We start from the raw sequence: 57,671 nt of genomic DNA, 5'->3' as shown, positions 1-57,671 counted from the left end.
CCAACTTTGGGCTGCACTGGATATTTTAAAGTCGGGCCACATAACGCTTGATAAATTTAAAGGCTCTTGGGCAGGCGCAATGGGGCAAACGCAATTTATGCCTACCTCTTTTAATGCTTACGCGGTTGATTACAATAACGATGGTCGTAAAGATATTTGGACTACAAAAGAAGATGCTTTTGCCTCAATTGCTAATTACCTAAAGCAAGAAGGCTGGAATGACTCTCTTACGTGGGGTCGCCAAGTTCAGTTACCTGAAAACTTTGATAGTAAATACGTTTTAGTGCGTGGTACAAAAACTCGCAAGCAGTGGTTAGAATATTGGAACGACTCAGAGCGCTCATTAGCTGATTGGCAAGCACTGGGTGTTCGTAAAGCTGATGGTTCTGATTTACCTAATGTAGACGTACGTGCTGCGCTGGTTATGCCTGATGATATAAATGGACGTATGTACTTAGCGTACGATAACTACAAAGTGTTTATGCATTGGAATCGCTCGTATTACTTTGCTACTAGTGTAGGTTACTTGTCGGATAGAATTGGTTATCCAAAAATCTAATTTTTAAAATATACCTATAAATAAAGCCGCAATTGCGGCTTTATTCTTTTTTGAATATCTTTTCTTTTAGGTCAATAACTTTACCAATTCCAGAACCTAGCTTCATTAGCTTATTAAGTTGCTCTGGCGTTAAACGCTGTAGTTCTGATGACCATTTAGTGACGGTTTCAAGTAGGTTGTGAATCTCACCCATTTGTTTTTGTGCGTAAAGTTCATCGTCGTTACTGGCTTCGTCTAATAAGTTATCGCGTAGTAGTGTTAAGGTGGGCTCAATTTCACGTTTTTTACGTTCTTCAAATACGCGATTTGCCATATCCCAAATATCGCCAGCAGGGGCGTAGTACTCTTTACGATCGCCAGGAATATGCTGTACTTTAATTAACTGCCACGATTGCAGCTCTTTAATGCCCATACTTACATTACCGCGAGAAATACTAAGCGCATCTGCAATCTCATTAGCTGTCATTGGGTTTTTAGTAATAATCAGCAAACCACACATTTGTCCGATCGTACGATTGAATCCCCATCGGCTGCCCATCTCACCACAATGCATTACAAAGGCAAAATTCTTTTCGGATAAACTCATAGCTTAGTAACTTTCAGTAATTTCAGAAAGTAAATGCTAGCACGCTCATTATGGATAGCAAGTTCTTAGCAGGCTTATAAGTTAATTTAAATGACTAAAATATGATTTAGATTAATATTTATACATCTATATTAGGATATGTTGTACACAACAATACGTAAATAAATCCTTATTTTAATTTTTTTTCACATACGATGGAATGACTATGAAAGCTGCAATTAATACTCAATACAAAGGTAAATTAGAAATAACAGACTTACCAATTCCTGAGGTGGGAATAAATGATGTTTTAGTAAAAATAGCGGCCTGTGGCGTTTGCCATACCGATTTACATGCCTGTCATGGGGATTGGCCAGTAAAACCAAAAATGCCATTAGTACCAGGGCACGAAGGTGTCGGTGTTATCGAAAAAGTCGGAAGCAACATTAAGCACTTAGAAGTTGGCGATAGAGTCGGTATTCCTTGGCTCTATAGTGCATGTGGGCACTGTGAGTTTTGCCTAGATGGTAAAGAAACACTGTGTTTATCGCAGCACAATACTGGCTATTCTATTGACGGTAGTTATGCAGAATATTGTTTAGCGCATGGCGACTACGTTGTAAAAATACCAGAAGAACTCGGTTTTTCTGAGGCTGCTCCATTATTTTGTGCAGGTGTTACAACCTATAAAGCATTAAAAGTATCCGGTGCTAAACCAGGGCAGTGGGTTGCTATTGTTGGTGTGGGCGGGCTTGGTCATTTAGCAGTACAGTACGCTAAAGCAATGGGTTTTAATGTAATAGCTGTTGATACAGGTAAAGAAAAACTCGCGCTTGCTAAAGAGCTAGGCGCAGATATCACCCTCGATTTTAAAGAGGTGGTTCCAAGCGAAGCTATTTTTGAACAAGTCGGTGGCGCGCATGGTGTTGTGTGTACTGCGGTGTCTAAAGCGGGGTTTGAACAAGCCTATAAAAGTGTACGCCGTGGCGGTAAATGCGTATTAGTGGGATTACCTCCAGAGGATATGCCACTTCCTATTTTTGATACTGTGCTTAATGGCATTTCAGTAGTTGGCTCTATTGTTGGTACACGTAAAGATTTGCAAGAATGCTTGGAATTTGCCGCTCAAGGTAAAGTAAAAGCGATTATTGAAGAAAAACGCTTAGAGGACATTAACGAAATTTTTGATGATATGCTCAAAGGTGAAATTAACGGTCGCATAGTGGTTACTATTTAATTTAGATTAAGCGTTTATAAAACACAAAAAAGCACGGCTTCTAAATTAGAAAACCGTGCTTTTTAAGTATTTAACTAACCTGAGCGCTGAAAATAGCTGCTTGAGATAGATTTATTTATCCAGAGTTCAGGTTAACCAATTAAAGTGTGTAACTAAAACTTAGTTTTGCATTACGCTCTTCCCCTGGCATACCACCTAAAAACATAGCTTTTGAGTAATACTTTTTGTTGAACAAGTTATTTAAGTTTAACTGCATATGCCATTTATCAGTTGTATACGATACAGCTGTATCGTAAGTCGTATAACTTGGTACATAACCATCAGGAATCGAGAATGAACTTGAATTAGTACTTCTGTTATCTACAAACGTAATACCACCACTTATATTTACAGCTTCAGGTAAATTAAACATATCTGCGTAGTAGGTTACCCACGTACTTGCTGTTACGTAAGGCACACCTTTTTGGCGTGTGTCGTAACTGCTGCTATTAGGATTACTTTTGTCACGTGCATCTTGATAAATACCGTTTACGTTTACTTTCCATTTATCGTTCAAGTAAGCATTTAAATCAAGCTCAACACCTTTTGTTTGCTCTTTACCATCATAATAGCTTTCAGGTACATCTGAGCCTGATGTTAATGCGTCATAAAGCGGGTTTGCGTATTCTAAATTAGTACGAGAGCTTTCAAATATAACAACAGATGCGAGTAGTTGGTCATCAAATGCTTTAAATCTAAAGCCTAGGTCGTTACTTATAGACTCTGAATCTTCACGGTCAGCTTCGTTACCTGCCACAGAGCCTAATACACTATACGCTGTACGCCCTTTTGAATGATTTACAAATACAGATAAATCTTCAGATGGCTGATACGTTGCACCAAGGTTATACGTTAAGCCAGAATCTGATGTACTCGCTTCAGGTGTTGGCTCTGCACGGCTAGAACTGTAGCGCTCATCAACACCAAAGTGCTCATAAGTTTGCTCAATTCGGTTATACGCCACACCAATACGCGTCGTAAGTTCTTCAGTTATGTAACCAACATGTTGAATGCCTAAGCCCCATGCTTGTACTTTTTTATTGTAGTCACTTGTTTTAAGCGGATCGTAATCTTCAAAGTTACCGGTTGGCCAATTTGGTTCTCTTATATCGTAAATATACGGCAACGAACCTTGGTACGTTACATCACCATCATTGTTTGTGAGTACGTAATCTTGATCCCATATTGAGAATTGTTTAAAACGAATATCTCTATCTTCGTAGTTGGCGTTAACTAGTAATTCGTTATCTACGTCGCCTAACATAAAGTCATAACGTAAATCTAAGAAGTACTGCCATGATTTTTCATCTGCTTCTACTTGGCGGTATTCTTGGCGGCGTGCTGCATACGGGTAAAGTACACCGTCTTCAACTAATGGAGCACGAGGGTCGTTATTAATTATTCCATCGCGTGTTGAATATACGTAGTTATATGCACCTGTTTGGCGCGCAAAACTTGATGTGTAGTTACGGTACTGTAGCTGCTGGTTTAAAAATAAATCGTCAGTAATGTAATAGTTATGCGTTAATTTAAAACGCAGCTCTTCACCTTCGTTAGCATCAGCCATTGGTGAAATAATACCATTTGTGCCAAAGCTATAAGGTGTTAAGCCATCAAATGCTGATAATGAATTAGCAAGTTGGTCGCGCTGTGCATCACTTAACTGTACGCCGCTTCCTGTCGGATCGTTTACTAAATCGGCACCAGTTACTTCACCCGCGCTTAAGCCGTTTGCAGTTTCTGCACTGTAAATACGAATAGGATGACCAATAGAATCAACCGCTATTTCATCTTTTATATAGGCTGCAGAAAGCATGATGTTTTGTCTGTCATTAAGCACGTATTTAAGTGAGGTATAAATTTCGTCGCGATCTTCTTTTAAATCGCGAAATCCGTCACTTGACGCTGTTTTAGCCATAACACGATAAGCTAAATCATCTGTTATAGCGTTAGTGCTATCAAACGATAATGAATAGCTATCCCACTGGCCAAGCTCAGCCGATACTTTGTGTTTTTCTTCAAACTCTGGCTTTTTTTCAATTAGGTTAATTACGCCACCTGCGCTACCAATGCCATATAAACCTGTTGCAGGGCCTTTTAAAACCTCAACAGATTCAACATTTGTAAGTGAACGAGTTGGGTTAAATGTATTCCCCAGGCCTGCACCACCATACATACCATCGTAGGTGTAGTTTGCATCTAAACCACGAATTACTAAGTTATCACCAATACCGTAATTATTACCTGCTTGTGTTAAGCCACTTACGTTTCTAACTAAATCTTGTAAGCTATCTACACCTTGGGATTCAATCAGTTCTCGGTCAATAATTACAACCGGTGCAGGAGTTTCCATTAAAGACATGTCTGATTTAGTAGCAAGACCAGAGCTCATCACCACGCGGTTTTGCTTTTCGTATACGCTGATGCGTTCAATATCAGCATCAACTTGTGTATTTTGGGCAAATGCCATATTTGCATTTAAACAAGCAAGAGTAATAAGAGAGTACTTAAACGTTTTCATAGAGTGATAACTATTCGCGTTATTGAATTTTCGCGAATGATAATGGTTATTGTTTTTAAAGTGAATAGAAAGTTCATTTTATTTGATTAAATAAAACTGTTCGGATAATTAATAGACAAAAGCTAGTCTAATAGGGGGGCGGTGACCCTTTTATGGCATATTCAATATAGGTGAGAGTTTTATTAAGGCTGAGTAAACTCAGCCTTAATAGCGTGTATTTACAACTGGTTTTTATAAACAACACCTGCTTTCATTACAAAAGGTACTGCCTCTAAGGTTTTAATACTTTTAAGAGGATTTGCTTTTACCGCAATTATATCAGCTGCAAATCCGGTTTTAATTTGTCCTAACTGAGTATCCATTTTTAATAACTTAGCGCTATTAATAGTTGATGCTTGAATGGCTTGTAGTTCTGTCATGCCAAATTCAACCATGCGGCTAAACTGTTTTGCATTATCTCCGTGCGGGTAAATTGCTGCATCGGTACCAAAGACCATTTTAACACCCGCTTTTACAGCACGGCTAAAGCTATCACGTTGCCTTTTAGAAACTTGGCGCTCTTTATTTAGGTTTTCTTCGTCTACGCCGTTTTGCTCGCCATAAGTGAGTGTGTATTCGGTGTTATAAATATCCATAGAAAGCCAAGTTCCATGCTCTTTGGCAAGCGCTATCGCTTCGTCATCTAAAAAGCTGGCATGCTCTACGCTATCAACACCTGCTTTAATGGCTGTTTTTATACCGCTTGTACCGTGTGCGTGAGCAGCTACTGGTAAATCTCGCATATGGGCTTCATCAACAATGGCTTTCATTTCTTCAAAAGAATACTGCTGTGCACCTACTTTAGTCCCTTTTGAAAATACTCCACCTGTGGCGCAAAACTTAATAGCATTTGCCCCGTATTTAATATTTTCGCGTACTTTTATACGCGCAGCCCATGGACCGTCTGCGACGCCACTTGAAGTATATTTAAGCTCAGGAGGCAGGCGGTTGTTATCACAGTGCCCGCCAGTAATGCCGAGTGATGGGCCTGCAGCCCAAATACGAGGGCCAACTATGTCACCCGCATTTATGCCGTCACGCACGGCTATGACGCTGTAACCTTCTGCGCCAACATTACGTACTGTTGTAAATCCAGCTTCTAAGGTTTTTTTAGCAAAATGAGCCGCTTTAATCGCCATTCTAGGAACTGACTGGCCTAAACGTTCACTGCGCGGCACCGTAGGGTCACTCGTTAAATGCACATGCATATCCATTAAACCAGGCATAAGGGTCAAATCAGGGAGTTGAATATGTTTATCATCTTTAGTTAGCGTTGGTTTTTTATTTTGTTCAATGTTTGTAATTACGCCATCATCAATAGTAATTAAGGGTGATTTAATGAGCTTGCCATCTTTAACATCAACCATGGCTTTAGCCGATAGGTATGTAACTGCATGGCTATTAAAAGCGGTTAAGCAGAGTAAGGCAATAGAGGTGCTGAGTAGTTGTTTTTTCATTTTATTTTTCTTTTAAATCATATTTGAATTAATAGAAATGTAACAAGTTCAGATAAAAGTGCAAATTTAATACGATGAATGCAATCTATCGTAATTTCTTTATTAAGCACGGTTTAATGCGCATAATTAAAAAACGATATTAAAAAGGATTATCATGAAATCAATTAAATTAGCATTAGTTGCCAGTGGCGTTATGTTTGCTTTAAGTGGCTGTATGAATACTGAGCTTAGTACACAGACTAATACCAGTACGCAGTTAAACACAGTTAACGCATCAGCAGGTATTGTTTCAGAGCTTTCAGCAGAGCAACAACTCGATGTACTTGTTGCACAGTATTACGATGAATCGCTCACATATAGCCCCATCAGCGCAACGTACAATGGTCGTAATGAGTTTAACGATCAATTCACGCCTGTGATTTCAAAAGAAAATAGAGCTAAAAAAGCCGCTTTTTATAAAAAATATCAACAGCGATTAAACTTTATAGATAAAGCACAGTTAACAGGGCAATCGCTTTTAAGTTTTGAAATATTAGAGCGTGACCTTGCACTTAAATTAGAAGGCATGCAGTTCCCTGATTATTTACTACCAATAAATCAAATGGCGGGTGCGCATAACACCTTTGCAGGTTTTGGTTCAGGTCAAAGTGCTCAGCCGTTTAATACCGTTGAAGATTACACGGCTTTTATCTCGCGTAGCGAAGGTTTTGTAAAGTGGCTTGCAAGTGTAGAGCGTTCAATGGCGCAAGGCATCAAACTAGGTATTACGTTACCAAAACCACTTGCTGAAAAATTACAGCCACAATTTGCAGCTCATGTAGTTAAAAATGCCGAAGATTCATTATTTTGGGGACCAATTAAAAAATTACCAGAATCGTTTAGCGCACAACAAAAGCAAAAAATTACAGCGCAGTATCGTCAATTGATTATGCAGCACTTAGTACCGGCTTATAAAAGTATGAGTGACTTTTTAGCTAATCAATATATTCCTAATAGTCGAGAAAGCGTAGGTTACAGTGACTTACCAAACGGTAAAGCATGGTACGAATACCAAATTAAGAAAAACACAACGCTTAGCTTATCTGCAGACGAAATTCATGACATTGGTTTAAGTGAAGTGTCGCGCATTTTAAGCGAAATGAAAAAAGTAAAAGAAACCGTAGGCTTTAAAGGTGAGCTATCTGAATTTTTTGATCATTTACGCGATTCAGATGAATTTTACTACGACACGCCCGAGGAGTTAATTGCGGCATATGAAAACGTTAAGAAAAAAATAGATGCGCGTTTACCTCTACTTTTTAACATAGCACCCAAAGCACCTTACGTTGTAAAAGCAGTTGAAGCCTACAGAGCGCAGTCGGCAGCAGGTGCATCCTATGCATCTCCGGCGCCTGATGGCTCTCGCCCTGGTATTTTTTATATCAATGCTTATAACTTAAAAGCGCAGCCTAAATTTTTACTCGAAACTTTATCGATTCACGAAGCAGCCCCAGGTCATCACTTTCAAATAGCACTTCAGCAAGAAATAGAGGGCTTACCTGATTTTCGTAAATTTGGTGGCTATACCGTGTTCGCAGAAGGTTGGGCGCTTTACGCAGAAAGCTTAGGCAAAGAGCTAGGCTTATTTACCGACCCTTATATGTGGTATGGACGTTTATCGGATGAGCAATTACGCGCAATGCGTTTAGTGCTTGATACTGGTTTTCATGCAAAAGGGTGGACGCGTCAACAAGGTATAGATTACATGCTTGCAAATTCATCTATGGCTAAAAGTGATGTAATTGCTGAAGTAGAGCGATATATTGCATGGCCAGGACAAGCGCTTTCTTACAAGTTAGGGCAATTTAAAATTCAAGAATTACGTGATTTTTCTAAAAAAGAACTCGGTGATAAATTTGATATTAAAGCGTTTCACACGCAAATATTAATTGATGGCGCATTACCAATGCCAATCCTTGAGGAAAAAATTAAGCGTTGGGTTAAATCTCAAAGCTAATTTGTAGCGCAAAGCCAGTACTTTGAAAGGGTATTGGCTTTGCGCCATTTACAGCAATACGGTAGAATGCGCGCTCTTTAGGGGGCACGAGTAAACTATGTTTGATCAACAATTAGCAAATACACAATTTTGGCTTAAAAAAAGCTTAAGCGACATGAGTCAAAACGAATGGGAAGCCATTTGTGATGGATGCGGAAAATGTTGTTTAAATACGTTTATTGATAGCGAAGATGAAGACGAATTTACCGCCACCGATCAGTTACGCGAAGGTGAGCAATTAATATTTACTAATATTGTATGTCAGTATCTTGATAACAACACCTGTGGTTGTAGCGAATATGAAAACCGCCAAACGCTTGTTCCTTCTTGTGTAAAACTCACAAAAGAAAACCTTAAAGACATCTTTTTTATGCCACAAAGCTGCAGTTACCGTCGTTTACATGAAGGTCGTGGTTTGGCTTCTTGGCATCCGTTATTAAATAATGGTGATAAAACAAAGATGCATGAGCTAGGTATTTCTGTAAAAGACAAAACAGTAAAAGATTGCGATGTAAAGCTCGACGACTTTGATTTGTACATTGCAGAATGGCCAACAAAGGACGTAGATTAATGAGTAAACAACAAGCCGTAATTGGTTTAATCAATCCTAAAAGCCCGACTAATGTTGGCGGTGTATTGCGAGCAGCTGGCTGTTATGACGCTAAACAAGTTTTTTTTACAGGCAATCGCTACTTAAACGCCAAAAAGTTCCATACAGATACAAAAAATGTAGTGGAGCGTATTCCTTTAACCGAAACAGATAATTTAGAAGCAATAAAGCCACAAGGCGCAACGGTTGTGGTTATTGAGCTTATTGAAGGTGCAACACCTTTACCTGGGTTTAAACATCCTGAAAATGCATTTTATGTATTTGGCCCCGAAGATGGCTCTGTATCAAAAGACGTCTTAAAGTGGTGCGATGAGGTTGTTTATATTCCAACTATTGGCAGCATGAACTTAGCGGCAACCTGTAATGTAGTTTTGTATGATCGCTTAGCTAAATTAGGCGGCGTTGAGAGTAGTGACGATACTATTATTAGCTCTCGTGATACAAACAATAAAATGAGGTGGCAAAAAAGCTGATTAGTTAAGGTTTATTTGTGCAAAAGTGTTAGTAGTAGCTAAACTTAAAAACACTATTAATCACAAATAGATACTAAAATGCGCTGGTTTTATTTTATATTATTGCTAACAACTAGTAATAGTTTTGCTGAAACATCGGTTGAGTATTTTCAAAATGGTACTCAACACACTTTAACTGGGCATTCCCATAAATCAGGGGTGCTCTATGAAGCTAAAAACTCCAAACAAACACTTCATCTAGCCACACTCGATTGGCCTCCCTATATTGGTAATAATGTATGTAATAAAGGCTGGGTTTATCAATTTTCAATTGCCTTGTTAAATAGTAAGGGCTACAGCGTATATATTGAATTTTTGCCTTGGGCAAGAGCGGTACGAAATGTAGAACTAGGCAGGGCTGACATACTAATGCCTGAATACTTTATAGAAGATACAGCCCCCTCCGATTATGTTGATGGTGAAACACGTCGAGAATTACTCGGCTTATCTAATTCGTTTAAAGGTGGCGAAATTGCTTTTTTAAAAAGGAAAGGCGATACAGACCATTTCACAGGAAACTTGAACTCGCTCAAAGGGCTTAAGATTGGTGTTGTTCGAGGGTATCAAAATACGCCAGAGTTTGATGCCATGATGGACAATGGTGAGTTTGAAGTTATCGCCTCTGTTGATGACTTACAGCTTGTTAAGCTACTGACTGCTAAACGTGTTGATTTGGTCATAGGCGATCCTCAAGCTTTGAAATCATCTGTGGCTTACTCCTCTTTAACTAAACCTGAAAAACAGTCTTTGCTTTCTTCCATTGAGCAAGAAAGCATTCCTTTGCAATATAACTCGTTATATTTTGCCATTAGTAAGCGTGCACATAATTGGCTTTTAGTATTAGAGGATATAAACGAAGGGCTTTATCAGTTTAATAACAGTGGCGAAATAGACCGAATTGTTAGAGCGACCAACACGCAATGTGAATAACGCCACTGGAACGTTCCATAAGTGGGCTGACTAATTTATATTTAAACATGTAAAATCGTTTTCAACTTGTTAATGGAGTGAAAACGACGTGAGTGAAATAAATACAAACCAATCATTCGCGGTCAACGAACAGCCAAATAAAAATTATCTGTTTCCACTGACTGCAATGACGACCCTATTTTTTTTATGGGGTTTTATTACTGTTTTAAACGATGTACTAATACCACGCTTAAAAGGCGTATTTGATTTGAGCTTTTTTGAAGCGATGCTAGTACAGTTTTGCTTTTTTGGGGCTTACTTTATTGTTTCTATTCCTGCGGGGCTTTTAGTTAAGCAATTTGGTTACAAAAAAGGAATTTTAACTGGTTTAATTGTGGCTTCAATGGGGTGTATGTTGTTTTACCCTGCTGTTGTAGTACATGAATATTGGCTATTTTTAGGCGCTTTATTTGTACTTGCTGCTGGTGTAACTGTACTTCAGGTTTCTGCTAACCCTTATGTTGCAGCTCTTGGCAGTGAAAAAACAGCTTCTTCTCGTCTAAATTTAGCACAAGCACTTAATGCGCTTGGTACTACCGTTGGGCCTTATGTTGGTGGTTTATTATTTTTCGGTACGGCAGGTAGTTTAGCCGCATCGGCAGCAACTGCTGAATCTGTAAAAGTGCCTTATTTAATGCTTGCTGGCGCTTTATTGCTTATCGCTATTGTATTTGCCTTTATAAAGCTTCCAGAAATTGAAGCCCACAAAGAGGAAAATAATACAGCAATTGAATCTCGTTCGTTAATGCAAGCACCGCACCTAACTATGGGTGTACTTGCTATATTTTGCTACGTAGGCGGGGAAGTTGCCATTGGCAGCTTTTTAGTTAACTACTTTGGTGAGGCGCACATAGCAGGGCTTGAAGAGCATACTGCGGCCGCACTTATTAGTTATTACTGGGGCGGGGCAATGGTAGGGCGTTTTATAGGCTCTGTATTATTACAAAAGATAGCACCTTCTAAAGCTATAGCGTTTAATGCATTTAGTATTATTGCGCTATTATTGATCACTATTTTTACTCAAGGTGACGTCGCTTTATACTCAGTATTGGCAATTGGTTTATTTAACTCAATTATGTTCCCGACTATATTTTCAGTTGCAATCGAGCGACTAGGATCATTGACGAGCAAAGGTTCTGGCTGGTTATGTTTAGCAATTGTTGGTGGTGCACTTGTACCATTACTGCAAGGGTTTATAGCTGATACAGTAAATATACAGCAAAGCTTTTTTGTTCCAATGTTATGTTATGTATTTATTGCATGGTACGGTTTAAATGTTGTTCGCTTAGCAAATAAGTGGAAATAACAGACTATACAAGAGTGACTGAATACGTATTCAGTCACTTATAAAACTATATTTAATGGGAACGTTCCATAAAAATAAATCTAGTCATTAATTATTTAATATTAGCCAGTTACCCACGAAAGCCTTTTGTTTTACAATCCTTTATTCTTATTTTTCATCAATAACCTAACTGTAAGTCTCTTTTACTAGGACATTTAGCTAAATTTTTGCTAAAACAGTAAGGCTAATAACGATAAATAATAAAAAGGGTGTATATGCTTAACTCGTTGAAATTTACTTCCAAAGTGACTATTGCAGCCTCCTTAATTTTGGTTTTGGTGCTAGGGTTATTTACTTTTAATAACTACATTGCAATGCGCAAGCAAACCGAGCAGCAGTTAAGCTTGGTATTGCAACAAAATTCCGAATCTGTTTCACAAAATATAGCGAGTTGGTTAAATGCAAAGTTGGCGATTGTTATATCAATTGCTAAAACCCATAAAGCGAATGATTCTAAAGCACTCACCCTTTCACAATTAAATACAGCAGAGCTTGCTGGAAGCTTTAAAAATACGTATATAGGTAAATCCAGCGGCACGTTTATATTAAACGATCAATCAGTCGTTTTACCTGCAGATTTTGATGCGACTTCTCGCCCTTGGTATAAATTAGTCGAAAACAAATCAAATACCGCTTTTACAACTCCTTATATTGATGTGACTACTAACGAGCTTACAATTTCAGCGGTAGTACCCATACTCCAAAATGGCCAGTTTAGCGGCGTTGCAGGTGCCGATATTGATATGCAGACCGTGACAAAAATTATCAACGATATTGACTTTTTAGGACTCGGTTATGGTTTTTTACTCGATAATAAAGGCCAAGTGTTAAGCCATCCAAATGCTCAGTTAAACTTAAAAAATACATCAGACATCTTTGGAACCAATACACCTTTACAAAGTGAGTTTACCCAGTACGAGATAAACGGAGAGTCTAAGCTTATTTCGTTTACAAAAATTAGTGATATTGAAAACGTAGATTGGTACCTAGGTGTTGTTATAGACAAAGATAAAGCGTATGCCAGTGTCTCTAATTTTGGCCAAACCGCAGCTGTTTTTATGGTGATAGGAATTATCACTATTATAATTATGATGCAGCTTTTATTACGCTATTTAATGCAGCCAATGAATCGTTTAAACGATGCTATTAAAGATATAGCACAAGGTGAGGGCGATTTAACAAGGCGTTTAACCGTTGAAAATGATGACGAGTTTGGCGACTTAAGTCATTCATTTAATATTTTCATCGAAAAAATTCAGCATTCAATAGAGCAAGTAAAAGAGTCTACAAAGCAATTAGATACAGCTATTGAGAGCTTGGTATCACAAACACATTCTTCGCTGTCTATGTATGATGATCAAAGTAAACGAACGGATATTGTTGCAGCGGCTATCAACCAGTTTTCTGCCACATCAATGGATATCTCAAGTAATGCAGAGAGTGCATCGCAGCTTGCTAAAAATGCAGATGAACATTCAACACAAAACCAAGAAGCATTAAGCCACAGTGTTGCAACTATCCACCAGCTCTCGGGTAATATGGAAAAAGCTCAGCAAACTATAAACAGTTTAAATACGCATACAGCCAGTATTGGCCAAGTGCTTGAAGTTATTAAAGGTGTAAGTGAACAAACGAATTTATTGGCACTTAATGCCGCAATTGAGGCCGCTAGAGCAGGAGAGGCGGGACGCGGTTTTGCCGTTGTAGCAGATGAAGTTCGCCAATTAGCGCACCGCACTCAACAGTCAACGCAAGAGATTGAAGACACGGTTAGTCAGTTGCAAAAAGGCTCAAACCTTGCGGTAGAGCTTATGAAAACAAGCCTTGAAGGCAGTGAACAAAGCGTGCAACAAGCCGATGCTGTTGGCAATTTAATGAGCCATGTTATACAAGCGATTCAACAAATTAACGATGCAAATCACTCTGTGGCCACTGCAACAGATGAGCAAAACCAAGTTGTTAAGTTATTAGATACAGATATTCAAACAATTAATTCGCTTTGTATACAAGGCAAGGCCAACTTAAATGACACGCTTGACGAATGTACCAAACTAAAACAACAGTTTAGTGCTTTAGAAAATATGGTTCAAAAGTTTAAAGTATAAAATTAATGACTAAAAAAAATGTTAATAAACCAAATTGGCTCAGTCTGATAAATATCGACAGTGTTTATAGCTCAGACATGCAACGCAAAGCGTTTTCCTTATTTACCATGATTGGGATTTCAATTGTGTTGATCGCAGTATTAGTGTTTTTTAATTATAAGCTTTATTCGCCACTACTGACCGCTTCATTAATTATCGTTAACATTACAAATATAAGCTGTTCTATCTATTTTATAAAAACGGGTAATCTGCAAGTTGTGGCATTAATAAGTATGAGCATTGTGTGCATGATGTTTATTGCACTTGTTTATACCGGCGGTAAAGATAATACCGCGCTATATTGGCTAATGTTTTATCCTGTCGTAACGTTTGCATCTTTAGGGGTTAGATTAGGTGCTTGGTTAGGCTGTACCTTACTGTTTTCTTGTATTGTTATTTTATACGGCCCTGACTTTGGTCAAGTTAGCTATGGCAACGTAGAAAAAACACGTTTTATAGCGTCCTTTTCTATGGTGTTTTTATTCTCATTTATTGGTGAGTATTTTAGGCATAAAAGCCACATGGCTATTGCCGATATTACGCTAGAGCAAAAACAAGATGCTTATACTGACCCCCTTACTGGCATAGCAAATAGGCGTTTTATTACCTCTCATTTTTTAAAGCTTGCTCAAACACGCCCAGAGCAGTACTTACCTTTTTCAATTTTGTTAATTGATTTAGATAATTTTAAATCTTTAAACGATACGCATGGCCACGATTTTGGTGATACGGTATTGATAGAATTTACCAAACTTCTTGAGTCTCAATTTTTGGCAACTGCGTTAAAGGCCCGTTATGGCGGTGAGGAATTTGTTGTTATTTTACCGCAGCTCACAGCCTCTGCAGCCTCTGTAATTGCGAACAAATTTCGAGAAGCCGTGGCAGGGCATGTTATATTTACTGATGACAAGCAGCGTATTTCAATCACCTGTAGCATTGGTATTTCCCAAGTAAATAAAGTAACTGATTATGATGATTCATTAAAGCAAGCTGATGAAGCTCTATATAGTGCAAAGGCTTCAGGTCGCAATAGAGTCGTCTCGAACTAGTTGAAGGATTAATATGTCTCAAAGTAAGTTAATATATGTTCATGACCCAATGTGTAGTTGGTGTTGGGGTTACTCACCAACCTGGCTTAAGCTAAAATCAGAGCTTGCTGGTAAAGTGGCAATAGAATATAAAGTAGGTGGTCTTGCTCCCGATAGCCAAGACCCAATGCCACAAAATATGAAAGAGATGCTTGAGGGGACTTGGCATAAAATTTCAGCGCAGTTAGGTACGCAATTTAATTATAACTTTTGGCGCAACTGCCAGCCAAGGCGTTCAACGTATCCCGCATGCAGAGCTGCACTTATAGCGCGTAAAGCGGGTAAAGAAGCTCAAATGGTGGCTGCTATTCAACACGCTTATTACCTAAACGCACAAAACCCGTCTGATGAAAGTACATTAATTAGTTTGGCTGAAAAAATTGGCTTAAATAAAGATGAGTTTTCGGAGCAGCTAACATCAAGCGAGCTTAATGATGAATTTAAAGCTGAGTTATCGTTTGTTCGCACTTTACCAATTCAAGGTTTTCCCTCACTGGTGCTTATTAAAGATAATAAAGCTCACCCTATAGAAATTAATTATACCGATTGGCACTATTCTCTTAATCAAATTAATTCAATTTTGGATTAACCACCTTCTTGCATCTTCTTAATAAGGGGTATTTGGCCAGCAAGTACCCTTATTCGCGTTAAAACTTCCTCGTAAGTCTTAATTGTTACCATTGTCATAAAAGCGACTTTTTTGCGCAACATCCTTGTCATGTTTCATCTATAAACTCCTGCTCATTGAATTATTAAGTCATAAATTATTTATATAACAAAGTTTATGACCTAAAAAAACAAACTAGCAAATCCGCTAACTAACGAGTAAAGGTGTATGCGATGAAAGGCGTTAAACCATTAATCTTAGCTGGTATTGTGGCCGCAAGTGCAGCAGTACACGCAAACGATTTAGATAAGGTTATTGATAAAAGCAGTGAAATTAATAAATCAGCTGCGCAATCACAAACAAAAATAGACAAGATTGCAGATTCAATGCAAGGACGTTTACAGCAATTTAAAACCCTCAATAAAGAGATTGATGGTTTAGCTGTATACAACGCCCAGCTAACTAAACAATTAAATAATCAAATAGAAGAGATGGAATCTTTAAACCTGTCAATGGATCAGGTTTCTATTATTGAACGTCAAATTACTCCGCTAATGCTTAGAATGATTGAAGGTCTTGAGCAGTTTGTATCTTTAGATGTTCCATTTTTAGCTGATGAGCGCACTAAGCGCGTTACGTCTTTAAAAGAAATGATGAATCGTGCTGATATTAACTCAAGTGAAAAATTTCGCCGTGTACTTGAAGCGTATCAAGTAGAAGTTGACTACGGGCGCACTATTGAAGCTTATACCGCACTTTTAAATGTGGATGACAAAGAGCGTGAAGTTGATTTTTTACGCATTGGCCGTTTAGAGCTTATTTACCTAACACGCGATGGCAAAAAAGCAGGTAGTTGGAATGCAGATACAAAATCATTTGAAGCATTACCAGACTCTACAATAAGCCAAATTAATAAAGGTTTACGCATTGCGCGTAAACAACTTGCCCCAGATATGTTAACTCTGCCAGTACATGCAGCAGAATAAGAGGTTGAAAATGAAATTGTTTACTCAAATGACAAAAATAGCTCTTTTTGCTGCAAGCCTAAGCATTACTGGTGCAAGTATAGCGGCAGAGCCAATGAACTTAGATTCATTACTTAAAACGCTCGAAAATGGTAAATCAGCTCAAAGCGAGCAAAATAAACAACGTGAACAAGAGTTTGCTGCTCGCCAAAACGAGCAAGTACAAACACTTAAAAATACCCAAGCAAAGCGCAATCAAATGCTGGTGGAATCTGAACGTCTAGAAACGCAATTTGAAGAAAACGAAGTAAAACTTGCTAACTTAACAGACACGCTTTCTAAACGCATGGGTTCGCTTAAAGAGTTGTTTGGCGTTCTTCAACAAGTTGCAGGGGATTCTAGTAATAAGTTTGCGACATCAATAGTATCTGCTCAGATTGATGGACGCAGTACGTTTATGGATGACCTTGCTCAAAAGATGGGCTCAACTTCAAAACTTGCGTCAATAGAAGATATTGAAAAAGTATGGTTTGAATTACAACGCGAAATGACCGAGCAAGGTAAAGTAAGTCGTTTTAACGCAAGTGTTATTGTTGAAGGCGGTACTAAAGCACAGCAAGAAGTTGTGCGAGTGGGCGCATTTAACCTCGTATCAAACGGTAAGTATTTAGAGTTTAACTCCTCGACTAATTCTTTGAGTGAATTAACTCGCCAACCTGTATCGCGCTTTACTGCAACAGCAGAAGAGCTACAAAGCACTAAAAGTGGCGTGGTGCAATTTGCACTTGACCCAACAGGCGGCTCTATTCTTGGTTTATTAGTACAAGCACCTGATACACAAGAACGTGTTCATCAAGGTGGCACAGTGGGTTATGTGATTTTAGGCGTAGGTGTTATTGCACTTCTTATATCACTTGAGCGTTTTTTCTCACTATTGATTATGGGCGGTAAAATTCGTCGCCAGCTTAAAGATACAGTTGCACGTGATGACAATCCGCTTGGACGCGTAATGAAAGTAAAAGATCAATTTCCAAGTGTTTCACACGACACACTGGAGCTTAAACTAAGTGAAGCTATTTTACGTGAAATGCCAAAAGTGACGCGTAATTTAACACTTATCAAAATCATCTCTGTTGTTGCGCCGCTACTAGGTTTATTAGGTACGGTAACCGGCATGATCAATACATTCCAAGCAATCACCTTATTTGGTACTGGGGATCCTAAGCTTATGGCGGGTGGTATTTCTCAAGCGCTAGTAACAACGGTATTGGGCTTAGTGGTCGCCATACCAACGGTATTTTTATACACCTTACTTAATACGCGCGCTAAAAATATCTTGTTAACTATTCAAGAGCAGAGCGCCGGTATTATTGCAGAGCGAAGCGAGAAAGGAGCATAAACCATGGTGCTATTGATTGATTCAATCAATGCTATCCGTGATTTTCTCGACACTGGTGGCCAAGTTCTCTTGGTCATCGGGGTGTTAATCTTCGCGATGTGGTTATTGATACTCGAGCGATTTATTTACTTTTTTAATGGTTTTAGAAGCTATAAACACGCTCTTAAAGCCAATTGGATTAACCGTGCAGAACGAGATAGCTGGAATGCAGAGCAAATACGCGAAGCTATGATATCGCGAGCTGGTATGCGCTTAAACACCAATCTTTCTTTGATTAATGTGATGGTTGCTTTGTGCCCGCTACTTGGTTTGTTAGGCACGGTGACGGGCATGATAGAAGTGTTTGATGTAATGGCAATTACTGGCACAGGTAGTGCGCGTTCAATGGCATCAGGGGTATCTAAAGCAACTATTCCGACAATGGCAGGCATGGTAGGTGCGTTATCTGGGGTATTTGCCTCAACGTACTTACAACGAAAAGCTAAGCGCGAAGTAGAACTACTACAAGACAGCATGGTTTTAGACCATTAAGCAAAATTTTGATAAGCGGCTTATATAAAGCCACTTATCCTAGGAGAATAAAAATGAGAGCCCCGTTAGGAAACCTATTTCAAGAAGACGAAGCTGAAGAAATAAACATGACCCCAATGTTAGACGTTGTATTTATCATGCTTATTTTCTTTATTGTAACTGCCTCTTTTGTTAAAGAAGCCGGTATTGATGTAAACCGCCCAGAAGCCGCAACAGCTGTTAAAAAAGAGCGTGCTAATATTTTAGTGGCTATTTCTGATACAGGCGAGATTTGGATTAATAAACGTCAAATTGATGTACGCGCAGTACAAGCCAATATCGAGCGTTTAAAAGCAGAAAATCCACAAGGTAGCGTTGTGATTCAAGCAGATAAAAAAGCCACTACCGAAATGTTAATAAAGGTGATGGATGCCTCGCGCGCGGCGGGCGCATTTGATGTATCAATTGCCGCACAAGATGCGTCTTAAGGGCTAGTTATGTTGCGATATTTAGTTGCATTAGTGATAGCCGGTGTAGTGACCTTTATGTTGTTTTTAGGCATGCAGGCACTGATCACTGGCGGTGAAGGCGCTATGACGGATCCGGTTAAGGGTAACGTACTTGATTTTGTTCGCTTGAAAAAAGAAGAAACCGTACAAAAAAAAGAGCGTAAGCCACAAAAGCCACCAACACCAAAAGAGCCGCCACCACCAATGGAATCACCGCAAATGCAAAATAGTGATGCTACAGCAAATGCTAACAACTTTGACTTTGGTGCCAATGTAGATGCGGATGTAAATTTAGCCGGCGGGTTAGCACTTGAAACAAGTGATGGTGAATACTTACCGATTGTAAAGGTGGCCCCAGTTTATCCGCGCCGTGCGTTATCACGTGGCATAGAAGGCTACGTGATTGTTGAATTTACAGTAACTAAACAAGGCACTGTACGCGACCCACAAGTAGTAAAAGCAGAGCCTGAGTCACTTTTTGATAGAGCTGCGATGGATGCAGCCCTTAAATTTAAATATAAACCGCGCGTAGTAAACGGTGAAGCCGTTGAAGTTGCGGGTGTTCAGAACAAAATATCTTTCCAAATTAGCGGTTAATTAGTAATTAACCACGAGTAAACGGACAGAAATGCGAGGCGATTATGAAATTACTACCTACAGCTAAACTTTTAAAGTTAACACTATTTTGTACCGCTGCGATCAGTACAAGTATTGTTACACCAAGTGCTCTAAGCCTAATTCCAGGGCTACATGTAGCTACGGCATATGCAGAGCAAGAACAAAAAACGAAACGTGTACCAGCACTACGTGAAAAGGTTTATAGCCAGCTTGCTCGTGCCCAAAAACTTGCAGACGATGGTGATGTTAAAGGTGGACTTGAAGCGCTTGATAGCATTCAAGAGCGAGCTGCAAGCATGAACTCGTACGAAGTGGCAATGATGCATAACTTTTACGGGTTTATTTATTACAACGAAAACGACTTACCAAAAGCGATTGCCTCGTTTGAAAAAGTGGTAGCTGAGGAAGCCATTCCTGAGTCACTTCGTTTAAGCACTACATTTAGCTTGGCTCAACTGGCTATGGCTAATAGTGATTACACTAAAGTTATCTCTTTTTTAGATGATTGGGACAGTATTAACACTCAGCCTAAAACAGAAGGCTACTACTTGTTAAGGGCTCAAACATACTATCAGTTAAAGGATTATAAAAAAGGGCTTGAGTATATCTCCCAAGTTATCTCCTTAAGTGATAGCGAAGGTAAAATTCCTAAGGAAAACTGGTTAGTACTTCAGCGTGCAATGTATTACTCGCTTAATCAAGCTGACAAAGTTGTTGAAGTACTTGAGCGCATGGTAAAGCTTTATAATAAGCCTGAGTATTGGGTGCAGTTATCGGGTATGTATGGTGAAACAGGTAGGGAAAAACAACAGTTGGCGGTAATTGAAGCCGCTTACCAGCAAGGATTTTTAACCTCTAAATCTGATTTACGCCAATTAGCGCAAGTGTATTTATACAATGGTTTAGCGTTTAAAGCTGCAAAAGTGATGAGCGATGCCATTGATAAAGATATTGCTGAAAAAACAGCAAAAAACTACGCTTTTGTTGCCGAGGCGATGATCCAAGCTAAAGAAGATGAAAAATCTATTACCTACTTTGCAAAAGCTGCTGATTTATCTGAGCACGGTAAATACGATCAACGTTTAGCCGAAGTATTTGTAAATACAGAGCAATATGAAGAAGCCGCCGATGCAGCGCGTAAAGCACTTGATAAAGGTGGTCTTGATTTTGAATCAAATGCATTTGTTGCACTGGGTATGGCGCAGTACAACATGCAAAATTTTGATGCATCAATTTTAGCGTTCGAGCAGGCAGAAAAACATAAAAAATCTCAGCGTTTAGCACAGCAGTGGATCAAATATGTAAAGCGCGAAAAAGTGCATGCAGAAACACTTAGAACAGCTTTACTGTAAATTTTAAAGCGCTTTACTAATTAACAAGTAACGCGTGTAAAACCAGTTCATAATCGCAACACTAAAACCGCCTCAGGGCGGTTTTTATCGTCTCTAAAAGCATTCAATTATTTGATTTTAAATAAGTTACTTTTGTCATCTTATGGTTATTAAACTGTAACTACTTTGTCATAAGTCTCCCGTATTGTAACCGCAGCTAAACTCAAGTGACCTTAAAGCATTATTTAAGTGTTTTATGGTGACTTGAGTTTATTTGAGCACCTAAAAAATAATTAAATACTTTAACGGAGTGAACAATGAAATTATCTGACTTATTCAAAGTAAGTTTGATTGCAACTGCAGTATCTTTAGCTGGTTGTGGTGGAGACTTAGTAGTATCTGAAGGCGACACAACTATTAATGAAGGTGATACAGTAACTAACGTTATTGAAGGCGGTGACGATACAAGTGGTGAAACGTCATCACGTGATGATTCACAAAATGCTACCACTGGCTTTCCTACTGATATTGATAATGCACTAACTCAAGGTTTAGCAACTGATGTTTCTAGTGAGTTTACATCTATTACAGATAAGCCCGTATATCGCTTAGCTGCAGATACCGTGTTCACTACTGATGTATCGTTAACAAACGACGCACACTGGATCTTAAATGGCCGTACTGCGGTTGGTAATGATCGCGCAGATAACGCCAAGCTTTATATTCAGCAAGGTACAACGATTATTGGCGAAACAGGAGATGACTTCCTAGTTGTTCGTCGCGGTTCACAAATTGAATCGGTAGGGACTGTAAGTCAGCCCATTACAATGACCTCAATTCAAGATGTTACAGCTCAAGAAACAACGATTGGTCAGTGGGGCGGTTTAGTATTATTAGGTAACGCGCCAGCAAATTCTTGCGGCGACCAAGAAGGTGAAGCAACAGCTGATGAACTTGCTAATTGTGGTGTGTCGGCTGAAGGTGATGCAGGTCAGTTTGGTGGCGATATCAGTGATGATAATTCAGGTACTTTAAAGTATGTACTTGTTAAGCAAGCCGGTAAAACGTTAGGTAATGGTGATGAGTTAAATGGTATTACGTTTGCCGGTGTTGGCTCTGCAACTACGGTTGATTATATTCAAGTACATGAAAATCTTGATGATGGTATTGAGTTCTTTGGTGGCACAGTTAATGTAAGCAATGTTGTACTTACAAATATTGGTGACGATTCGCTAGATTGGTCTTTTGGTTGGACGGGCTCAGCTACAAACGTTTATATTCAGCAAGCGGCTAACGTAGGCGATAACGCTATCGAAGCTGATAACTCTGAATTTGATTCAAGTGCAACACCATTAACACTACCTACTATTTCAAACGTTACAATTGTGGGTGCTGAGGGCAATAACGGCATTCGTTTACGTGCGGGTACTGCAGGGGTTCTTAAAAATGTATTTGTAACGGGCCCAGCTACTTATGAAAACTGCTTACGTGTAGGTTCTGATTCAGTACCTCGTGCAGAGGATGGCACACTTACGATTACAAACTCTATAGTTGCTTGTCAAACTGCAGCGAATAACTTTGGCAGCGAAGTTATTAACGGTGGCGATGTACAATCTTGGTTTGAAGGCCAAGACGCTAACCAAACACTTACCCCAGCTGATTTAATGCTAGATGACAACGGTTATACACCACTTGCTGGCTCGCCGCTTATTGCAAATACGCAAGTTGGTGCATTTGATGGCTCAACTAATTGGATGGAAGGTTGGACTGTTGGTATTAATGGTGGCTTCCCTACTGATATTGATAATGCGCTATCACAAGGTTTAGCCTCAGATGTATCTAGCGAATTTCCAGAAATTACAGATAAGCCAGTATATCGCTTAGCTGAAGATACAACGTTTACAGCGGATGTAACACTTACAAATGACGCACATTGGATTTTAAATGGCCGTACTGCAGTAGGTAATGACCGTGCAGACGCTACAACACTTTATGTTCAAGCAGGCACGACATTAATTGGTGAATCAGGTGATGACTTTTTAGTTGTTCGTCGTGGTTCGCAAATTAACGCAAATGGTAATGCAACTGCACCTATTACAATGACATCTATTGAAGATGTAACAGGCGCTGAAACAACAATTGGTCAATGGGGCGGTTTAGTACTTTTAGGTAATGCTCCTGCTAACTCGTGTGGCGATCAAACTGGCGAAACGACTGCTGAAGAACTTGCTAACTGTGGTGTATCAGCTGAAGGTGACGCTGGTCAGTTTGGTGGCGATATTAGCGATGATAACTCAGGTGTACTTCGTTATATTGTCGTTAAGCACGCAGGTAAAACTCTCGGTAACGGTGATGAGCTTAATGGTATTTCGTTTGCGGGTGTAGGCTCTGCAACAAAAGTAGAATATATCCAAGTTCATCAAAACCTTGATGATGGCGTTGAGTTTTTTGGTGGTACTGTAAATGTTCGTAACATAGTACTTACTGACATTGGTGATGATGCATTTGATTGGTCGTTTGGTTGGACAGGTCGTGCGCAAAATATTTATATTCAACAAAGTGCTGTTGGTGGTGATAACGCTATTGAAGCGGATAACTCAGAATTTGATTCAAATGCTACACCTTTAACAAAGCCACTAATTTCTAACGTAACAATTGTAGGTGCTGATGGTACTAACGGTGTTCGTTTACGTGCAGGTACAGCGGGCGTTCTACGTAATGTAGTAATTACAGGACCTGAAGGTTACTCAAACTGTTTACGTGTGGGTTCTGACTCTGTAGCAAATGCAGAATCTGGAGAGCTTTCTATTGAAAACTCAGTAGTGGCATGTAGTGAAGATAATAACTTTGGTAGTGAAGCAATTGGTGGTGGTAACGTTCAATCTTGGTTTGAAGGCCAAACAGGTAACCAAACGCTAACAGCTGCTGTCCTTAGTTTAGCAACCGATGGCTTTACACCTAAATCTAGCTCACCATTATTAGGTTCGGGTGTTGATTCGTCAGACCTTGATTCGTTCTTTACTAAAACAGATTATATTGGTGCGTTTGATGGCGATAATAACTGGATGGATGGTTGGACAGTCGCTATAACACCAAGTTTTCCTGATGATATTCAAAATGCCTTAGAGCAGGGTTTTGCTACTGATGTATCAGCAAGCTTTCCTGAAATAACAGACAAGCCAGTTTATCAGTTAACTTCTGATGTTGTATTCACTTCAGACGTAACATTAACTAACGATGCCCATTGGATTCTAAAAGGCCGTACAGCCGTAGGTAATGACCGCGCTGATGAAACGACTTTATATGTTCAATTTGGTACTACGCTTATTGGCGAGTCGGGTGATGACTTTTTAGTTGTTCGCCGTGGTTCTAAAATAGAGGCTGTGGGCAGTGCAACTCAGCCAATTACTATGACGTCTATTGAAGATGTTACTGGTGGCGAAACGACTATTGGTCAATGGGGCGGTTTAGTGCTTTTAGGTAATGCACCGGCTAACTCGTGTGGCGATCAAGAAGGCGATGCTACCGCTGATGAGCTTGCAAACTGTGGTGTGTCTGCTGAAGGTGACGCTGGCCAATTTGGTGGTAATGACCCAGAAGATAACTCAGGTACTTTAAAATACGTGGCAGTTAAACAAGCAGGTAAAACGCTTGGTAACGGAGATGAGTTAAACGGCATTACGCTTGCTGGTGTTGGTAGTCAAACAGAGCTTGATTACATTCACGTTCATGAAAATCTGGACGATGGTGTTGAATTTTTCGGTGGTACTGCAAACATCAGTCACCTGGTTTTAACTAATATTGGTGATGACTCACTAGATTGGTCATTTGGTTGGACGGGTAAAGCGCAATACGTACTTATCAAGCAAGCTGACTCAACAGGTGATAATGCAATTGAGGCGGATAACTCTGAGTTTGATTCAAGTGCAACTCCACTCACAATGCCTACAATTTCTAATGTTACTATTATTGGTAATGTTGGGGTTAACGGTATACGTCTACGTGCAGGCACTGCGGGTATGCTTAAAAACGTGGTTGTGACAGGCGGGGCAGATTATTCAAATTGTTTACGTGTAGGTTCAGATTCAGCTCCTCGCGCAGAGGATGGTACATTAACTGTTACTCACTCAGTTGTTGCATGTGAAACAGCAAATAACTTTGGTACGCAAGCAATTGGTACTGGTAATGTTGAGTCTTGGTTCTTAGGCCAAACAGGTAACTCTGTGCAAGCAGCCACAGACCTTGGTTTAGCAGATAACGGATATATGCCTTCGGCTGAGTCATTACTGTTAGGTAATGGTTTTGATTCTTCAAGCCTAGATAGTTACTTTGATTCAGTAGATTACATTGGTGCAATGGATGCACAAACAGACTGGACAGCAGGTTGGGTTAAGGTAGGTCTTTAATCCAAACCACATTATAGCCGAGCGAAAGCTCGGCTAATGTCTTGTTTTGTTTCGGAGTATAAAAATGAAATCTTTTAAACCCTCTTCTCTTGTTCTTTGTAAACTAAATTGCGCAGTTATGGCTGCAATTATGGGGCTATCAGTAAACACAGCTATAGCAGCCGAAGCCGAAGAGCAAGAAATAGAAGAAGTTGTTGCTGTAGGGCAACGATTAAAAGGCAGTGCGGGTGCGGTACTGCAAGAGCGTCAAAATCAGGCATTTGTTGCTGATATTATGGGTGCTGATCAAATATCACGCACAGGTGATGGCGATGCAGCTTCAGCGCTTCGTCGTGTGACTGGTTTAACCTTAGTCGATGGTAAATATATTTATGTTCGTGGTTTGGGTGAGCGTTATTCAAGTACCCAACTTAATAGCATGTATGTTCCAAGCCCAGATCCCACTCGATCAGTTGTTCCACTGGATTTATTTCCATCGGATATTATTGAAAGTTTAAGTGTGCAGAAATCGTTTTCTCCTGATATGCCAGCGCACTTTGGTGGTGGTAATGTAAATATACGCACCAAATCTATTCCTTCTGATTTTTTGTTTAAAATACAGTTAGGTACTTCATATAACACCTCTAACAGTGACACCGGTTATTTTTACAGTGGTGGTGATGATGATTGGATGGGGCGCGATGATGGTACACGTGCTTTACCTTCATTAATTTCTACAGCGCTTAAAAGTGATGCAGGACTTGAAGGTGACAGCAGTACTACGCTTGAGCAGCGTCAAGCGCTCCTACAATCTCTAGATTGGCAAGTTGGACCTACTGAGAAAGACGTTGATCCAGGCATGAATTTTTCAGTAGCACTAGGTGATAGGTTTGAGTCTGAAGTAGGTACTTTTGGCGTTCTTGCAGCTGTTTCCTATGACAATGAATGGGAAGTAGTTAAAGAGCAAAGCGGTACAAATTTAGGTAGTTTGGGCTGCGAAGACAAATGTTTTGCACAAACTTATGATGGCATATCTACTGAACAAACCGTTCGTTGGAGTGGCACATTAAATTTAGGTTATGAATTTAATAATAACCATAAATTTGAACTAACGAATATAGCTCTTCATGATATGAGTGACAGAGTGCGTAATCGTGACTTTTTCGATGCTAACGAGTCTGAAGAAGGTGTTACTGAGTTACGCCGTGTTGACGTTATGTATGAAGAGCGTGAAATGTTCTCTACGCAGCTCAAAGGGACGCATAATTTTCCTGAATTAGAAAATTTATTTTTTGATTGGTATGCAGGTACAAGCCGCGCCAACAGGGATGCTCCAGGTGCGTTAGATGTTGTTTTTCAAACTAACTTAAATGATGGTGTATTTGAATCAGAGCAGTTACAAGATGTTGCTGCTACTAACGTAACGCGTGATTATCAAACTTTGCATGATGACGTAGATACGTATGGTTGGAATATGGGCATCCCGTTTTATGGTGATGGCTATGAGTTAGAGCTTAAGGTGGGTGGCGATTTTTCTGAAAAAAAACGTGATGCAAGTAATATTCAATTTGGTATTACGCACCGTGGTATAACAGATGAATATACATTTGGCTCAAACATAGACCAAATTTTTTCTGACGAAAATTTAGCTAATAGTGAGTTTTATACAAGTATTACAGGCTCTGGTATTTTTGATGATGGTACCGCAGATGGTGATAAGTACAGCGCTGCACATAAGTTAGACGCTTATTATTTTATGGCCGACTTTTTCTACGAAAACACATGGCGTATAACCGGTGGTATTCGTTGGGAAGACTTTTCTCAAATATCAGTGCCTTTTCAGGCTCATACTAATTTCTTTGATGGAACAATTGAAGAAGTGAGCGAAGTTGCAATAAAAGAAGATAACTTTTTTCCTTCTTTAGCAATTACTTATATTATGGATGAAGAAATGCAGTTTCGCTTAAACTTAAGTGAAACGACGATTCGCCCAGATATGCGTGATGTAAGCTCAACTTATTATGTTGACCCACTAACAGAGTTTTTAGTGCGAGGCTCGCCTACACTTCAAAGCTCTAAGCTAAAAAATGCTGACTTTAGGTTTGAGTGGTACATGCCTTCAGGAAACAATCTATCAGTTGCTTTGTTTTATAAAGATATTGAAAACCCAATTGAAATGGTTGAGTTAGCGGGTGTTGGTGGAGCTGCTCCGCAATTACTAACAGCAAATGCGCAGTCGGGTGAACTAACAGGTATTGAGGTAGACTTTTTAACTGACTTTAGTTTTATTCATAATGATTTATCTGCCATATTTTTATCAGGTAACGTTACTCTATCGGATTCAAGTGTTGAGCTTGGCATAAACGATGCTGATGGGGTTGATTCATTATTTGAACAACAACTAAAAGAGGCGTTGGAAGCTGACTCTGTTTCTAACATTGTTACTAATAATAAACGTCGTTTAGTTGGTCATTCTGAATGGGTAGCAAACTTACAAATGGGTTATGACTCTGCCGATGGTTTTCATTCTACCTCAGTTGTTTATAACGTGTTTGGGCCGCGCATAATCGTACCAGGTACGCGTGGTAACGAAGACGCAGAAGAAAAGTCATTTCATTCTCTTGATTTAGTTTATTCTTACTTCCCTAACTTTAATACTAAAGTTAATTTTAAAGTTAAAAATATACTTGGCCAAGAAAAAGAAATTGAACAAGAAAACTTAACACTTTGGCGTCAAGAAGAAGGCACTGAGTTTAGTTTAAGCTTTAGCTACGAGTTTTAATTTTCTACCCAAGGAAGGGGGATATAATAAAACCTAATTACCTATTAGCCCTGTATTTAATACAGGGCTTTTTTATGACTATGAAAAATATTTAAGTTCTACTTTATTCACTAGTTTTAGCGCGCTGGTGGTGTTATTTTGACGTTAATGAAAATTAAATCTCACGCAATGAATTTAATTTTTAATGTATTAAGGCATCTTTTATGAATCAAACAGTGGAACAAACAATGAAAAAAGTAGGATTAGTCGGTTGGCGTGGCATGGTTGGCTCTGTGTTATTAGAACGTATGCAGCAGCAAAGTGATTTTGCCCATATCGACACCACCTTTTTCACCACCTCACAAGCGGGTCAACTAGGCCCTGATATAGCAGGCGACGCAAAACCATTGCTAGATGCAAGTGACATTAGCGAACTTGCTAAAATGGATATTATTGTTACTTGCCAAGGCGGTGACTACACCAATGCGGTATATCCAAAATTACGCGAGTCGGGTTGGGATGGTTACTGGATTGATGCAGCTTCAGCACTGCGTATGAGTGAGGACAGCATAATAGTGCTAGATCCCGTAAACAAAGATGTTATTGAACAAGGCTTAGAGCAAGGCGTTAAAACGTTTGTTGGCGGTAACTGTACAGTATCGCTAATGCTACTTGCACTAGGTGGTTTGTTTGAGCAAGACCTAATTGAATGGGTAAGCCCAATGACTTACCAAGCAGCCTCTGGTGCTGGTGCACGAAATATGAAAGAGCTTATTGCACAAATGGGCGCTATTCATGCAAGTGTTGCTGAGCAATTAGATAACCCAAGTTCTGCTATTTTAGAAATTGATAAAATAGTCAGTCAAACAATGGCGTCAAATGACTTACCACAAGACCAATTTGGTGTGCCATTAGCGGGCAGTTTAATCCCGTGGATTGACGTACCTATGCCAAGCGGTCAGTCTAAAGAAGAATGGAAAGCGCAAGTAGAAGCCAATAAAATTTTAGGCTCTTCTAAGCAACCAGTACCTATTGATGGTTTATGTGTACGTATTGGCGCTATGCGTTGTCATTCACAAGCGATGACCATTAAATTACGTGAAGATATTAGCGTAGAAAAAATTGAAGAAATTTTAGCGTCTCATAATGAGTGGGTTAAGGTAATTCCAAACGAGCGTGAAATTAGTGCCACAGACTTAACACCGGTTAAAGTAACGGGCACTTTAAGCATTCCTGTTGGGCGTATTCGTAAATTAGCTATGGGACCAAAATACATTAGCGCATTTACAGTTGGCGATCAGCTTTTATGGGGCGCGGCAGAGCCACTTCGTCGTATGCTACGCATAATTGTTGATGGTGAGTAATACCAATTCGCAATAATACTTAATCAATTTGAGGGGTTAAATCTGACGTTAACTACGTTAAATATTTTTGATATAGAACAACTAAATAACGAAATTTTTGCCTTGTTATCGACACGATTTTCTTCCCTCAAAATAGATCACTTAATTAAGCGAATTGGTATAATATATAATCAGTATTAACAAAAGGGGTTGGCAATTTGCCAGCCCTTTTTAGTTTAATGACTTATAAAACCGCTTAAGAGGCTAAAACAATACTTTTTTATGAATGTTCACTTTTGTTTATTATTGAACTTAAGTAAACTGTTTACATTGTGCAACAGCCTATTCAAGTAACATTAATGACCTCTCACACAAATAACTTTGCCAATAAGCGATTAGCATTTGTTAGCTCCTATTTTAGTTCTGCAATTGCTATAAACACGGTTGTTTCTTGTTTTCTTATTTTTAGCAGTATTAACCACAGCGCCTCGCAAGAAAAACTTTATTGGCTTTTTACGTTATCATTTATTTCATTACTTCGAATAGCAAGCCATGTATTTGTTAACAACACCCATGCTTTTAAATATCATCTGTATTTTATAGGTTTATTATTAACGGCTTTAACATGGGCTGTTTTTCCTATTTTGTTTTATGAAAACATGCAAATGCAGGAAAAATTTGTATCATTGGTTGTTTTTAGCTCCCTTGCTGGTGGAGGCGTTAATGTTTTAGCTTCAGATATTCGTTCCTCCTTGTCGTATATAACCTGCTTATTGGTTCCTTTTAGTATTTTATTACTTTTACAGCCTATTGAAGATGAGAATGTACTAGGTGTTTTAGGGCTCGTTTTATGGTTTATTTTGTGTTTTATAACGGCTTCACGTAGTGCAAAAGATGTAAAATCATCAATTAATAACGAACTTAAGTTAGATCAATTTATTGAAAACTTAGAAAACGAAGTGCAACTTCGTACCGAACAAATAATTTCTTTAGAGCAAAAAGACAACCTAACTAAATTGTTTAACAGGGGGAGCTTTGTTTCTAATGTTGAACTTGATTTAGCCAATCAAAATGATGATATTAAAGCTGTTTTATTTTTAGATATGGATGACTTTAAAATCATCAACGATAAATACGGTCACGATTTTGGTGATTTTGTGCTGGCTCAAACAGGTAAACGATTAGTTGAAACACAAACCCAAGGCGACTTTATTGCTTGTCGATGGGGAGGTGATGAGTTTATTTTTTATTCTCGCACTAACACCGAAGACGAACTTTTTGACTGTGTTTTTAGATTAGTTAAAACCTTAACGAAAACAGTAAGCATGGACAGCTATCAAGTAAATCCCTCTTTTAAGGTTGGGCTGTATTTTACGCGCGAAAATTTTAATCTTGCAGAGGCTATTAAATACGCTGATGTAGCTATGTATGAAGGTAAGAAAAGCCGTAATGAAATATCGGTATTTGACGAGCGAATGCATGAATCGCTTAAAAGAGAAGAAGTACTTCGCAGCTCAATTAAAGAGTGCGTAGAAAAAGGTGACTTTCATCTGTGCTATCAACCTATTGTTGATATAAGCACAAATGAAATAACTACGTTTGAAGTACTACTTCGTTGGCAGTTTAATGATGAATTTATTCCCCCTTCAGAATTTATAGATATTGCAGAGCGATATGGAAAAATTAATATACTCGGCGAATTTGTACTAGAGCAAGCTATTGCGAGCTTAAGTAGGCTAAATGCCGTAAATAGTAATATTGGATTGTCGATTAATGTGTCGGTGTTGCAACTAGAAAACCATAACTTTTTAGATTTTTTAGTTGCGCTTTTAAATAGATACGCAGTTAAACCATACAATGTGCATTTAGAAATAACAGAAACAGTCATGATTAAAAATTTACCGTATTTGTCAAAAGTGATTACGGCCATAAAAAATACTGGAGTGCGTATTTCTATTGATGACTTTGGTACCGGGTTTTCTTCTATATCGGTTTTAAAAGAGTTGTCAGTTGATTACATTAAAATAGATAAATCTTATATTGATAACATTTGTGAATGCTCAAAAGATAAAAGTATTGTATCTGCGGTAACTAACATGTCGCATATGATAGGTTGCCAAGTAATAGCGGAGGGCGTAGAAAGCCCAGCTCAGTTAACGTTATTACAAAGCTTACAAATTGATAAGTATCAAGGTTTCATATTCAGTAAACCAGTTAGATTTGCCGACGCGCTTAAACTTATTAGTTAGAGCGCTGACTTTTTCATAAAGTTTGTTTATGTAGGGATGATCCAACAGTGCCGTGCGTTTTGTTTAGCGTTTTCATCATGCTTTGTACATAATCCTGCTACTGAAAAATCAGTCGCTAAAGGTCAATACCCCTAGTAATAATGAACTTTTATTAACTTAATGTATTCACATGAGCCACCTGATTACGCCCTTCATTCTTGGCATGGTAGAGTGCTTTATCTGCTTCATTTATTGCACTCTCAATTGTCGTTTTATTACATTTAATATTTATTACGCCAAAACTTGCCGTTACATTAATTACTTTATCGTTAAAATGAATTGGGTAACTGGCCAGTGCACTTCTTAGTTTTTCGGGAAGATCTTTAGCTGACGATTCGTCGTTTCTTGCTATTAATAAAGCAAATTCTTCGCCGCCAATGCGGCCAAATAAATCACATGGGTTTATGCAGTTTTGCATTATTTTTGCAGCTTCAACTAAAACTAAATCACCACCTGCATGTCCAAATTCATCGTTTATTTTTTTAAATTTATCTATATCCCAATAAATTAAGCTGACGTAGTTATAATTATTAAGTTTATCTTTTAGTTGCTCTTGGCTTTTATTATAGAATCCACGCCTATTTAAGCAGCCTGTAAGTTCGTCGCTCATTGCAAGATGGTTCATTTTTTCAGCTAAATCTGATGCCATCATAAATATTATGAATACGGCCATGCCTACATGTGCAGTAGGGACAGTAATAAAATTAATTAATGTATACAGCGCTATATATTCTTCATTTACTTGGCTGCCTTGCAGTAACGCTATGCTTGCTGCAACAAATAAAAGTAATCCACATAGCGTATAAGTAATACTAGCGCCTATTTCGGCAGGAAGTGATTTTTGTTTATGCCTGAAAATAATAACTGCATTGAGTACAAGTAAAATCACATCATAATACACATACAAGGACATAAATAAGCCAACATGCACATATATAGCTGTAAAATAATAGACAGCAGCAAGAGTAACTATTGCTGAGATAATTAAATAGCGAATTTTTATACCCGAGTTTACCCTAATGCAATGCCCCCACGTACCTAGCAGTACTGAACCTACAGAGAAGCTACTTCCTAACATCCAATATAATGTGTTTGAGTTAAATAATGGTTCTGCCAACATTGTTGCCCATTGGCATGCAGAGAATGCAAATGCGATTGTCCAAAGCATGGCATATTGCTTTTTACCTAACGTATACCACGACATTAAAAATATGACAGACCAAATAATACTGGTGAAAAAGAGGGTAACTAATATATAAAAAATAGGATTCATGTATTTTTATTCTTGTTTGCGTTAATTTTACTTTAGTAGATGAAAGCGGTTTATTCGACCTAACGCCGGTTATTAGTTAGCTAAATTGTAAATAGATATGTATGCAATCATTTCTTAAGTTGTGTATTTGAATAGTGGTATATCCCTTGCTGTAATAACTGTTGTTTAGAGCTTTAAGCTTATATGGCTTTGCTTTGTTTATAATTTTATTCCTAACAGGTATTTAAATTACAATTATTAGTAATTTTTACACGTTTATTTATTTGCTTAATTAAAGAATTCAGCTAGGGCTTATTTATTCTTCTAGGTTAAATTTGTAGCTGTACGTTTAGGTTTTAGGTAAAGCAGAGTTTATGTTGTGTGGCTATCTTCATAAGTGCTTTATAAAAATAAATATTAAACATACGCAGCCCTTTATATAGAAAAATTTAACCCTGAAAGGTCAAAAGCCCCCCGTTTTTAGTAAAGGAAATTACAATGCATTTTTCATCCAAAATATTTCACGACAAATACCTTAAAGGTGTAATAGCGCTGGTTGTGTTACTTATACTAACGCGAATAGCCGCGCCTTATGTAGTTCAGCACTACGTAAATTATCAGCTAAAACACACACAAGGTGTTACTGGGCATGTTGGTGACGTAGATTTGTTTTTATATCGCGGTGCCTACGCAATTGACGACGTTGAAATTTATGCTGTTGATGCAACTTCAGCTCCTAAGCCTTTGCTGAGTATTCAAACTCTCGATTTTTCACTTGCGTGGTCAGCCCTTTTAAAAGGGAATTTAGTAACAAACATGGCGTTTACGCGTCCTAAAATAGTTATTTATGATAAAGACCCCAATGCTTCTGAGCAAAATAAACAAGTAAAAGACGAAACTACTTGGGTAGGTCTCGCCAATAATTTAGTACTGTTTTCTATTGATACCTTAACAATTGAGCAAGGCAAGTTAACTCAACGAATAGTGGTGAAAAACCCACTTTTATATCAAATATCAACGCTCGAATTGAAAATATAACCAACGCGCAAAACCTATCAAAAACACTAGTGACTACTCTAAGCGTAGAAGGTGCATTAATGGGGGAGGCCGCATTAAAGTTTGATGGCAAATTAGATCCCTTTAGCAAACAAGCCAATTTTGATTTTAACGCAGAGGTACAGCGTTTCTCTGTTAAAAACCTCGATACTGTATTTAAGGTATACACGCCTTTTGATATTGAAGCGGGTGGCATTGATGGCGCTATGGAATTGGTGGCTAAAGACAATAACTTAAATGGTTATGTAAAAGCGGGCGTTCAAAACTTGAGTGTGTTCTCGTGGCGCGAAGATATAGAAAAAGATGACGATGGAATATTTACGGCCATATTTGAAGGCAGTGTTGATTTACTGGGCTCTATACTCGAAAACGATGAGTCTAAACTTGTTGCTGCACGTATCCCTATAGAGGGGCAATTAGATAATACGGATGTTTCGACTTTTCAAGCTGTGATTTCGGTATTAGAAAACGCATTTTTTGATGCGTTTAAAATGAAAGTAGATAACGTTATTTCTTTTGAAGATACGGATGAAAAATCTGATAACGAGGAGAATTAAAGCTCTTTGGTAATGTTCGTTTTAGTTAAATACTTAAGCTGCACCCACTTTTTAAACTTTAAGTGGGTGCTTTAGTACTTTTCTCAGATTAGTTTTTGCGGTTACTAAATAGCTCTTTAAGCTCAGCAATTTGGGATTGTAGTTCGTTTACTTGCCCTTGCGTTGCAGGTAATGAGCTGTCGTCTGCGAGCTCTTCTCGCGCTTTGCGGTGCTCTTCACTCATTACTTCTAAAATGGCACCTACCATCATATTTAAAAATACAAATGCGGTTAAAAATATAAACGTAAGGTAATAAATCCAGCTTAGTTCGTACACCGCCATTGTTTCATACATTATGTCGGTCCAATCTTCAAATGTTGCCACCCTAAACAGAGTAAGCATGGAGATTGAAACATCTTGCCAAAGTACGGGGTTTATTTCAGCAAACATCATGCTGCCCATTGCAGCGTATATATAAAAAATAACAAACATTAATAGGGCTATATAACCCATTTGTGGAATGGCTTTAAGCAATGAATTAACTAATAAGCGCAGCTCTGGGATCATCGATACCAATCGCAGTACTCTAAATATGCGAAGTAATCGAGCAATTAACATAGTAGAGCCAGCAGCAGGATATAAACTGCCCAATACTATGATGGTGTCGAATATGTTCCATCCTTTAGAAAAAAAATGTTTTATGCCTTTACTTGCAATAAAGCGGATTACTAGTTCAATTAAAAAGAATGCGGTAATGCCAACGTCCATCCAATTTAGAGCAAGCTCTACGGTAGGATGTAGTGAGTAAGTGTGCGCACCTACTGTCAGGGCAGAAACAATAATTACAGCTATAACAAATGATTGAAATATCTTGCTTTTGTCTATACGCTGAAACAACTTTTGTAACTGCGACATCATAGAAATAGATCCTTTGGAGATTAAGATTTTATGGCGCTAATATACAATAATACTGTAATAATTTAACGCTTTTTCGATATAGAAAGTGTAAGGAAATTTAATGTTTATCAATAAACTAAAAAGTAGCGCATTACTTATTGTTGGATTATGTGTTTTAGCAGGTTGTAGCTCTGATGCGCGTTTTCATGAAGTTCAATCGGCGCGCCTTGATGAGTGTAACTATAAAGCTGACAAAGAATATTACGAATGCTTAGATAAACAAGATTCTAACTACGAAGAGTTTAAAAAACAGCAACAAGCAGAAACTAAATAAGTAACCTTTATATTATGACTAAAACTCAAAAGCAGCGCGATAAGCACATTAGACTAGCACTTACTAATGCATGCGAAGCAATAAAAGAAAGCGTAATTGGTTTTGATTATCTAACGCATACCATTGATTTAAATAATGAGGCCAATACGTTAAAAGTACAATGTTACTTTATTGATGAGGTAGCCCGTGAAGATGCAAAACCGCAACTTGATGAGTTAACGCAGATTATACTTAGCCAGCTAGCAGCTATTAAGTTGAACGCAAAACCAGCACACATCTCATTTTTAGCCAATTAACAGCGGTTTAGTTGGTATGACACCACATGGACGTTATAATTAGATAAATTATTTTTAGGGTTTAAATTATGGCTGTTCCTTCGCGTTCGCAAATTTCACCAGGTACCACAGTAAATATTGTATTAAAAGAAGATCAACGCAGCGGCACATTAACAGAGGGTGTGGTTGAGCGCCTTTTAACAAAATCACCAAACCACCCACACGGCATTAAAGTACGTTTAGAAGATGGTCAAGTTGGCCGAGTAAAAGAGATTTTATAATGGCAGCGTTAACAGAACAGGCTTTTTGGGAATTAGTAACAACGCCTGATTTAGGGCTCGATCCGCAAAGTGTGAGCGATAACCTAAAAACTAAACTTAATGATTTAAGCGATCAACACCTTATTGATTTTGATAAGCATTTTGGCATACATATGCGCAAGTGTTTTACCTGGGATTTATTTGGTGCCGCTTTTGTGATGGCTGGATGTAACGACGATTACGGTTTTAGTGAGTTTAGATGTTGGTTAATTTCGCGTGGTAAAACAGTTTTCGAAAACGCTTTAGAAAATGCTGATTCGTTAGCGCAGTGTACACCTGTTTATTACTTAAATGAGCAGCCTTACCCGTATATTGATGAGTATGATTTAATAGCCGGTTTATTATTTGAAGAACGCAGCGAAGACGAATTACCGTTTATTCCATCAGGCAGCGATGAACCCAAAGGCAAACGTTTTAAAGACAAACCTAAGTTTTTAAAGCAAAGCTACCCGTTATTATTTGCAAAGTACTGGCAATAAAATAAATAGTAATTTGTGCGCTATTTAAACAATTTAATGAGTTTAATTTCCCTACAAGTAAGCGCATTGATATAAATCGTTTTGTTGTTTAAGTACGTATTAACTAAAGTACTTAACAGCAAAATGGTTTGTAATGCAGTATCTAGGATGAATCTTTGTGGATTTAAATGTGTTCAATCTAAGGGATTTATTTGTGGCACGAGGTTTGTAACCTAATGGGATCGGTAATTGCTCTTGCGTTATCTTACTGGCTTACACACATGTAAGAATCAGTATAGTCGAGCAAAGCTCCCTTAGCTGCTCGTGTCTTAGTTCCTGAATACGACTTCTCTCCTTTTATAGTAAATCTCTGTTATAGTTGTTAAAAGTTATAAAAGCTAGGTGATTAGGCATTTTGCTATTATTTAACACGCTGACTCACGAGGATACACCCACGAAATGAAATATTTAACACTCGCTTTATTAACTGTCGCTTTTACAAGTGCAAATGCTTTTTCTGAGCCGAGTAATAAAACACGATTTATACCGCTTTTAAAGTCAAAATTGGGAGCCTACGAAGTTGTGTCGAGCAACTCAGGGTTATGCGTTAACAGCAATTTGAGTTTGACAGATGAAAGTGATTTAAGTGCTGGTTTTAAACTTGGTGAGCAAATTGTATTTGGATCGCTCCACAATGGTACCCGAACCATTAAAAAACCAAACTTTTGCTTTATAACCAGCACGCTTAAATATAAAAGTGATGGCCTTGAAAACGGCTTAAGAATGAGCCGTTGTGAAAGCCCTGCAAACGAAAAAACAATCAGTCAAAGTATCAAATTTTTAGCTGATAACACACTAAAATACACGTTAAGCGAACCTAGTGTAGAGTGCACATTTAAAAAAGCAGACGAGAGCAAATAAAGTATCTACTAAGTAGTAAATCACTCGCAGTATATTTTAGGAATATCGCGCCAACGTGTAGTGTACTGCGGCGATAAAAAGTCACGGTTCATGTGCCATCGGTCATTTAATTTACTGCTTGCAAGGCTGAGCATCCCTTTCCCGTATCGATTGTTTATTGTATCTAGGCATTGCATAAGCTTTGGATTATCAGGGCTTTTATTAAACAAGTCACTTTGCTGAAACTGTTCTGATATTAGCTCTACAGCACCCACACCACACTTATAAAATCGGATCCCCGGTTTATAAATCTCATTAAATACCTCAGATACAGCATTAGCCATTACACAGGTGTCGTTAGTGGGTGAGGGGAACTTATACACAAACGACTTTTTATAATATCTGTTTTCGTGCGCGCCACTGGCTGCAAAAATATAAAGCTGGTGAGTGAGAGAGCGTTGCGCTCTTAGTTTATTAGCCACTGTGGTTACATGGTTAATTAGCGCCGTTTTAAGGGCTATTGGCTCGCATATGCGCTCTCCAAAACTACGGGTCGAATAAATCTCCCGCTTGTCTTGTCGTACATCATCCCAGTTTAAACATGTTATTCCGTTAAGCTCGCTTACTGTACGTTCAACCACCACACTAAATGCACGGCGCATTGCTCTAGGGTTTTGCTGAGCAAGCTCCCAGGCGGTGTGTATATTCATTATTTTAAGCTTTTTAGCTAGCCGCCGACCTATTCCCCAGACATCTTCGCAGCTCATTCTTTGTAAAATAGCTTGGCGAGTTTGCTCGTTATTTATTACAGCTACACCATTAAAACCACTGAGCTTTTTAGCGGCATGGTTAGCGGCTTTTGCTAAAGTAGGGGTCGGGCCAAAACCTACACCTACAGGAAGCTTTGTTTCGCGCCATACTGTGCGCCTTATTGTATGACCGTATTCATGCCAGTCTTTAATTAATGATGTGTAGCCATCAAAGTGCAAAAACGATTCATCAATACTGTATATGTGCTGTGTATCGCAAAAGCGAGCGATGATATTCATCATTTTGTCGCTTAAATCAGCATAAAGCTCGTAATTGCTAGAGCGAATAACAACGTTGTTTTGCTCAAGTAAATGCTTAACTTTAAAGTACGGGCCAAATTTAGGAATATTTAAGCGCCGAGCAATAGGGCAAATAGCGCATACACAGCCATCGTTATTGGTAAGTACAACCACGGGTTTTGATCGAATAGCAGGGTCAAATACTTTTTCGGCACTGGCATAAAACGACACAGCATCAACTAAGGCATACATTTTAGTAACTCTGGGCTTTGCCTGTGCATTCTTATTGATAGCGTTACTACGCCTTCGAGCTGAAACTCGTCTGCAGAGGTGAGTTGTACAGGCTTATGTAAAGAAGACGCTGAAAGCAGCCGCGCATTGGTTTTATCAAGCAGTTTGCATACAAAAAGACCATTTAAGTTAGCAACAATAACGTCACCATTTTCTGCAGGCTCTGCACGGTCGATAACTAATAAGTCCCCTTCAAAAATTCCGACTTCTTGCATAGAGTTACCCGATGCTAGGCCAATAAAGGTAGCATTTGGGTGCTTTATTAAAAGCTCATCAAGGGTTACACCTAGCTCGGTGTACTGCGCTGCGGGCGATTCAAAACCACACACGCCTGCTTCTATATAAATGGGAATGACAAACATAACACAACCTAAAACGCATATACTGTATAAGTGTACAGTATATGCGTTTTGTGTAAGTTATGCCAAGAAATGTATAACCGATCAATCCATATTTTTGATCATTTGCTGTGCGATATCTAAAAAGTCTTTGATTTGCTGAGGGTTTAAGTTTTTACACATTTGATTATTTATTTTCTGCTCTGAGGCTAATAACTTATCAAAAAGAACTTTACCTTGCTCTGTGAGCGACAAAATAAAGCAGCGCTTATCGTGCTCACTTGCCTGTTTATTTATTAAATTTAAGCCAATAAGATCTTTAATTAAACGTGCTATTTGCGCTTTGTCGCGCTGCGTTTTAGTAACAATATCGTTAGCCGTACAGTTATTTACGCTCGCAATAATATGTATGCAGCGTACGTGCATAGCATTAATACCAAGTTCGCCTGCGTTAATTGCTTCACGAATTGTAACGCGGTAATTTTGCATCAATTCAAATAGCGTATTTGATAAAGGTGTATTCATAAAACTCTCAATATAGTTGACAAAGTCAATTAATTTGTTATAGTTGATTTTATCAACCAATGGGGCGTTGTGCAATGTCTGCTTTTATAGCAGCCAATTATTATACCAATCTGCTTATATATGGGGTCTATTTAACGTTAAGAAAATTACGCTAGAACTAGGCTAAAATTTTTGTATCTAGTTGTTCTAAATAAAAAATTTTTAACAACGTTATAGTGCAATTTAATTCGTTAAATTGATCAAAGATTTATGCAAGTTGGTATTAAAGTCCAAGTTTTGTAAAACGAGGTAATGCATGGGTAAACAAATTCGCAAAGCTAACATATTAAGTACGCAGCAAATCACACCACACCTACAACGCATTGTTGTAGGCTCTGATGATTTTAACGACTTAACCTCACAGCACATTGGTAACTATGTAAAAGTACTGATCCCAAAAAATGGTGAAGTAGATTTTAACTTAAAAACAGCGTGTATGCGATCTTACACAATAAGGCATGTAGATGCACAAACAGGCGCGTTAACACTTGATTTTGTTATAAATATGCACCAAGGTCCGGCAACTGACTGGGCTAAAATTGCAAAAGTAGGTGATGAGGTAGGTATTGCAGGCCCAGGCCCTAAAAAGCTAGATAATTATGGGCATTCGCATTATGTGTTGCTAGGGGATTTAACATCGGTAAATGCAATAAAGGGGTATATACAGCAATTACCTTTATTTTCAAAAATTGATGCCTTTGTACATGTACCCACCGAAAAAGACATTATTGATTTAGAAACAAGCCGCGATGTTAATTGGCTTGTTACCGACAATGCTGACGAAGCGCTACTTAGCGCGCTTCAAAATTTGCACATTACAGCAGAGCCTCCCATTGTATTTATGGCATTGGAAGCTGGGCTTGTTCGTAAAGCAAAGACATTGTTAACAGAGCAATTTAATATACCACGCGGTAGTATTGTTTCCTCAGGGTATTGGAAAAAAGGCGTGGATTCAGAAGGCTATAAAGAGCTGCGCCAACGTGATGCACAGCTTGCTTGAATACCTTAGAGCAAAATAACATATACCTATTTTGCTTTAATACCACTGCGTAACTTGAATTGACCTAATAGCAGACCCATTTAAGTGTTTTATGCTAATGATGTAATACATTGTTAGCATGCATTTTTAGGAGCTACTATTTTGTTGAATTCCATTCCTTTTTCGTTATTAGAACTTGCCCCCATGATTAAAGGGGACAGCGTTACTAACACTCTTCATAAAAGTACTAAATACGCCCAACGTGCAGATGATCTTGGCTTTAACCGTTTTTGGCTTGCTGAGCATCATAATATGCCAGGTATAATTTGTGCGGCCACTTCAATTTTGGTTGGTCACATTGCAGGTAATACCAAAAAGATACGCGTTGGGTCAGGCGGTATTATGCTGCCAAACCACTCCCCATTAGTTGTTGCTGAACAATTTGGTACATTAGAGAGCTTATATCCTGGGCGAATAGATTTAGGACTAGGGCGTGCCCCAGGTAGCGACCCCGTAACGAGTCGTGCACTAAATAACGATATGAGCCGTGCAGAAAACTTCCCAGGTGAAGTAACTGAGCTGCAAACATTGTTAGGTCCTTACAATGGTACGCATCCTATACGTGCTATACCGGGGGAGGACACAAACGTTCCGATTTGGTTATTAGGCTCGAGTTTATTTAGCGCGCAACTAGCGGCGCAAAAAGGGTTACCGTACGTATTTGCAGGGCATTTTGCACCGCGCTTTGTACACGATGCAATAGCGCTGTATAAGCGCGAATTTAAAGCATCAAGCGTACTTGATAAGCCATACGTAATGCTTGCACTGCCTTTAGTGGCTGCAGATACCGACGATGAAGCGCAATACTTGTCGACTACTTCTAAGCAACGTGTACTCGAACTTATACGCGGTAATGAGCTGTGGCTAAAACCACCTGTTGAAAGCATGGACGGGTTATGGAGCGAACAAGAGCGCGCTCATGTAGAGAACTTTTTAAGCCTAAGCGTAGTAGGCGGACATGTAAGTATTAAACACAAGTTAGAGATGATAGCTAAACAGCTAGAAGTTGATGAGTTTATATTTACGAATGATGTGTTTGATAGTGAAAAACGCCACCGTGCACTCGAAATTTTAATGGAAATAAAACACTAAAATATAGTTAGTTAAGCAAGCGTACACTCTGGGCTTGTTAATATACAGACATCATCAAAAGTTAAACTTTTTTAACTCATTTTATTAACTTTAAGTGATGTCTGTATTTGTTATTTAAATATTCAAAGTAAATTTTATTTCTATTTTTAGTACATATTTTGCTTTATATGCCGTTCTGTTTTTTCAATTGAACTGATTTAAACAATCAATTTTAAGATATCACTTTTGTTTTTTATAATGTAGCTATAAACCAGACATCATAAAATTAAAGGCAGGTACACCGTGAACTCTCTAAACACCGCAACAGCTAATTCAGTTAACAAAACAGCGCAGCCAAAAGTTGCTCTGATTGCTGAAGGTGGCGGACAGCGAGGGATATTTACAGCCGGTGTACTTGATGCGTGGTTAGAGCAAAGCTATGACCCTTTTGATTTATTCATTGGTACTTCAGCGGGTTCACAAAACTTAACTAGCTACTTAGCGCGTCAAAAAGGCTATGCTAAACGCCTAATTAGAGGGCTTTCGCGTAACAAGCGTTTTTTTCAGCTTGGTCGTGGGTTAATGGGTAAGCACATAGTTGACCTAGATTGGTACTTTGACAAAACGACTGAAGTAAAAAGAGCCATAGATTTTAAAACGGCAAAAACCAGTTTAGGTGAGCGTGAACTGCTTATTACAGCAACAAATGCACGAGACAGAAAGCCGTATTATTTATCACCAACAGGTGAAGATAATCAATGGCGTGATCTTTTAAAGGCGTCAAGCGCACTGCCATTTTTGTACAAACAAGGTGTAAAGTTAACACCTTGGTTAAACGCAAAAGCAGCGAATGAAACACATCTTGTTGAAGAACAAGCACAGAGCGATTTTTATCTAGACGGCGGTTTAGCCGCTCCACTCCCCGTGCGTGAGGCTTACAACCGAGGTGCTCGTAAAATTGTTGTAATAAGAACGGTTGACGCTAATTTTCAAGCGCAATCTGCATGGGTACAAAAGCTAAGAACATTTGCTATAGCATCAGGCTATTGTCCAAAAACATTGGACTACTTGATACAGCACGAAAAAGCGTATTTAGATGAGCTTGAGTTTATTGCAAATCCACCAAGTGATGTGGAAATAATACAAATTTTTGCAGACGAAAAACTGCATAGCAAATTATTAGGTAGTTCAAATAACGATTTACGTTTTGATCATAAATTAGGCTTAGCTGCAGGTCGATCTTATTTAGCGCAGCAAAGCCAATTTGAGATCAGCAATACGCATAACTATACGCAAAGCGAATATAGTTACAATTAAACCAAATTCTTATACCTAGATTGCAAATAGTACTGCAACTTAAAATTGCAGTACTATTCTTCATTTAAATGACACCCACTTAAATTTGTATGTTTATTAACCCCTAGATTCTGGCGCTTCAATTCTTTAAAACTATAAATGGGTGTCATTCTAAATTTTTAAATTAGCTAAAATTATTGTGAACACTTAAATAATATAAATGGGTGTCATTTTAAACCTAAAAATAAACCTAAGTTGATGAGAGTAATATGCTCGTTTCACTATTTAAAATACCGTCTATTTCTCTTACTTGCCTAAGTACTCCATCAAACTCACTTAAATTCGCGGCCTGTATCTCTGCTACCAAATCCCAAGCACCATTGGTAGTGTGCAATTTTGTAAGTTCGGGTATACCACGCATAGTTTTAATAACTTGAGAAGTTGATTTACCAATCACTTCCACCATCATAATTGCACGAACGGCTTCGGTTTCTATGTGTTCATGCACTCTTATAGTAAACCCCAAAATAGCGCCTGAACTCACTAATCGATCTAATCTATTTTGCACTGTCCCGCGTGACACATTTAAAGAACTTGCTAAAGCAGAGATAGAGGCGCGACCGTCTTTTCGTAATTCAGCAATTAAAGCGTTATCAAGGGAATCGTAAATATAAGGAGTCATAAATCAAACCTTTTAGAGCATGGCCTACTAAAATACACAATTTGTATATACCTGCATAGCAAAGTGATAAAAATTAATAAAATTTGTATAACTAATTGCCATATTAAATAGCATGCGGCCTCGCTAAACTTGTTTTAAATTAACTAATACATTTATTTAAGAGGTTTCAACATGAGTCATTTTATAGCACAGCCAAAAAAAGGCGTTCCGTTTGTTAGCGTTCAGGCAATGGCTAAGCTTATAAATAGCTTAGGTATCGAAAACGTTTTGTTAGAGCTAACACATAAATTAGAAACCGACTTTGCCCGTTGGAAAGAGTTTGATAAATCACCTCGCTATGCAGCACACTCACCAGAGGGTGTAATAGAGCTAATGCCTGTGAGTGATGGCCAGATGTTCAGCTGTAAATATGTAAACGGTCACCCAAAAAACACCTTTCGAGAACTTCAAACAGTCGCTGCATTTGGTATTTTAGCCGATGTAGATAGTGGTTATCCGGTAATGATCAGCGAAATGTGCCTACTAACAGCGCTACGTACAGCGGCTACATCGGCGCTGGTGGCTAAGTATTTAGCACCAAAAAACTCAACAACACTTACATTAATTGGTAATGGGGCACAGTCTGAGTTTCAGGCACTGGCATTTAAAGCTGTATTGGGCATAACACATATTCGTTTATACGATATAGATGCAAACGCGTCTAAAAAAGCATTTACTAATTTAAGTGCTTACGGGTTAAACGTAACTATTTGTAATAGCGCACAGGAAGCTGTGCAAGGTGCGCACGTTATTACAACCTGCACTGCCGATAAAACCAATGCTACAATTTTAACAAACGACATGATCCCACAAGGTGTGCACATTAATGCCATAGGTGGCGATTGCCCAGGTAAAACAGAGTTAGATGCTAAATTACTCGAGCGCGCTAATGTATTTGTAGAGTACGAGCCACAAACTCGAATAGAGGGCGAAATACAACAAATGAGTGAAAGCTTTGTTGTAACTGAGTTTCATAAAGTCGTTAATAAGCAATCGCTTGGCCGTACTAGCCAAGACGAATTAACTATTTTTGATGGTGTAGGCTTTGCGAGCGAAGACTTTACAGCGCTTGTATTTATACGCGATCAACTTATTAAAAGCGGTGAATTTACATTGCTCGATTTAATTACACAGCAAGCCGATCCGCGCAACTTGTTTTCGGTACTTAATACAGAGCAAACATCAGCACAAGAGCACGTAGCATGAGCCACGTAAATCAAGCTCCGAGTGCGGTTGTTATGGTACGTCCGCATCACTTTACGTCTAACCCACAAACAATGCTCGATAACGCATTTCAAAGTGAATGCTTAGCACAAAATCAAAGTGAACAAGCATTTAAAGAAGTGACTAATGCCGTACAAATATTAAAAAATGAAGGGGTAACAGTTCACCTTTTTGAAGATGAGCAAACACACACTCCCGATTCAGTTTTTCCTAACAATTGGTTTTCAACTCATCAAAGTGGGGAATTAATAATCTATCCAATGTTTGTAGAAAACAGAAGATTAGAATATCGAAAAGATATTATTGATTTTTTAACGGATCACTATAAAGTGTCTTCAGTGACTGATTATTCATTTTTATCGAAAGAAAATTCATTTCTTGAAGGCACTGGTTCACTGGTTATCGATCATCAAAATAAACTCGCTTACGCGGTAGAATCAAAAAGAACTACCAAGTCGGTGGTTAATACAATATGTGAGCAATTAAAACTATCACCCATAGTGTTTAACGCATATGACGAGCAAGGAACTGCGGTTTATCACACTAATGTTTTAATGTGTATTGCTACAAAATTTGTAATGATCAGTTTAAATATGGTGCCAATTGAACAACGTGCACAGTTAGCTAAACATTTTTTGAAAAGCCATCATCAAGTTATCGATTTAACGCTTGAGCAAATTAATAACTTTTGTGGCAATGCTATTGAACTACAAGGTAAAAATGGTCGTATTTTAGCCTTATCGCAAACTGCGTTTAATGCACTTACACCGGCACAAATAACAGTTATACAAAAAACGGCTAAGCTTGTGCCATTACCTATACCTACTATTGAGTCGGCTGGTGGCTCAGTTAGGTGCATGATTGCAGGAGTTCATTTGCAAAATAAATAATGTATAGTTTTAAGGCAGCTTAGCTGCCTTATTTACATTAAATTTTTAGTCGATGTCGCAAGCAAAAGCCGTTATACCCAAAAAAGGGTATTAATATAAAAAATATAAGAAGGAATTAGCAATGTTCGATACCGTCGTCAAAAGCGTAAACAACCTTTTGTGGGGAGAAGGCCAGGTGCTTATTTATATACTCTTGTTTACGGGGGTATGGTTTTCAGTACGACTAAAAGCAATTCAAATACTTAAATTTAAACATATGTTTAGCCTCTTAAAAGGCAGTAGCAAATGTAAAAAAGACGACATTTCATCATTTCAAGCGTTGTGTACAGGGCTTTGCGCACGAGTAGGCACTGGTAATTTAGCCGGTGTGGCTGTGGCAATTTCACTTGGCGGCAGCGGTGCAATATTTTGGATGTGGGTAATAGCCATATTGGGTATGGCTACAGGCTTTGCCGAAAGTGTACTTGGGCAAGTATATAAAGTGCGCGATAGTGGCGGCGAGTTTAGAGGGGGCCCTGCGTATTATATTCAACAAGGTTTGGGTAGCCGGGCGTTTGCAATTGTGTTTGCTGCGTGTTTGTTTTTAGGTTACGGCTTTACGTTTAGCGCAATGCAAACGAACACAATTACCGACGCACTTAATTACGCGTTTGAAGTTCCTACATTTTATTCAGGCCTGGTTATTACCGTGCTAGCCGGCTCAATTATACTCGGTGGCTTTAAAGCAATTGCCCGGTTTGCAGAGCGTGTTGTGCCAATAATGGGCATTGTGTTTGTACTTGCGGCGGTAATTATTACGATTATAAATTTCACGCAAGTACCCGCCATGCTTAAAGATATATTTTTATCAGCGTTTGGTTTACAAGAAGCAGGCGCCGGTGCAATGGGCGCTGCGATTAAAAACGGTATTCAACGTGGTTTATATTCTAATGAGGCCGGTGCAGGTAGTGTGCCGCATGCTTCAGCAAGTGCCAGCCCAATTCCTAATCACCCTGTAACGCAAGGTTACATACAAATGCTAGGCGTATTTTTCGATACAATCGTACTGTGTAGCTGTACCGCTGTGATCATTTTATTGGCCGATATAGACATAAGCGGTGAAATGGAAGGCATTCGTTTAACACAAAGCGCGATGACTGCTCACTTAGCACAAGGTGGTGTTTACTTTGTAGCAGCCGCTATAACCTTATTTGCTTTTACATCGGTGGTGGCAAACTACGCCTATGCAGAGAGCAACTTGCACTTATTTAAGCTCGACAACAAAGTAGGGCGCGGCATTTACACTTTGCTTTATTTATCAATGATGTTGTGGGGCGCGTCGGCCACATTAAAAGAAGTCTGGGATTTAGCCGATATTGCCTTAGGATTAATGACAGTGGTTAACGTTATCGCTATTATACTGTTAACGCCGACTATTTTGTCTGTTACGAGCGATTACCACGCACAAAGAGACAAAGGTTTAGAGCCCGAATTTAAAGTAAAAGATGTAAAAGTACAGGGCAAATGCGAAGACGGCATTTGGGATTAATTCACGTACTTTAAGCACACTTAACTATAAAAAGCGGTTTTATGGCAACATAAAATCGCTTTTTGTTTGCATAAGTATTCACTTTCAGTGTTGTAGAAATAACAGAAGCAACCAAAATAAAAGGCACAATTTTTTAGATGATCGAGATTAACGCAGGGAAAACAGCGGCTAAAATTATTAACGAACAGGGCTTTAAACCTGAACTTTTCACCTCTTTTTTAGGTGCAAGTGGTGGGCCAAAGTGGTTTACCTTATTTGGGTTGGATAAGTATATTTTTGGTGAATTTTTTAAAAACCGAACCCGGCCACTTAATTTAATTGGCTCATCTGCCGGCGCTTTTCGCTCTGCGTGTTTTGCACAAAACGATCCCGTTGCTGCCATTGAGCGCTTAGCAAAATCGTATTCGCAAACCCGATACTCAAGTAATAAACCAACACCAAGTGAAATAACAATAAAAGCGCGCGCATTACTTGAAGATGTTTTTGGCGATAACGGCGTAACCGAAATTATAAATAACCCAATATTTAAAGCGCACTTTATAGTAGCAAAATCGAATGGCTTTATTGCCAGCGAAAATAAAATAATACAACTACTGGGTTTATCAAAAAGTTATATGCTAAACCGCGTTAACCGAAAATTATTAGGCTCACAGTATGAGCGTTTTATATTTGGCCCAGCAACAAGTGACTTATCAATTACCGACAGCTACAATTTTAAAACGCAAAACATAGCGCTTACTCAAAATAATTTAAAAGATGCATTACTTGCATCGGGTTCAATACCACTTGTTATGCAAGGCATAAAAAATATTGTAGGCTCGCCGCAAGGAATATATCGCGACGGCGGAATTATCGATTACCACTTTGATTTAAAAATTAATAACCCAGGCTTAATTTTATATCCGCATTTTAATAGCGATCCGAAAGCAGGGTGGTTCGATAAAAATTTAAAACGTAAAGTGTCACCACTTAATTATGACAATGTAGTGATGATCACCCCATCAAAAGAATTTGTAGCGAGCTTACCCTACGGAAAAATTCCAGATAGAAACGATTTTACCGATCTTGATGCAGACACGCGTATTAAATATTGGAATATAGTTTTTAGTGAAACAGAAAGGCTAGCTGAAGCGTTTGATAAAAAGTTAAAAATGTTATTAATTTTTAAAAATAAAACTATATTTTATTAGTTGCTATAAGAAGTCAGTTAACATAATTAATTTTAATCGTGTTAACAGACTTCTTCTATAACATTTAACCCAAGCTTTTAAAGTCGTAAGAATAGATGTAAATGGTTATTTAGATATCTCTTCAATGTACTCCTGAAGTTTATTTTCAGCATTATCCTTACCAAATAGAATTTGGCAGACTTCATGTAAACCAGGATCTGAAAGAATATCTTCTTTTCTTACAACCAGTGAAATTTTAGAACGTCGACGTAAAAAATCACTGAGTTTAGTTATCATTTCCCGCTCAGCAGCGTGTTCAATTTCCACACGTAAGTACTCCGAATTCTTAATAAGGAGTTCGCCTTTTTCAGGTGCTTCACGAATTTTTTCTAGCATGTTAATCGCATTTCTGCCGTAACGTCTCCAAAACCGCTTACTAAGTACCTCTGTAGATGTTTTAGGTGTTAAACCATCCAAATTCATTAATTTTGCACGATGCATGAACTCATTTTTAACGGTGTCGTCAGGTTCACCGTACCATTTGTAATCTTCATAAGGTAACTTAATACCTAATCCAGTGACTAAATCAGCCACTTCATCGCCTACATTAATACAATCTGTTAGTTTTCCGCCAAAGATAGAAAGATATTTTTGATCACTATTTGTATCTATAGCGTGCTTGCGCGATAACTGCACCCAGTCAGCCTTACCATTACCGTCTTTTTTAATTGCTAATGGTCTAACTCCACAGCGCTCGGCTATAATATCATTTTTTGTAATTGGCTTTTCTAACTCTAATAATTTGTTAGCATTATCAAGCACAAAGTTTCGATCCTCATCAGTCACTTGTGAGTGCGGACTATGAACTTGTGTATCGGTTGTACCAATACACGTTTTTGGGCCCATGGGGATCACAAAAAACAACCGACCATCATCTGCAAAAAACGTCAGTACTTTGTTACTGTTAGTTATCTTATAAACAATAAGGTGAATACCTTTTGAAAATACATGGTGATGTGCTGTGGTTTGACTATTTGTATTGTTAATAGGATCAACAAATGGGCCTGCTGCGTTAATAATAACTTTAGAGCGGATAGTAAACTTCTCTTTAGACATCTCGTCTACTGCATTTGTAGTCCAAATATCATTAGAGCGAGTAGAGCCCTGCGAACTTACATAGTTAGCGGCAATACACCCATGGCTCATACTAGAGCGAATAAAATTGAAAACAAAACGAGCATCGTTATCCAATAAAAAACTGTCTGAATATTCAAATCCAGCCTCTACATTTTTTGTGTTAATGACTGGCTCTGATGATTTTATTTTTTTTGCATTGAGGTATCTAGGAGATTTAGTAAAAAAACGGCCCATAAACCAATAGAGAATAGTACCTAAATAAACAAAGAATGCCGGAAATCTAAAGCCTTTTTGGATACTTGTAAAAAAGCGAATTTCTTTAACAGTAGAAGGATAGCTACGCATTAAATGGTTTCTACTTTTACAAAGTTTATTAACCAAATTATATTCATGACTTTCTAAATATTTTATGCCACCCCAAGCTAAATTTGATGAGTTTGAACTAGTGAAACCAGCAAAATCACCTTTGTCTATCAAGGCAACTCTAGCGCCCTTAGCGGCTAAAGCAGCAGCAGATACAGCACCGTTAATACCCCCTCCAATAATCAAAACATCATAAATATCTTGAGGAAGTTTTTTAATATTGTTGTCTCTAAGTTGACTCATTTGTTGAATTACCTATTTTAATATCAAGCTATTTAGACCAGCTCAATTAAATTTAAAGTATTAATGTCCTAAACGGTATTTATCGTGCTATCAAAATTTATACTAGGCATGCAGGTAAGTAAGTATACGAGTAATAATAAAAATACTTTCGATATTTTTATTATTTAACTCAAGATTTGTTACCTAACATTTAAGTACTTGACACAAGTAAGCCTTCAAACGAAATAAAAAATTAATTGATCTGATTAACAAGGATGACCAAGCTACTGCAGATAACTATTGTATTTTAAGACTCTGAATAGCTATAACAGTACGAAGTTATTATTTACTTCGATTTTCTTTTTATTAAAAATAACATTTAATAACGAACATTTGCAAACATTAAAGTACATAAATGAAAATTAGTCTAGCTATATCAAACCCACCGTAAAGCAATAAAAAACTTAGGAGTTTAATTTTTTCCGCTATAGTTTTTTGACACCCCATTGAATCAATAGTTACTACGGCGTTTTGATATCCGATAAATCAAGCTAGGCTGAGCCAGTTGGAGGTTTATTGTTAGCTATCGTTATTTTTCTTGATACAACAGCTATTGTCGGCTGAAAAGCGCTTGTTATATCGATTGTATGTCTCTTTGGCTTCTTATCATTAAAGCCACAAATAGTTTTACCATCTATGGCTATAACGCCAACGTTTGTTGCTATATGTGCAGCCTGTGTCCAACGTATAAAGTTTTGTTGTAATATCTATCCTATTAAAAGCATGATCATTTTATCTTCTTAAATAACTCTCTACGTTAAAAATTATTAATAGCTGGCAGCATAGGGGCAGGAGGGAGAGCAATACAGGAAAATGCAGAGAGTAATTGGAGATAACAACTCTATGTCATAATTTTGCTTTGTTATCGCGCTATTTCCTCAGCGCTATAATAGATCACTAATTTAATACAATAGGTATGACTTTTCAGATGATATAGGTGAATAGTACCATCTATAGTGTTGTGAACTGGAAGACTACTTTCAAATAAGACATATTTTTCAAGCAAATCAATCTCATTATGAGCAACGTATTCAATGCTTTTCATCCATCTTCGGTGCAGAACACACCTACAACGAGAGTGAATAAAATAGCATGAAGATTATATTCGACTCTAGATTGCAGTTGTTCGTCGGATATTATTGAAAAATGTTCATCAAAAATTAATTGTATGGGACTTCTGCTTATCAGAAGCCTATTCGATCATGCTGTAGCTAAAATGGAAAGCTCATGATTTCCCCATGATGAGGGAAAATCTATTTAACTGTTATGTTAAGCTTTTACTGAGCTATATGCAGTTCGACATCGTGCTCATTGAGTAAAGTAAGTATACTTTCGGGTGGCTGAGCATCGGTAATAAAGTTATCTGCCTGCGAGATATTACCTAATTTTACCATCGCATACCGACCGAATTTAGAGTGATCTGCAGCAAGTAAAACTTTACGTGAATTTTCAATGATTGCCTGGGCTACGCGCACCTCACGATAGTCAAAATCAAGTAACGCACCATTTTCTTCTATGCCACTAATACCTATAATGCCAAAATCCATACGAAATTGTTTAATAAAATCCTCTGTGGTCTCACCAATAATCCCGCCATCTCTGTGCCTAACTTCTCCACCTGCGATAAGTACAGAAAAATCTTTCTTAACACCTAATATAGCCGCAACATTAAGATTATTAGTTACAACTTTCAAATTTTCATGACCAAGAAGTGCTTTCGCGATTGTTTCTGTTGTAGTGCCTATGTTTATAAATAAGGAAGAGCCATTAGGTATCATACGAACTACATGCTGTGCTATTTTTTGTTTAGCTTCTAAGTCCATGATTTTTCTAGTTTGATATGCTGTATTCTGAATGCTTGAAATGGCACTAGCGCCGCCATGATGACGTCTCAATTTATTTAAATTAGCAAGATAAGCCAGATCTCGTCTTATTGTTTGTGGTGTAACTTCATAATGACTTACTAGTACTTCAATAGAAATTGAATCTCTTTCTTTTAATAATTTTAGTATGGATTCGTGTCTTTGGTCTTGAGTCATTTTTTTCGCATTTTAAATTTAGTTAATAGTAAATTATAGGTTAAGAGCTAACAAATGAAAATCACATATAAATAATTATATATTAAAGTTGTATTTTTGTTGTATGTAGCAATTAATCCATGTAATAGTACAAAAACGAAAATAACCGAAAGTAAAAGTGAAAAAATAATGAATAACTATATCCTTTCAATTGATCAAGGTACGACTAGTTCTAGAAGTGTGCTATTTGATTTAAATGGTAATATTGCATACCTAGAACAACAAGAATTTGACCAGCACTTTCCAAAAGATGGTTATGTAGAACATAAACCAGAAGATATTTGGGCTTCTGTACAGCAAACAATGACAGCTGTAATGAAACACCTAGACCCTCAACACGATAAGGTTATTGCCATTGGTATTACTAACCAACGTGAAACGACAATAGTATGGGATAAAATTACTGGTGAGCCCGTTTATAACGCGATTGTATGGCAAGATAGACGTACGTCAGAGTTATGTAATGATTTAAGGGCCGCAGAAAAAGAAGAGTTAATTAGAAAAAAAACCGGCCTTTTAATAGACCCATATTTTTCTGCAACTAAAATAAATTGGATTTTAGAAAATTGTCCCGATGCTAGAGAAAAAGCAGAAAAAGGCGATTTAATCTTCGGTACTGTCGACACTTATTTATTGTGGAAATTGACAGGTGGAAAAGAGCACCGCACAGACGCAACGAATGCTTCGCGAACTATGCTCTTTAATATTCATACCCAAGAATGGGACGCGGAATTACTTGAACTTCTGAATGTGCCAATAGAGATGTTACCAGAAGTAATGGATTCATCAGATGATTTTGGCGTAACAGATGAACGCTATTTAGGTTACGAAGTACCTATTCTTGCAATGGCAGGAGACCAACAGGCAGCGTTATTTGGGCAAACTTGTTTTCAACCAGGAATGGCTAAAAGTACCTATGGTACAGGATGCTTTATGATGGTTAACACTGGCGATAAAGTACTTGAATCTGAAAATAGACTTCTCAGTACAGTAGCTTATAGATTAAATGGGAAACCAACTTATGCGCTAGAGGGGAGTATTTTTATTGCAGGTGCTGCAATTCAATGGCTTAGAGACGGTCTACAATTAATCCAAAAAGCTGAAGAAACAGAGTCACTTGCATGCAATACCTCGCTAGATCACGGTATATATATGGTACCCGCTTTTACAGGATTAGGTGCTCCTTATTGGGATTCTAATGCGCGAGGTGCAATTTTTGGCTTAACCCGAGATACGGGTATAAAAGAGATCGTAACAGCTGGATTACAGTCAGTTTGTTTTCAAACTAAAGACCTTCAAAAGTCAATGGAAGCTGATGGCGTAAGACCACAGGTACTAAGAGTTGATGGCGGTATGGTAATAAATGGCTGGCTTATGCAATTTTTGTCTGATGTTTTAGGAGCCGAAGTTGACCGTTCGACCATAAGTGAAACTACTGCTTTGGGTGTAGCTTACTTAGCAGGTCTAAAAGCGGGTGTATTCCCATCACTTGAATCATTAGCGACTAACTGGAATTGCGATAAACGATTTGTTCCTAACATGACTAAATCAAAACGTGATGAATTATATGCCGGATGGTGTAATGCGGTAAAAAAAGTACAAAGCGAATAATAAGCCACTTAACTATAAAACCATAGCAACATATCTATTAAGGTTTATTAGTGGAGACTATTTTTATGATATCACTACATACTCCAAGCGTAAAAATAAATAAGTTGATACTTATTTTATGGTAATTTTCAGCTGTAAAAAAGTTTCAAAATATTCATGGCTTATACTTATGCAATAGATATCATTATTGAGGGTGGTTTTATGTTTATAATTAATAAGGAATATTAAAATGTCACCTTTCTTAGCAGAAATACTAGGAACTGCACTGCTTATTTTAATTGGGGGCGGAGTTGTAGCCAATGACATACTAAAGAAAACACTAGGCCATGGCGGCGGTTGGATGACAATTACCACTGCTTGGGGACTTGGTGTTTTTATCGGTGTGGTTGTTGCCGGTCCCTATAGTGGAGCACACCTTAACCCTGCAGTAACAATAGGCTTAGCCGTAGCTGGATCATTTCCATGGTCCGAAGTTCCAAGTTATATTTTAGCGGAATTTATTGGCGCGATGGTTGGCGCTTCGTTAGTTTATGCAGTTTATAAAGATCATTTCGATGCCACTGACGATCCCACCTTAAAACGAGCTGTTTTCTGTACATCTCCAGCTATACCAAATACGTTTAGAAATATACTTAGTGAAATAATAGGGACCTTCGTTTTATTAATTTGTGTTTTTTACTTCTCTTCAGCTGAAATTGACGATGGCTCTGGCGTAAAAATAGGCTTAGGTTCAATAGGCGCTATACCTGTTGCTTTTGTTGTTTGGGGTATTGGACTTTCTCTGGGCGGGACTACTGGATATGCAATAAATCCAGCTCGAGATTTAGGCCCGCGAATTGTACATTCTTTATTACCAATAAAAGGTAAAACTGATAGTAACTGGAGTTATTCATGGATCCCGGTAGTTGGTCCAATAATAGGGAGTGTTTTAGCAGCTTTATTATATATACTAGTTAAATAATTGAAATATAGTTATTTAATTTGACTAAAAAATGATTATACACAGACTACTTTTCTGAACACACAAAAGAAAAATATAATTTATATAAGCAATATAGTTAAATAAAAAAGGGCGTGTAGCCCTTTTTTATTTAAAGCTAAAGCTATTACCAATACAAAAATATAAATAAAAAGTATAAAAATTTATATATCGGAAGGCGGGATTATCGATTACCACTTTGACTTAAAAATTAATAACCCAGGACTTATTTTATATCCGCATTTTAATAGTGAGCCAAAAGCAGGGTGGTTCGATAAAAATTTAAAACGTAAAGTATCACCACTTAATTACGATAATGTGGTAATGATCACTCCATCAAAAGAATTTATAGTAAGCTTACCTTACGGAAAAATCCCAGACAGAAACGACTTTACCGATCTTGATGCAGATACACGCATTAAATATTGGAATACCGTTTTTAGTGAAACTGAGAAATTGGCCGAAGCTTTCAACAAAAGAATAAATAATAGCATTAAACTAAGTCCTCCCAAATAGGTTAAACTTCCGCCATTAAATTTATTATGTCATTATTTCAACTATCATAGAGTGAATAATCTATGACAGTTTTACACCGATTACTAAATTAGATATGTGAAGATATAAATATACTATACAATATTATTTAAGATTAGTTTACCAGCTTCAGCTGTTAAATGAATATTAAAATCTGATATGGCAGTATTACTTTCATCTAAAAAGAAACCACCTTGAACCCAAAAGTTCTGACCTTTAAAGCTATCTAGAGTTTCAATGTTAACTATTCTAAAAAGGCTGTGTATGTCTATATTTAGTTGATCTGAAGTACGTTTAGCAAAAAAAACTTGAGTCATGTTAGCTAAGCTATATAAAGATAGTTCATCATTATCATCAAGATTATTAACTAGATTAAATAATATTGATGGTTCATTTAAGATCTCAAAAGCAATATATATTTCTTCCTTATTTTTTGTTTTTAAAACATAAGGCTGTAAAAGATAAGCTTCGTCTGTTATGAACTTCTTTATCTTTGATATATGGTCAGTAATAAGCCAACCAGATATTTTCTTACTTATAACTCTTTCATTTAAAGCGATTCTAAGTTCAAGCTCTACGTTATCATTTTGTGAATGAAGAATATTATGGCATTCAGCGCATAATAGTACGCATTTATCTAATTCTTTAAGTTGCTTTGTGGAAGTTTTTTGCTTTTATTAAATTTGAGTAGTTGGGATCTTTTAACTCCGGTTTTATATGATGGAATTCAAAAATCCTTTTAATTACTCCGTAGCGGCTTAAAACCTCTGAAATAGACTTCTCACAGTGTTGACATTTATCACCCTTGTACTTGTAAAGGTGTAATTTTGACATGTAATCTCCATTATTAAAATTTAGTTGTCGAATAAACTAAGCATCATTATTTTTGCCGACTAAACTACAATATCCAGCAATTGTTCTTGAAGGTCAAATAAACATTGAATTTGAAGCTTTATTTAGTTCCTTAAGTTCTTAAACATGCTCTCATGTACTTTTAAGTTGTTAAAAGTGGATTTAACTGTCCCATGATGTGTTGATCTTATCTTGTCGTGATAGGAATAACTTCTATAATTTTCCGATATTTTAATCGGGGGCGAGTAAACGTGAAGCTTTTTAGAACTATTTAAAGATATGGTTTGATCATGGTTTTGATATCTTTACTAGCAAGTTACGTTGACGATGTATAGAATAAAAAAGCCCATAAATTTAAGCCGCGTTATGTTTAGACAGCGCCCCGCCAAAATATCTAAAAGGCGGGGCGCTTGTGGTTTTTCGTGTGGAAAATGGCGCAGCCCCCACACGAACTAGAACAAAAGCCCTTTTAAGCGTAGCGGTTCTAGCCCGTAACATAATGGGATTTATGGGGGGTATTTATACTCGGTAATTATTTTCACATGGCGACAGCCGATAGCGAAGCGGAAACCCAAACCAGCTAACAGACATTGATAATCTAATGGCTGCACATAGTTAATTAATAAAACCTAAATTAAATCGCCCCTCTGATAAACCTTTCCGAAAATTGAAATAAAAAACATGTTTCCGTATTGGTACACGTTGAGAGTCCACATACTTTAATAGTGGACTCTTGTCCCATTTTGGCACTCGCAATATCTCAGTAGATATATAAAACATGCCTAAAGCA

At 38.0% G+C, this 57,671-nt stretch carries 46 protein-coding genes and 2 pseudogenes (1 of these 48 running past the window's edge); 36 read left to right on the top strand and 12 right to left on the bottom strand.

Features of this window, described 5'->3' with window-relative positions:
* Positions 1–559 carry the 3' portion of a lytic murein transglycosylase gene (locus GQR47_RS12705; RefSeq protein ID WP_004334714.1) on the top strand. The gene continues 458 nt to the left of window position 1, outside the view, so the window shows 559 of its 1,017 coding nt (coding positions 459–1,017); its start codon lies beyond the left edge, outside the window; the stop codon is at positions 557–559.
* Between the two features lie 40 nt (positions 560–599).
* Here the strand turns inward: GQR47_RS12705 and GQR47_RS12700 are convergent, their stop codons facing one another.
* Positions 600–1,145, bottom strand: a complete 546-nt coding sequence (locus GQR47_RS12700) for a MarR family transcriptional regulator (protein ID WP_024596846.1) — start codon at positions 1,143–1,145, stop codon at positions 600–602.
* A 205-nt stretch (positions 1,146–1,350) separates the two neighbouring features.
* Between GQR47_RS12700 and adhP the strand changes: the two genes are divergently transcribed.
* Positions 1,351–2,361, top strand: coding sequence for an alcohol dehydrogenase AdhP (gene adhP / locus GQR47_RS12695; RefSeq protein ID WP_024596845.1), 1,011 nt, complete (start codon positions 1,351–1,353; stop codon positions 2,359–2,361).
* Between the two features lie 139 nt (positions 2,362–2,500).
* Here adhP and GQR47_RS12690 read toward each other — a convergent pair whose 3' ends face one another.
* Both GQR47_RS12690 and GQR47_RS12685 read right to left on the bottom strand, forming a co-directional pair.
* Entirely contained in the window at positions 2,501–4,921 is a 2,421-nt protein-coding gene (locus tag GQR47_RS12690; protein ID WP_165723875.1) for a TonB-dependent receptor, read from the bottom strand.
* A gap of 218 nt (positions 4,922–5,139) precedes the next feature.
* Positions 5,140–6,417 carry an amidohydrolase family protein gene (locus GQR47_RS12685; RefSeq protein ID WP_165723874.1) on the bottom strand — a complete coding sequence of 426 codons (1,278 nt, stop codon included), beginning with the start codon at positions 6,415–6,417 and terminating at the stop codon, positions 5,140–5,142.
* A gap of 154 nt (positions 6,418–6,571) precedes the next feature.
* On the opposite strand from GQR47_RS12685, the gene GQR47_RS12680 reads away from it, so the two are divergent.
* The 18 genes from GQR47_RS12680 to GQR47_RS12595 all read left to right on the top strand — a co-directional run bounded on the left by GQR47_RS12680 (position 6,572) and on the right by GQR47_RS12595 (position 31,797).
* Complete coding sequence (locus tag GQR47_RS12680; RefSeq protein WP_165723873.1) at positions 6,572–8,413, top strand: DUF885 domain-containing protein; 1,842 nt, start codon at positions 6,572–6,574, stop codon at positions 8,411–8,413.
* A gap of 97 nt (positions 8,414–8,510) precedes the next feature.
* Entirely contained in the window at positions 8,511–9,023 is a 513-nt protein-coding gene (locus GQR47_RS12675) for a YcgN family cysteine cluster protein (protein ID WP_004334734.1), read from the top strand.
* Positions 9,023–9,535 carry an RNA methyltransferase gene (locus tag GQR47_RS12670; protein ID WP_165723872.1) on the top strand — a complete coding sequence of 171 codons (513 nt, stop codon included), beginning with the start codon at positions 9,023–9,025 and terminating at the stop codon, positions 9,533–9,535. The genes GQR47_RS12675 and GQR47_RS12670 overlap by 1 nt, the downstream gene beginning before the upstream one ends.
* 78 nt (positions 9,536–9,613) lie before the next feature.
* Positions 9,614–10,504, top strand: a complete 891-nt coding sequence (locus GQR47_RS12665; RefSeq protein WP_165723871.1) for a transporter substrate-binding domain-containing protein — start codon at positions 9,614–9,616, stop codon at positions 10,502–10,504.
* 88 nt (positions 10,505–10,592) lie between these two features.
* The gene (locus GQR47_RS12660; protein ID WP_165723870.1) at positions 10,593–11,849 is read left to right on the top strand and encodes a sugar MFS transporter; all 1,257 of its coding nucleotides are present in this window, start codon (positions 10,593–10,595) and stop codon (positions 11,847–11,849) included.
* Positions 11,850–12,103: 254 nt separating this feature from the next.
* Positions 12,104–13,993: a methyl-accepting chemotaxis protein gene (locus GQR47_RS12655; RefSeq protein WP_165723869.1), complete on the top strand. Its 1,890-nt coding sequence runs from the start codon at positions 12,104–12,106 to the stop codon at positions 13,991–13,993.
* Positions 13,994–13,998: 5 nt separating this feature from the next.
* A complete protein-coding gene (locus GQR47_RS12650) occupies positions 13,999–15,081 on the top strand; it encodes a GGDEF domain-containing protein (RefSeq protein WP_165723868.1) in 1,083 nt (360 codons plus the stop codon).
* Positions 15,082–15,094: 13 nt separating this feature from the next.
* Positions 15,095–15,709, top strand: a complete 615-nt coding sequence (locus GQR47_RS12645) for a DsbA family protein (protein WP_165723867.1) — start codon at positions 15,095–15,097, stop codon at positions 15,707–15,709.
* A gap of 251 nt (positions 15,710–15,960) precedes the next feature.
* Entirely contained in the window at positions 15,961–16,713 is a 753-nt protein-coding gene (locus GQR47_RS12640; protein WP_165723866.1) for a DUF3450 domain-containing protein, read from the top strand.
* A 10-nt stretch (positions 16,714–16,723) separates the two neighbouring features.
* Complete coding sequence (locus GQR47_RS12635) at positions 16,724–18,091, top strand: MotA/TolQ/ExbB proton channel family protein (RefSeq protein WP_165723865.1); 1,368 nt, start codon at positions 16,724–16,726, stop codon at positions 18,089–18,091.
* Between the two features lie 3 nt (positions 18,092–18,094).
* Positions 18,095–18,622 (top strand): MotA/TolQ/ExbB proton channel family protein, encoded by a 528-nt coding sequence (locus GQR47_RS12630; RefSeq protein WP_010552929.1) that lies wholly within the window; start codon positions 18,095–18,097, stop codon positions 18,620–18,622.
* A gap of 53 nt (positions 18,623–18,675) precedes the next feature.
* A complete protein-coding gene (locus GQR47_RS12625) occupies positions 18,676–19,089 on the top strand; it encodes a biopolymer transporter ExbD (RefSeq protein ID WP_004334764.1) in 414 nt (137 codons plus the stop codon).
* A gap of 12 nt (positions 19,090–19,101) precedes the next feature.
* Positions 19,102–19,707, top strand: a complete 606-nt coding sequence (locus tag GQR47_RS12620) for an energy transducer TonB (RefSeq protein WP_024597386.1) — start codon at positions 19,102–19,104, stop codon at positions 19,705–19,707.
* Between the two features lie 44 nt (positions 19,708–19,751).
* On the top strand, positions 19,752–21,080 hold the full coding sequence (locus GQR47_RS12615; protein WP_165723864.1) for a hypothetical protein: 1,329 nt from the start codon (positions 19,752–19,754) through the stop codon (positions 21,078–21,080).
* A gap of 296 nt (positions 21,081–21,376) precedes the next feature.
* A complete protein-coding gene (locus tag GQR47_RS12610; protein WP_165723863.1) occupies positions 21,377–25,465 on the top strand; it encodes a hypothetical protein in 4,089 nt (1,362 codons plus the stop codon).
* A gap of 64 nt (positions 25,466–25,529) precedes the next feature.
* Positions 25,530–28,226, top strand: coding sequence for a TonB-dependent receptor (locus tag GQR47_RS12605; protein WP_138490090.1), 2,697 nt, complete (start codon positions 25,530–25,532; stop codon positions 28,224–28,226).
* Between the two features lie 203 nt (positions 28,227–28,429).
* Positions 28,430–29,569: an aspartate-semialdehyde dehydrogenase gene (gene asd, locus GQR47_RS12600; RefSeq protein WP_165723862.1), complete on the top strand. Its 1,140-nt coding sequence runs from the start codon at positions 28,430–28,432 to the stop codon at positions 29,567–29,569.
* Positions 29,570–29,907: 338 nt separating this feature from the next.
* Positions 29,908–31,797 (top strand): bifunctional diguanylate cyclase/phosphodiesterase, encoded by a 1,890-nt coding sequence (locus tag GQR47_RS12595; protein ID WP_206016107.1) that lies wholly within the window; start codon positions 29,908–29,910, stop codon positions 31,795–31,797.
* 151 nt (positions 31,798–31,948) lie between these two features.
* Here the strand turns inward: GQR47_RS12595 and GQR47_RS12590 are convergent, their stop codons facing one another.
* Positions 31,949–33,109, bottom strand: coding sequence for a GGDEF domain-containing protein (locus GQR47_RS12590; RefSeq protein ID WP_165723860.1), 1,161 nt, complete (start codon positions 33,107–33,109; stop codon positions 31,949–31,951).
* Positions 33,110–33,586: 477 nt separating this feature from the next.
* Between GQR47_RS12590 and GQR47_RS12585 the strand changes: the two are divergent.
* Positions 33,587–34,701: pseudogene (locus GQR47_RS12585) on the top strand (DUF748 domain-containing protein).
* Positions 34,702–34,789: 88 nt separating this feature from the next.
* Here the strand turns inward: GQR47_RS12585 and GQR47_RS12580 are convergent.
* The gene (locus GQR47_RS12580; RefSeq protein WP_165723859.1) at positions 34,790–35,599 is read right to left on the bottom strand and encodes an ion transporter; all 810 of its coding nucleotides are present in this window, start codon (positions 35,597–35,599) and stop codon (positions 34,790–34,792) included.
* A gap of 100 nt (positions 35,600–35,699) precedes the next feature.
* On the opposite strand from GQR47_RS12580, the gene GQR47_RS12575 reads away from it, so the two are divergent.
* The 5 genes from GQR47_RS12575 to GQR47_RS12555 all read left to right on the top strand — a co-directional run bounded on the left by GQR47_RS12575 (position 35,700) and on the right by GQR47_RS12555 (position 37,886).
* Positions 35,700–35,912, top strand: coding sequence for a hypothetical protein (locus tag GQR47_RS12575; protein WP_007583226.1), 213 nt, complete (start codon positions 35,700–35,702; stop codon positions 35,910–35,912).
* A gap of 14 nt (positions 35,913–35,926) precedes the next feature.
* Positions 35,927–36,208 (top strand): hypothetical protein, encoded by a 282-nt coding sequence (locus tag GQR47_RS12570; protein ID WP_165723858.1) that lies wholly within the window; start codon positions 35,927–35,929, stop codon positions 36,206–36,208.
* A gap of 68 nt (positions 36,209–36,276) precedes the next feature.
* The gene (locus GQR47_RS12565; RefSeq protein WP_004334795.1) at positions 36,277–36,468 is read left to right on the top strand and encodes a YwbE family protein; all 192 of its coding nucleotides are present in this window, start codon (positions 36,277–36,279) and stop codon (positions 36,466–36,468) included.
* Positions 36,468–36,986, top strand: coding sequence for a DUF4240 domain-containing protein (locus GQR47_RS12560; protein ID WP_024598177.1), 519 nt, complete (start codon positions 36,468–36,470; stop codon positions 36,984–36,986). The genes GQR47_RS12565 and GQR47_RS12560 overlap by 1 nt, the downstream gene beginning before the upstream one ends.
* Before the next feature lie 438 nt (positions 36,987–37,424).
* The gene (locus tag GQR47_RS12555) at positions 37,425–37,886 is read left to right on the top strand and encodes a hypothetical protein (RefSeq protein WP_165723857.1); all 462 of its coding nucleotides are present in this window, start codon (positions 37,425–37,427) and stop codon (positions 37,884–37,886) included.
* A 20-nt stretch (positions 37,887–37,906) separates the two neighbouring features.
* On the opposite strand, the gene GQR47_RS12550 is transcribed toward GQR47_RS12555, so the two are convergent.
* From GQR47_RS12550 to GQR47_RS12540, 3 genes are all read right to left on the bottom strand, one after another.
* On the bottom strand, positions 37,907–39,166 hold the full coding sequence (locus tag GQR47_RS12550; RefSeq protein ID WP_165723856.1) for a Y-family DNA polymerase: 1,260 nt from the start codon (positions 39,164–39,166) through the stop codon (positions 37,907–37,909).
* Positions 39,154–39,567: a S24 family peptidase gene (locus GQR47_RS12545; protein WP_004334808.1), complete on the bottom strand. Its 414-nt coding sequence runs from the start codon at positions 39,565–39,567 to the stop codon at positions 39,154–39,156. Before GQR47_RS12545 ends, GQR47_RS12550 begins: the two co-directional genes overlap by 13 nt.
* Positions 39,568–39,648: 81 nt before the next feature.
* Positions 39,649–40,068, bottom strand: a complete 420-nt coding sequence (locus GQR47_RS12540; RefSeq protein ID WP_024605139.1) for a MarR family winged helix-turn-helix transcriptional regulator — start codon at positions 40,066–40,068, stop codon at positions 39,649–39,651.
* A gap of 295 nt (positions 40,069–40,363) precedes the next feature.
* On the opposite strand from GQR47_RS12540, the gene GQR47_RS12535 reads away from it, so the two are divergent.
* From GQR47_RS12535 to GQR47_RS12525, 3 genes are all read left to right on the top strand, one after another.
* Positions 40,364–41,107: a siderophore-interacting protein gene (locus GQR47_RS12535; protein WP_024605140.1), complete on the top strand. Its 744-nt coding sequence runs from the start codon at positions 40,364–40,366 to the stop codon at positions 41,105–41,107.
* A 141-nt stretch (positions 41,108–41,248) separates the two neighbouring features.
* Complete coding sequence (locus GQR47_RS12530; RefSeq protein WP_165723855.1) at positions 41,249–42,238, top strand: LLM class flavin-dependent oxidoreductase; 990 nt, start codon at positions 41,249–41,251, stop codon at positions 42,236–42,238.
* A gap of 282 nt (positions 42,239–42,520) precedes the next feature.
* Positions 42,521–43,534 carry a patatin family protein gene (locus tag GQR47_RS12525; RefSeq protein ID WP_165723854.1) on the top strand — a complete coding sequence of 338 codons (1,014 nt, stop codon included), beginning with the start codon at positions 42,521–42,523 and terminating at the stop codon, positions 43,532–43,534.
* 229 nt (positions 43,535–43,763) lie between these two features.
* Here the strand turns inward: GQR47_RS12525 and GQR47_RS12520 are convergent, their stop codons facing one another.
* Positions 43,764–44,195, bottom strand: coding sequence for an Lrp/AsnC family transcriptional regulator (locus GQR47_RS12520; RefSeq protein ID WP_004334897.1), 432 nt, complete (start codon positions 44,193–44,195; stop codon positions 43,764–43,766).
* 171 nt (positions 44,196–44,366) lie between these two features.
* Between GQR47_RS12520 and GQR47_RS12515 the strand changes: the two genes are divergently transcribed.
* The 4 genes from GQR47_RS12515 to GQR47_RS12500 all read left to right on the top strand — a co-directional run bounded on the left by GQR47_RS12515 (position 44,367) and on the right by GQR47_RS12500 (position 49,066).
* Positions 44,367–45,440, top strand: coding sequence for an ornithine cyclodeaminase (locus GQR47_RS12515; protein ID WP_165723853.1), 1,074 nt, complete (start codon positions 44,367–44,369; stop codon positions 45,438–45,440).
* The gene (locus tag GQR47_RS12510) at positions 45,437–46,348 is read left to right on the top strand and encodes an arginine deiminase-related protein (protein ID WP_165723852.1); all 912 of its coding nucleotides are present in this window, start codon (positions 45,437–45,439) and stop codon (positions 46,346–46,348) included. Before GQR47_RS12515 ends, GQR47_RS12510 begins: the two co-directional genes overlap by 4 nt.
* Positions 46,349–46,469: 121 nt before the next feature.
* The gene (locus GQR47_RS12505; protein ID WP_007377576.1) at positions 46,470–47,876 is read left to right on the top strand and encodes an alanine/glycine:cation symporter family protein; all 1,407 of its coding nucleotides are present in this window, start codon (positions 46,470–46,472) and stop codon (positions 47,874–47,876) included.
* A gap of 137 nt (positions 47,877–48,013) precedes the next feature.
* A complete protein-coding gene (locus GQR47_RS12500) occupies positions 48,014–49,066 on the top strand; it encodes a patatin-like phospholipase family protein (protein ID WP_165723851.1) in 1,053 nt (350 codons plus the stop codon).
* 105 nt (positions 49,067–49,171) lie between these two features.
* Here the strand turns inward: GQR47_RS12500 and GQR47_RS12495 are convergent, their stop codons facing one another.
* Both GQR47_RS12495 and GQR47_RS12490 read right to left on the bottom strand, forming a co-directional pair.
* The gene (locus tag GQR47_RS12495; RefSeq protein ID WP_165723850.1) at positions 49,172–50,788 is read right to left on the bottom strand and encodes a glycerol-3-phosphate dehydrogenase/oxidase; all 1,617 of its coding nucleotides are present in this window, start codon (positions 50,786–50,788) and stop codon (positions 49,172–49,174) included.
* Between the two features lie 1,316 nt (positions 50,789–52,104).
* Entirely contained in the window at positions 52,105–52,866 is a 762-nt protein-coding gene (locus tag GQR47_RS12490; protein ID WP_024597706.1) for a DeoR/GlpR family transcriptional regulator, read from the bottom strand.
* 168 nt (positions 52,867–53,034) lie between these two features.
* On the opposite strand from GQR47_RS12490, the gene glpK reads away from it, so the two are divergent.
* The 3 genes and pseudogenes from glpK to GQR47_RS20510 all read left to right on the top strand — a co-directional run.
* On the top strand, positions 53,035–54,516 hold the full coding sequence (gene glpK, locus GQR47_RS12485; RefSeq protein WP_024597707.1) for a glycerol kinase GlpK: 1,482 nt from the start codon (positions 53,035–53,037) through the stop codon (positions 54,514–54,516).
* Positions 54,517–54,745: 229 nt separating this feature from the next.
* Positions 54,746–55,477 carry an MIP/aquaporin family protein gene (locus GQR47_RS12480; RefSeq protein WP_002963131.1) on the top strand — a complete coding sequence of 244 codons (732 nt, stop codon included), beginning with the start codon at positions 54,746–54,748 and terminating at the stop codon, positions 55,475–55,477.
* A gap of 192 nt (positions 55,478–55,669) precedes the next feature.
* Positions 55,670–56,011 (top strand): annotated as a pseudogene (locus GQR47_RS20510) (patatin-like phospholipase family protein); the annotation flags it as partial.
* A 113-nt stretch (positions 56,012–56,124) separates the two neighbouring features.
* Here the strand turns inward: GQR47_RS20510 and GQR47_RS12470 are convergent.
* Positions 56,125–56,346: a hypothetical protein gene (locus tag GQR47_RS12470; protein ID WP_165723849.1), complete on the bottom strand. Its 222-nt coding sequence runs from the start codon at positions 56,344–56,346 to the stop codon at positions 56,125–56,127.
* Between the last annotated feature and the right edge of the window lie 1,325 nt (positions 56,347–57,671).

This window comes from Pseudoalteromonas sp. Z1A2, from assembly GCF_011378755.1.
Taxonomy (GTDB): domain Bacteria; phylum Pseudomonadota; class Gammaproteobacteria; order Enterobacterales; family Alteromonadaceae; genus Pseudoalteromonas; species Pseudoalteromonas distincta.
Note: the sequence above shows the minus strand (reverse complement) of the source record. Positions and strands in the feature narration are given on the sequence as shown.

Excerpts from the sequence above, each read along its gene's own strand:
- GQR47_RS12700 (WP_024596846.1), bottom strand. The coding sequence starts at position 1,145 with ATGAGTTTATCCGAAAAGAATTTTGCCTTTGTAATGCATTGTGGTGAG.
- adhP (WP_024596845.1), top strand. The coding sequence starts at position 1,351 with ATGAAAGCTGCAATTAATACTCAATACAAAGGTAAATTAGAAATAACA.
- GQR47_RS12690 (WP_165723875.1), bottom strand. The coding sequence starts at position 4,921 with ATGAAAACGTTTAAGTACTCTCTTATTACTCTTGCTTGTTTAAATGCA.
- GQR47_RS12685 (WP_165723874.1), bottom strand. The coding sequence starts at position 6,417 with ATGAAAAAACAACTACTCAGCACCTCTATTGCCTTACTCTGCTTAACC.
- GQR47_RS12680 (WP_165723873.1), top strand. The coding sequence starts at position 6,572 with ATGAAATCAATTAAATTAGCATTAGTTGCCAGTGGCGTTATGTTTGCT.
- GQR47_RS12675 (WP_004334734.1), top strand. The coding sequence starts at position 8,511 with ATGTTTGATCAACAATTAGCAAATACACAATTTTGGCTTAAAAAAAGC.
- GQR47_RS12670 (WP_165723872.1), top strand. The coding sequence starts at position 9,023 with ATGAGTAAACAACAAGCCGTAATTGGTTTAATCAATCCTAAAAGCCCG.
- GQR47_RS12665 (WP_165723871.1), top strand. The coding sequence starts at position 9,614 with ATGCGCTGGTTTTATTTTATATTATTGCTAACAACTAGTAATAGTTTT.
- GQR47_RS12655 (WP_165723869.1), top strand. The coding sequence starts at position 12,104 with ATGCTTAACTCGTTGAAATTTACTTCCAAAGTGACTATTGCAGCCTCC.
- GQR47_RS12650 (WP_165723868.1), top strand. The coding sequence starts at position 13,999 with ATGACTAAAAAAAATGTTAATAAACCAAATTGGCTCAGTCTGATAAAT.
- GQR47_RS12645 (WP_165723867.1), top strand. The coding sequence starts at position 15,095 with ATGTCTCAAAGTAAGTTAATATATGTTCATGACCCAATGTGTAGTTGG.
- GQR47_RS12640 (WP_165723866.1), top strand. The coding sequence starts at position 15,961 with ATGAAAGGCGTTAAACCATTAATCTTAGCTGGTATTGTGGCCGCAAGT.
- GQR47_RS12635 (WP_165723865.1), top strand. The coding sequence starts at position 16,724 with ATGAAATTGTTTACTCAAATGACAAAAATAGCTCTTTTTGCTGCAAGC.
- GQR47_RS12630 (WP_010552929.1), top strand. The coding sequence starts at position 18,095 with ATGGTGCTATTGATTGATTCAATCAATGCTATCCGTGATTTTCTCGAC.
- GQR47_RS12625 (WP_004334764.1), top strand. The coding sequence starts at position 18,676 with ATGAGAGCCCCGTTAGGAAACCTATTTCAAGAAGACGAAGCTGAAGAA.
- GQR47_RS12615 (WP_165723864.1), top strand. The coding sequence starts at position 19,752 with ATGAAATTACTACCTACAGCTAAACTTTTAAAGTTAACACTATTTTGT.
- GQR47_RS12610 (WP_165723863.1), top strand. The coding sequence starts at position 21,377 with ATGAAATTATCTGACTTATTCAAAGTAAGTTTGATTGCAACTGCAGTA.
- GQR47_RS12605 (WP_138490090.1), top strand. The coding sequence starts at position 25,530 with ATGAAATCTTTTAAACCCTCTTCTCTTGTTCTTTGTAAACTAAATTGC.
- asd (WP_165723862.1), top strand. The coding sequence starts at position 28,430 with ATGAATCAAACAGTGGAACAAACAATGAAAAAAGTAGGATTAGTCGGT.
- GQR47_RS12595 (WP_206016107.1), top strand. The coding sequence starts at position 29,908 with ATGACCTCTCACACAAATAACTTTGCCAATAAGCGATTAGCATTTGTT.
- GQR47_RS12590 (WP_165723860.1), bottom strand. The coding sequence starts at position 33,109 with ATGAATCCTATTTTTTATATATTAGTTACCCTCTTTTTCACCAGTATT.
- GQR47_RS12580 (WP_165723859.1), bottom strand. The coding sequence starts at position 35,599 with ATGATGTCGCAGTTACAAAAGTTGTTTCAGCGTATAGACAAAAGCAAG.
- GQR47_RS12575 (WP_007583226.1), top strand. The coding sequence starts at position 35,700 with ATGTTTATCAATAAACTAAAAAGTAGCGCATTACTTATTGTTGGATTA.
- GQR47_RS12570 (WP_165723858.1), top strand. The coding sequence starts at position 35,927 with ATGACTAAAACTCAAAAGCAGCGCGATAAGCACATTAGACTAGCACTT.
- GQR47_RS12565 (WP_004334795.1), top strand. The coding sequence starts at position 36,277 with ATGGCTGTTCCTTCGCGTTCGCAAATTTCACCAGGTACCACAGTAAAT.
- GQR47_RS12560 (WP_024598177.1), top strand. The coding sequence starts at position 36,468 with ATGGCAGCGTTAACAGAACAGGCTTTTTGGGAATTAGTAACAACGCCT.
- GQR47_RS12555 (WP_165723857.1), top strand. The coding sequence starts at position 37,425 with ATGAAATATTTAACACTCGCTTTATTAACTGTCGCTTTTACAAGTGCA.
- GQR47_RS12550 (WP_165723856.1), bottom strand. The coding sequence starts at position 39,166 with ATGTATGCCTTAGTTGATGCTGTGTCGTTTTATGCCAGTGCCGAAAAA.
- GQR47_RS12545 (WP_004334808.1), bottom strand. The coding sequence starts at position 39,567 with ATGTTTGTCATTCCCATTTATATAGAAGCAGGCGTGTGTGGTTTTGAA.
- GQR47_RS12540 (WP_024605139.1), bottom strand. The coding sequence starts at position 40,068 with ATGAATACACCTTTATCAAATACGCTATTTGAATTGATGCAAAATTAC.
- GQR47_RS12535 (WP_024605140.1), top strand. The coding sequence starts at position 40,364 with ATGGGTAAACAAATTCGCAAAGCTAACATATTAAGTACGCAGCAAATC.
- GQR47_RS12520 (WP_004334897.1), bottom strand. The coding sequence starts at position 44,195 with ATGACTCCTTATATTTACGATTCCCTTGATAACGCTTTAATTGCTGAA.
- GQR47_RS12515 (WP_165723853.1), top strand. The coding sequence starts at position 44,367 with ATGAGTCATTTTATAGCACAGCCAAAAAAAGGCGTTCCGTTTGTTAGC.
- GQR47_RS12510 (WP_165723852.1), top strand. The coding sequence starts at position 45,437 with ATGAGCCACGTAAATCAAGCTCCGAGTGCGGTTGTTATGGTACGTCCG.
- GQR47_RS12505 (WP_007377576.1), top strand. The coding sequence starts at position 46,470 with ATGTTCGATACCGTCGTCAAAAGCGTAAACAACCTTTTGTGGGGAGAA.
- GQR47_RS12500 (WP_165723851.1), top strand. The coding sequence starts at position 48,014 with ATGATCGAGATTAACGCAGGGAAAACAGCGGCTAAAATTATTAACGAA.
- GQR47_RS12495 (WP_165723850.1), bottom strand. The coding sequence starts at position 50,788 with ATGAGTCAACTTAGAGACAACAATATTAAAAAACTTCCTCAAGATATT.
- GQR47_RS12490 (WP_024597706.1), bottom strand. The coding sequence starts at position 52,866 with ATGACTCAAGACCAAAGACACGAATCCATACTAAAATTATTAAAAGAA.
- glpK (WP_024597707.1), top strand. The coding sequence starts at position 53,035 with ATGAATAACTATATCCTTTCAATTGATCAAGGTACGACTAGTTCTAGA.
- GQR47_RS12480 (WP_002963131.1), top strand. The coding sequence starts at position 54,746 with ATGTCACCTTTCTTAGCAGAAATACTAGGAACTGCACTGCTTATTTTA.
- GQR47_RS12470 (WP_165723849.1), bottom strand. The coding sequence starts at position 56,346 with ATGACTCAAGTTTTTTTTGCTAAACGTACTTCAGATCAACTAAATATA.